Raw genomic sequence first — 57,671 nt, forward strand, 5'->3', positions numbered from 1 at the left:
GTTGGCGGCAAAAAGCGAATTGCCGTCTGCGCTTTCTTCCAGAACATGAATGTAAAACTGGCTCAGGTGGTGAGGACAATGATGATTACAGAGTGTAAAACTGGGAACGAGATACAAAAACCCCTTTTCCAGAATCAGGTCATTATCCTTGTCACCCAGTGAGCCCAAGCCATCGTCGATCAGGTAAATCCGATAAAATGGGCTGATTACATTGCGGTAATTCCACGTTTTGTTCAACCTTACGTAATCCGCGTTCAATAACGAAAAAGTAGATTTAAAGTCATTGTTATTCATAATTAACGAATTATACGAACAAATCTGAAACCCAAAAATATTCAAAATAGTCCGATTTGTTAAAATGAAGTATATTTTTGTACAATAGCTGTAATTTATTAAACTATACTTTTGTTGCGTATTCCTCCTGAGACTTTCGGAATAGCAGGAATGAGTAAAAATAGAACTGAACAAATTATGAAGAAATATTGCCTTGCGGTAGACCTCAAAGACGATCAGGAGTTGATTGCTGAATACGAAAAATGGCACAAACCAGAGAACGCCCGTCCGGAGATCATAAAAAGTATCAAAGATGCAGGAATCATCAGGATGGATATATTCCGTACCGGAAACCGGTTGTTCATGATTATGGAAACCGAGGATAATTTTGACTTTGCAACGAAGGCTGCAATGGATGCCGGAAACCAGGAAGTACAGGATTGGGAACAGTTTGTATGGAAGTTCCAGCAGCCACTTCCATGGGCCGCTCCTGGTGAAAAATGGGTGCTCATGGATCAGATTTTCGAGCTTTGATACCTTATCGTTTCGTTTTGATATCCTATCTTTTTAACTGACATTTTATAACCCAATTTAAATTTATGGCTGATCGTAAAACGAGGCTGGCTATTATCCTGATCACATCCCTGTTTTTCCTCTGGGGATTTGCATTGAATCTGAACCCAATATTAATTCCGCACCTCAAAAAAGCTTGTCAGCTAAGCGATTTTCAGTCTGCACTCATCGATTCTGCATCGTATTTTGCCTATTTTCTGATCGCACTGCCGGCGGGTTTTTTCATGAAAAGATTTGGCTATAAAGCTGGAATCACGCTGGGTTTGCTGCTTTTTGCCTTTGGTACATTCCTTTTTTATCCCGCAGCCGAAATGCGCCATTTTGGCTTTTTTCTGGTTGCACTTTTCATCATTGCCAGTGGGCTTACTTTGCTTGAAACCGCTGCCAATCCATACATTACGGTACTGGGAGATGCCGATTCTGCAACGCAGCGCCTCAACTTTGCACAATCATTCAACGGTTTGGCAGCATTCCTTGCGCCTTTAATGGGCGGCACTTTCATTTTATCAGGCAAGTCTTTTTCGGAAAAGGAATTACAGGCAATGCCAACAGCACAGCTGAACGATTACCTGGATATGGAAGCAGCATCCGTACAAATGCCGTTTATCATGATTGGTATCGTGGTATTACTCGTTGCCGCGCTGATCTGGCGCACACAACTGCCCGAAATTAAAGAAGAGGAAGAAGTTGCAGGTGCAAGTCAGGGTTCTATTTTTGGTGAAAAAAATCTTATTCTGGGTGTAGTCGCACAATTTTTCTACGTTGGTGCACAAGTCTGCATCAGCAGTTTTTTTATCAGGTTTGCCGATCATGTGGCAGGAATAGAAGAAAAAACAGCAGCCTATTTGCTTTCAGGAGCATTTTTAAGTTTTATGATCGGCCGCTTCATCGGAACCTATCTGATGAAATTTATTGCGCCTCCACGATTGCTGGCCATTTATAGTCTGATTAACATTCTGTTACTCGCAGCTGCCATTAGCACCACAGGTATGGTTTCGGTTTACGCATTGGTAGGTGTTCAGTTTTTTATGTCGATCATGTTTCCTACCATTTTTGCGCTTAGCATCCGTGGATTAGGTGCCAAAACGAAGATCGGGTCATCCCTGGTGATCATGTCCATCGTAGGAGGTGCCTTTTTCCCATTAATCATGGGGCAGGTATCTGATGTTTCGTCCATCCAGATCGCCTACATTGTGCCAGCGGTTTGCTTTATTGTGGTTCTTTATTTTGCCATTAAAAACAACTCAATTAAAAGCGTCAAACTAGGCGCTTCGCATTGATCAGGGCTGAGCTGTTATTAGTAAAATGGCTTGTTTAAATTTTCGTTTCGAGACTCAAACTTATAAAGCTAATGGCTAACAGCCAATAACCAATAAAATACAATACAAATGGATTTACAACTTAAAGATAAGGTCGTTATAGTAACTGGTGGCGCCAAGGGGATAGGTGAGGGGATTGTATACACGTTAGCAGCGGAAGGCGCGATTCCTGTAATTGTCGGTCGCAATGCAGCCGACAATCAAAAGGTGGTGGATGATCTCGCAGTAAAAGGGTTCAGGTCGTTTCAGGTAGCGGCGGAACTTACGCTGCCAGAAGCTTCAAAAAATGCTGTGGACGTGGTTTTAAAGGAATTTGGTCGCATCGACGGACTGGTCAACAACGCAGGTGTTAACGACGGTGTAGGATTGGAAAATGGTAATTATGAAGACTTTATTGCCTCATTACATAAAAATGTCGTGCATTACTACCTGATGGCGCAGCACGCTTTGCCGGCACTTAAAGAATCGAAAGGTGCCATTGTAAATATCAGTTCCAAAACGGCGGAAACCGGTCAGGGCGGAACATCGGCCTATGCAGCTGCCAACGGAGGGCGTAATGCCCTTACCCGTGAATGGGCGGTGGAATTATTGAAGTACGGAATCCGGGTGAATGCGGTCATTGTGGCCGAATGCTGGACACCGCTATATGAGCGCTGGATAGAAACTTTGCCCAATCCCAAAGAAAAGCTGGAATCAATTGTTGCCAATATTCCTCTGGAAAACCGGATGACAACTGCCGAAGAGATCGCAAACATGACCGTTTTCCTTTTGTCCAAACAGTCAAGCCATACCACTGGTCAGCTTATTTATGTGGATGGCGGTTACGTACATCTCGACAGAGCTCTGGCAAACGGATAGAGCGCAGTATGCTGTTTCATTCCAATAAATGTAGCTGTTAAAGTTTCTATCAAATTACAGTCGCTTAGTATGTTAGCTGATCGCTAACAGCTAAAAACCAATAGCTTTCCCATGAATACATTAGTTTGCATTACCCCAGGTGAATTTGCTTATCAGGATTCCGAAATTCCTGAACTGCAACCGGGGCATACCATTATTAAAATCAAGAGAATAGGTATCTGTGGAACCGATCTGCACGCTTTTGAAGGAACCCAGCCCTACTTTAATTATCCACGGATTTTGGGCCATGAGCTGGCGGGGGAGATTGTTGAAACCGATGGCGCGCCAGGTTTTGCGGTGGGTGAATCGGTTACTTTTATTCCCTATTTCAACTGCGGAGAATGTATTGCTTGCAGAAATGGGAAGCCAAATTGCTGTACCACAATTAAAGTTTTTGGAGTGCACATCGACGGTGGGATGTCCGAATATGTGTCTGTTCCTTCTTATTCGTTGATCCATGGAAACGGACTCAGCTTTGACGAACTTGCTTTGGTGGAGCCGCTGGCTATTGGTGCGCACGGCATCAGAAGGGCGGCAGTTACCAAAGAGGACACGGTGCTGGTTGTAGGAGCAGGGCCGATAGGACTTGGCACCATGGAGTTTGCTAGAATTGCAGGAGCAACAGTGATCGCTCTGGATATTAACGATAGCAGACTCCAATTTTGCCGTGAAAAAATCGGCGTTTCGCACACCATCAATGCTGTTACAGAAAACGTGCAGGAACGATTGGTGGAGCTCACAAACGGAGATATGCCAACGGTCATAGTGGATGCTACGGGAAATCTGCGGGCGATCAACACAGCGTTCCAATATCTTGCGCATGGTGGCCGATATGTATTGATAGGACTCCAAAAAGGGGAAATCACTTTCAGTCATCCTGAATTTCATAAAAGAGAAGCCACACTAATGAGCAGTCGGAACGCAACCCGCATTGATTTTGAGCACGTAACGGAAAGCATGAAAGCCGGGTTGATCGACCCAACTACATACATTACGCACCGTGTTGTTTTTGAGGACGTTAAAAATGAATTTCAGAGCTGGCTTGATCCCGCCAATGGGGTTATTAAGGCGATGGTAGCGTTGAGTTAATTTTATCTGAGTGAAATGTGAGATGTAGAAAGTCAAATGTCCACATCTCACATTTCAACTTGAAACAAAATTTCCTTTTATCTAGGCTTTTACCAGGTCAAAAAAGAATGTGCTGCCCATTCCGATTTCTGTTTCAACACCAATTGTGCCACCCTGCGCTTCAATAAATTCTTTACTGATAGCCAGCCCGAGCCCCGTACCCGTTTTCTGACTTCCGGGAACCTGGAAGTAACGTTCAAAAACTTTGGTGCGATATTTACTGTCAATGCCTTTTCCTTCGTCGGTTACCGAAAACTGGACCCTTTCATTGTGATCCCGTACGCTGACTTTAATCATGCCTTCCTGCTGTGTGTACCGGATGGCGTTGGTCAGGAAGTTGATCAGCACCCATGCAGTTTTTTCAGTATCCGCTTTTATAGCGGGCAGGTTTTCTTCCTTATCAACACAAAGTCGGATCTGTTTTTGTTCCGCTGAGATCTTCACAGCGTTCAGTGCATAATCGACAATATCTTTCACATTTGTCTGAGTAATATTCAGCTGAATGTTGCCTGTTTCTACCTGCGACAAATTCAGCAACTCTCCGGTAATTTTCAGAAGTCTGTCCCCATCTTCTTTAATACTCTCAACAAGCTGTTTCTGTTGCTCGTTGAGCGGTCCTGTTACAGCGTTTTCGAGTAATTGAAGGCTCATTTTTACGGAAGCAATTGGCGTTTTCAGTTCGTGAGAAACCGTGGCGATAAAATTGGTTTTGGCGGCATCCAGTTCTTTGAAAGGGGTAATGTTTTTAAGAATGATCACCTGGCCGATAAACAGCTTCTTTTTCTCTCCCGTTGGTGTAATGGTGATGTCGACAATCTCTTTTTCAAAAAAACTTTCCTTGTTGTCGGCACATATTTTCAAGGGAGATAATTCTGGTATACTTTCAGCACCATCAGTTCCCAAATTGCTGATCAGTGATCGCATCAGGTCGTTGTGTTTTGATAGGTCGATGGCAGACTTTCCTGTCATATCCTGCAAAGCGATCCCTATAATTTTTGCAGCTTCACCATTGGCAAACAGAATTGTTTTATTCTCATCCAGCCCGATTACGGGTTCGTGCATATTGCCGATCAATGCCTCAATACGTTTCTTTTCAATCAATATCCGGGATAAATTACTATTGTTATATTCTTCCAGTTTTTCAGCCATGGTATTGAAAGATCCTGCCAATTCGCCAAATTCATCCTGGCTGTTAAAATGAACTCTCTGCGAATAATTCTTTGCAGCAATTTCACGAATGCTCCTTGTTAACTCACCAATAGGATTTGCAATAGTGCCAGGCAAATTAATCAGTAATGTGAGTGCAAGCAAAACGCAGATGGTGCCCGTAATTGCGATCCAGGTATAAGCAACCTGCACCGTTTGCAGTGCCATGTTGCTTTTTTGCTGGATAGCTGCCATGTTGATGCGCATCAGCTCTGAAATTTCTTTTTTGATGACTTTATAACGGAATGCATTTCCTGGGTCAGTTTTCAAAGCTGCGTATTGGTCCGCCACTTTTTTGGTAGCAAAAGCTTCGCCCGGTTCAGTAATATTACCCGATTGCTGTTTCAGATATGCTTCAAAGTTTTTCCAGGCAGCTGGTTTCCCGGGCATTTCGTCCAATGCCAGAAGCATATTTCTGCCGTATTCCAGCGTTTTATAGTTATCTGCCAACACGTTTTTCGTATCGTTTTTCAGGAGGTTGACAAAAACCGCAGCCACCAGCGAAAGCAGGATGATCATGGCAAAAAGGAAACCGATGCCCAGCCTAAGTTTTGATTTTATTTTCATTTGTTGTATTCAGAAAATCTGTAAACAGTCGGGAAACCGCCGAAAAGTACTACGACAGTATCACCAGATCAATGTCTGACGACGATAGCTTTTTGAGCAGGTTGTTAAACACATTTGTGGCCAAAATTACCCTAAACAAATTGATATGTGGCTTTCCAAGGCAAATTGTAGTGATCTGTTTTTGCTCGGCAACCTCAATGATCGCTTCCGAAATTTTCGGATTATGGACTCTGATAATTTCTGCCCCCATTTCCGTGGCCAGTTTGAAGTTGTTGATCAAATGCCGCTGCTTGTCAAGTGCGATTTTATCCTGACTTTCCTTAGGCGTTTGCACGTATAGCACAAACCACTTACTATTGTAGTAACTGGCAAGGCGGGCAGTTTTCCGGATCACATGCCGGGCAGTCTGATCATTACTGCTGATACATGCCAAAAATTTCTCCCGTCGCGAAACCGGCACTCATACCGATGTAGACTTTGAATTTACCTTTCCTGGATTGCTACATCAGATCCAGAAAATGTTTGACGTGGCTTTCTTTTTCAGTCATTAAAAATCCGGGTGTCGTATTGTTGGCGGGCATGTTAAAATCCCTGGTATAAAATCCTTCCACATAGCCGCTTCTCGTCACCGGGCTGCTACTTTGTACAGGCTCCTGCGAAGAAAAGTTTTATCGCCGCCATAAACTTTTGCTATGTAACGGTTCAGTGGAATTGCAAGTGCAATCGCAAGGATAAACGGGAAGAGTATCCCAATATTTAGGTATTCATTTTGAGGTGTTTAAATGATTTCGTTTTTCATGAAAATCATACAGAGCAGCGACAACGTGAGAAGCCAGATGAGGCCGATGCCGATGACCTGCCTGCGGTCCGTTTTGATTGGGTTTTTCCGCATTAGCTTAAAATTTTTAAGGTTTGATCAGTACAAAACAGATGTATCCGAACACGGCCATTGATATGAGAAAGAGTGCTGTCATTATATTTTTTCGAAAAAGTGAATGACTTTGTAAAACAGGGCGAAGCAAAATATGCCTGCCGCAACTAATAGGATTGTGATCATGATTTGATGTTTTGATTGTTTTTCAGAACCGTTTCATGGTTGTTTTAAACCCATCATACCACAACCGTTCCTATTACTTGTTTTTGTTTATAATACTTTGATATACAGTATTTAAATTATTTACACGAAGTTTTTTATAAGAAAAAGCCTTGGCAAAATGATAGGGTTTATCAAAATGGAAGTGATGGAACAGGAAAATCGGACATAAAAAATGGATCCGATTGTGTCAGATCCATTTCTATTAAAGAGAGAAATTTATTGCATCAATCCTGCTGCTGGCTGATGCCGTATTCTTCCAGTTTTCGGTACAGCGTAGCGATGCCAATTTCAAGTAATCGGGCCGTTTCAGCTTTATTTCCTTTACAAAAATTCAGTACTTTCTGGATATGCAGTTTCTCCACGCTGTTGATCGAAAATGCTGATAATGAAGTGCTTTTGGTGGTGAACTGAGGTTGCTGAACTTCGAATGGCAGGGTGTCGGTGTGCAATTCTTCATCACTTAAAATCACCGCTCTTTCAATCACATTTTTCAGTTCACGTATATTTCCCGGCCAGCTGTAAAGCTGAATTTTGCTCATGAAGTCATCGGAAATGGTCAGGTTCTTTTTGTTGGTTTGGGCTGCAAAATACTCGGTAAAATAGCGGGTAAGCTGTTCTATATCCTTCACCCGCTCACGAAGCGGCGGAAGCTGTATCTGGAAAACGTTGAGCCGGTAGTACAGATCGGACCGGAAACGCTTCTGTTCGGATTCCTCCTGTAAGTTTCTGTTGGTGGCAGCAATGAGGCGAAAGTTGGCTTTTATCGGCTTGGTGTCCCCAAGCTTGATGAATTCGTGCGTTTCGAGTACTCGCAAAAGTTTCGCCTGAAGTTCAAGAGGGAGTTCGCCGATTTCGTCCAGAAACAAGGTGCCATTGTTGGCTTCTTCGATCAAACCTTTTTTGTCTTTATTAGCTCCGGTAAAGGCGCCTTGTTTGTATCCAAATAGTTCACTTTCAAGGTTTTCTTTACTGAAAGTGCTGCAATTAAGAGCCATAATGTTCTTGGCAGATCTCCCACTCGCGTGATGAATAGCCTGGGCAAAAACCTCTTTACCCGTTCCCGTCTCACCTGTCAACAATACGGCTGTTTCCAAAGGAGCCACTTTTTTGGCAAGGTCAATGGCTGTCTGTATCGCTTTTGAATTGCCGAGAATGGTGTCGAAAGAGTATTTGCGTCCGACAATATTTTCGAGCTGTTTTACTTTTTTTTGCAAGTGGCTTTTCTCTGTTGCTCGGGTAAGCAGCGGAATAATTTTATCATTGTCATCGCCTTTCACTATGTAGTCAAAAGCTCCGCTTTTCATGGCCTGCACGCCATCTGCAATGTTTCCGTAAGCTGTAAGTAGTATAATCTCTGCAAGCAGATTTTTTGCTTTGAGCATCGGAACAAGCGATACCCCGTTTCCGTCAGGCAGTTTTACATCGCAAAGTATCACGTCTATGTCCGGATGTTCGGCCAGTTTTAAACCTGTTTTGGCATCAGCTGCTTCCAAAACCTCAAATCCTTCTGCCGCGATGATCCTGCCAAGCAGCGACCGGAGTTTATTCTCGTCGTCAATGATTAATACTGTTTTCAAAGGTAATGCGGAATGAAGTTGATTTGTTAGTTGTAGTGCGGCACTTGGATTAGTTGTGATTTGACGACAGCTGCAATTTCATCATGATGTCAGTCTGCTCGTCAGTGCCCAGTTTGAAAATGTGCTTATCGAACTCAACAAAACCATTTTTCTTATAAAAACTGATTGCTCTTGGATTTTCCTCCCAAACACCCAGCCAGACGTAGTCCGCATTTTTTTGTGCTGCAATTTGTATCGCTTTTTCGTACAACAGCTGTCCGACTTTTTTGCCATGAAATTTCTTCAAAACATATATGCGCTCAATTTCAAGGGCTTTGTCATCTTTGAGTTCTGTTTGAGATTGCCCGAAGTTAAGTTTCAGATAACCAATGATCTTTTTGTCAAGTTTGGCAAAATAGAACACTACGTTTTCGTCGTTCAGTTCTGCTGTTAATTTTTCAGTAGAAAATCCTTCTTCCAGGTATTTGTTCATATTCTCCTCAGAGTTACTCGCCGAAAAGGTCTCCTGGAAGGTTTGTCTGCCTATTTTTTGAAGCTCATCCATGTCCTTCTGCTCCGCTCTTGTAATCTCGATATTATCCATCTGTTATTTTGTATATGATGCGGACGGTCTTGCTGCGGACAAATGTAAAAATGAAAAAGCTAATCGCTGTCTTTCTTTTACAGTAACCATATTTTTAAGCTAATTCTTTCCGATTATTTTTTTGCAAAAGAAAGCGTCACCTCAGGCAAACAAAAAAAGCTGAACACCGAAGCAGTTTCACCCTACTTCAATGTTCAGCTTTTCAAAGCATTTAAAAATTACTTATTCCACCAAAGCGACGTCGTGATGTCGTCGTTGCCCTGCGCTTTTACGGCGTTTTGGTAGTTGGCCAGGTTCACACTTTGTTCCTTCGGCGGGTAGTAAAGTCTGAGCGGCACACCTTCACCAAATAATGGTTCAAATTTGTATTCTGTCGACTGCCCGTTTACAACTCTTGTCCAAACCACGTCGCCCCGTTTTACAAGGAAGGATGGTCCGCCGGTTCTGCGTACTTCGCTCCATGCCTCGTCGCCCTGCGTATACAGCGCCAGATACTTTTGAGTAATCACCGCATCCTTAGATGCCTTGGGAAGGGCGACAAGGTAAGTTGTGATCTGAGCCGGAGTAACTCCCCACTTTTGCAACGATGCTGTAACACCGTCCACGTAACTCTGCTGTTCCCAGTTTTTGTACTCCGAGATCAGGAAAGCTACTTCCGCGTATTCCTGCAAAACCTCAGCATAATTGGCCGCATTTACGGCTGTTCCCGGTAAACTTACGTCCGTGGCAGTGAGCAAACCAGCTGCTGCTACGGGTAAGCCGTAAGGCTGACCAACATAGTTTCCTGCTACGTTTTTGGTTGCGTAAATCGCCAGCCGCGGATCTTCCACTTTTACGGGGCCGGTTTCACCTTTCAGCATGTTAATCAATACATGAGAAACTGCAAAGTCTTTACGGTTTGCTGTTACGGTTGCACGAAATAACGGCGCCTCATTAGGAGCCAGCAACTGGTATTTAAACACAGCATTATCTGCATTAGATGTAAATACGCCCTTTTGCAAAGCATCTTCAAAGTGTGAGTTTGAAACCTCCGGCAGTTGCTTGCGAACCCTGGTGGCAATCCGCAAACGAAGTGAATTGGCAAATTTTGCCCATTTTTCGTTACTGCCTTTGTATATCACATCATAGTTTCCAAAAGTGTTCAACGTCTTGTATTTCGCCAGGGTATCACCCGCGGCTTTCAGTTCGCTTAGGATATCGATATAGATCTTTTGCTGACTTGCATACGCCGGGCTCAGGTTTTCGGGTGTTTGCTGCAAAGCCTGAAACTCGGGATCGTTGTTTCCATAAGACTGGTATGGAATGTTACCGAATACATCTGTTAGTCCCTGAAAAGCATAGGCTTTCAGAATCCTCGCAATGGCAATCTGGTTTTGGTTTGAGCCGGCTACACCAGCCGCTGCAACGTCTTTTCTTGCCGGATCGGTATTCTGGATAATAATCTCGTTGAGATTATTCAGCGTTTTGTACGCGTTATTCCAATAGGTTTCAGAATAGGTGCGGGGGATGTCGTAGCGCGACTGGTCGCTATAAATATTCTGGCTGTAATATTGGGCAAAGAGCTGAGAGCCACGCAAGGAAATATTTTCGTTGCGGATGTTGTCCATCAGTTGTTTTTCGGCTGCGAGCAAAATTGTGGTTGTTGTTGCATTTGCCGGTCTGTTGGGATCTGTGTTAATATCCTCAAAATGCGTATCGCTGCAAGCAGAAAGCAATGCCAGGGCTCCAATAGCAAGCGATTGTACGGTATATTGTTTTATGAACTTCTTCATGATTTCTCAATTATTCTGTTTGAATACCTGTTATGATTACCTCGGAGTTGTTAAAATTTAACATTAACATTCAGCCCGTAGGTGGCCGGAACAGGAATGTTTCCGCCTTCAATTCCCTGAATGTTACCTCCGCTGCTGGTCATTTCAGGATCTATATATTTGCTGGCTGCATAAATATTTGCAAGATTCCGGCCATACAATCCAAAGTACACCGACTTCACAAGCTTGCCGGTAAGCGGCAGACTGTATCCCAGGGTAACTTCCCTCAGTTTCACAAAAGAAGCGTCGAAAATTGTTTGCGGAGTAGGTCCGCTGTATTCTCCGCGTGCCCAGGCTTGTGCTGTAATGCGCGTGTCGTTTGGCGTGGTGTTGGTTACCTCATAAGTTCCGTCGCTGTTATAGGTCACGGTTCCTTTCACGCCGTCGAGTATTACGCCTGTTTCACGAATTCCGTTGGCTGCTGTTTTATCAAGAATACCAGCGTACATCGCTACTTTATAGGTTTGCGAGAAGAACTTGCCGCCTACACGACCATCTATCAAAAAGCCAAGGTTGAAGTTTTTGTATGTGAAATTGTTCTGGAAACCGAAAAGATATTTTGGTAAAACACTTCCCAGCGGCGTTAGTTGCTGGCCTCTTTCATAGGTTCCGTCTGCTTTAATCACTTTTTGTCCATCGGCAGCATATACAAAGTCATATCCTAGCAACTGTCCGTACTGTTCGCCTTCGCGTGCTACAAGTGTTACCAGACTGTTGGTCAACTGAAATGTGTTCACACCCGGAGCGAGTGATATTACTTTGTTCTGGTTGCGAGACCAGTTCAGTGTACTATTCCATTCGAAACCATTTTGACGAATTGGCGTTCCGCTCAATGTAATTTCAATACCCTTGTTGTTTATTTTTCCCGCATTAATCACCTTTGAATCATACCCGAAAGCAGATGAAACCGGAATGTTGATGATCTGATTACGGCTTACATTGTCGTAATAAGTAACGTCAAGACCAATTCTGTTTTTCAGAGCCTGAAGACTCAGGCCTGTTTCCCAGGAGCTTGTGATCTCAGGCTTTAATAGTTGATTGTTAAGTCGTTCCGGAAGTTTATAACCTGCCAGTCCGTCAAATGCCTGTGTAGCTTCGTAAGCTCTTTGTAATTGATAAGGATCGGTGTCGTTACCAACCTGAGCCCATCCAAGACGAATCTTGGCAAAATCCAGCCAGGCAATTTCATTGATTCCTTTCAGTTCGCTCAATATCAAACTCGTAGTAACCGAAGGGTAAATGAACGAGTTTCTGTCCACCGGCAGGGTAGATGACCAGTCATTACGCACCGTACCATCCACAAAAAGCAAACTTTTATATCCCAAAGAGAAACTTCCGAATAAAGAATTGATCTGTTTGTGATAAGAGTTTGAATTGGTAAGTACCGAGCTAGCATTTTTAAGGTTGTAATATTCAGGAAGGATCAGCCCGCCTTGTGTCACCTGATCGGAGATACGGCGCTTCTGGTTCATGAGGTTACCACCAACATTCACATTGAGAGACAGATCATTCCAGCTTTTATTGGCAGAAGCAAGCAACTCGTAGTTGAACTCACTGAACGTGTTGTTGTATTCCTGATACTGCGATTGTGTACGTGAATACACGGCGATACGATCCTGATATTGATATTGGTAAAGATCGCCATTTACTTTTCCGCTGATTTTCAACCAGTCGTTTACGTCATATACAACACCTACGTTACCATAAAACCTGTCACGATTTTCTTCCAGATAACTTTCGTAAGCCGACCAGTACGGATTGTCGATAAACTTCGCAGCTTCTCCGGCAGGTGTATTCTGCCATCCGCTGCGGTTCCAAAGAATCTGCGTTCCATCAGCTCTTTTGTAATTTTTAAGCTTGTTATAGTCAACCTGCACAGCTCCCCACTGAAAAGCTTCCAGGATAATATTACGGTTGGTTGCACCTGTCCACGGACGACCCGTTGAGGTGTTTTTCATGTAGTTAAAGCTGTTGAAAATTTTCACTTTGCCCAACTGAGTAGACCCGGAAAAGTTAAGTGAATTTCTGTTCATAGAAGAATTCGGTACCGTACCATTCACATTTTTGTTGGTGTAGGAAAGCCGGTAGGTGGAGTTGCTCGTTCCGCCGCTCACAGAAAAACTATTAGTATTGGCTACGCCGGTTTCAAAGAAAGAATGCACATCGTTTTTAGGATAAACCCATGGCTGTGGCTGGAGATACTCAGCAGTGTTTTCCGGGTCCAGATTGTACCAATGCAGCACCGGTGTTCCATCCAGTTTCGGTCCCCAGCTTTCGTCCACGGCATATTCCGAAATGTTGTATTCTTCTCCACCAATATTCACTTTCTGAAAAGTGTTCGAAAACCCGCCGCCATAAAGCTTCTGGCGTTTGGGCAGGCGAACTATTTTTTCAAATTCGATACCCGTATTCAGAGTAAGGTTGACCTTGCTGTTTTCCTTCCCTTTTTTTGTCGTGATCAAAATGACACCGTTGGCAGCTCTGGTACCATAAAGTGCCGCTGCCGAAGGCCCTTTCAATACAGAGATGTTCTCAATATCATCCGGATTAATATCCTGGATCATATTTCCAACATCCTTACCGCCACTACCTGCACTGGTAGCTGCACTGTTCAGGTCCGCATTGTCGATTGGAGTACCATCAATCACATACAAGGGCTGATTGTTGCCCGAAATGGAGTTGATACCTCGAAGCAATACACGGGAAGATCCACCCATATTACCACCGGCGCTCACTACTTGCAAACCTGCAACTTTACCTGAAAGTGCACTCAGCGCATTTGTTGGCCTCGTTTGCAATGCTTCTGCTTTAATTTCCTGTACTGCATAACCCAGTGCGCGTTTTTCGCGGGAAATTCCCAGCGCAGTGACAACCACCTCGTTGAGCAATTTGGTGTCAGCTTTCAAAGCAACATTGATTTTGTCACGGTTATCAAGCACCACTTCTTCTGCTATGTAGCCAATAAATGATACTACCAATGTGGAAGCATTGGTCGATACGCCAAGTGTATAGGCACCATTTACATCAGAAAGCGTACCGCTCGACGTGCCCTTCACAGCCACGGATGCTCCCGGTAACGGACTGCCGTCTGTGGCGTCGGTAATGATCCCGGTTATTGTTCGCTCCTGAGCCTGGCTATATCCAACCCCTCCGAGAAGAAGCCAGAGCAATAATATAAATCTGTTTTTCATAAAATTGTATTTTGGTGAGATTCGTTTATTTTGAATTGTCTTTGTATTTGTATTAAATCAGTCAATTTTAGTTTTATCTTATTTTGATTTAAATTCATTAATTGAAATAATATTTTGCACATTCTAATATTTTTAGATCATTAAATACGAGATTTCTGAAAATCTTCTGCAAAAGTAATTAATATTTTTTAAATAATTAATCTCTATCGGTATTATATACTAATAATTATAATTGTCTTTTTTTAATATTATGGGAACTAAAATGTAACTGACTGTTGAATAATGCGAAAGCGGTTGGGTTTGTATTACGTACACTTACAAGTAAAGCAATGTCGAAAGCAGAACCAGGAGGTCAGAGTGTGACCAGGCGGACTTTAATTTACTGTCGATCAATAGGAAGTGACGAAAATTGTCATTGTCCGTAATCATTGCAATAATCCTTTTTCCTATGCGTAGAAAGAATGATATCCTGTTAAAAAGTGCGTTTGAGGAAGCTTTCCCCGATCTGCTGCGCTTCTACTTTAAGGATGCCGACATTATTTTCGATATACCTCGGGGTTTCGAATTTCTGGATAAAGAACTGAATGAACTCTTTCCCGATTTAGAAAAAAAGGGCGGGAGCCGTGTGGTGGATATGCTTGTGAAGGCATTTCTGATGAGTGGTAAAGAAGAATGGATTCTGATCCATCTGGAAATTCAGGGCGACAGAACCGATCAATTTGCTTTCCGCATGTTTCAGTATTGGTATCGCATCTACGACCGTTATGGTGTGGACATCGCTGCATTAGTAGTTTACACAGGCGGGAAGAACCAGAGTCAGCCGAACTATTTTCATAAGGATTTCCTTGGAACTGAAATTCTTTACAAATACAACACTTATCACATTCTGGATCACAGTGAAGCGCAGCTCTTAGCGATGAATAATCCGTTTGCCCTCATCGTGCTTACAGCTCAGAAGGCACTGCTTGTTGGTAAAATACCGGAGGAAGAACTAGGGGAGCATAGGCTGACCATTGCACGCGCACTCATTCACAGTAAGAATTACAATAGCCAGCAAATCAGGCGTTTTCTCTTCTTTCTGACAACGTTTATTCGGATTGAAAATCCTGAAATAAATATTAACTTTGAAAAGCACATTGAATTATTAACCGGAAAAACCACAGCTATGGGAATCATTGAAACCATAAAGATGCTTGCGAAGGAGGAGGGAATAGAGGAAGGCCTGGAAAAGGGTATTGAAAAAGGCGAGCTGAAAAAAAGCTATGAGGTTGTACTAAAATTATTACAAGCCGGGAAATTTACGGTATCAGAAATAGCCAATTTCGCGAGTGTGTCAGAGGCGTTTGTACAGGAGGTCGAAAAGGAAAACACTAAATAGTTTTTTGTCGGGTTCTGACCAGCCATGGATTAACCTTCCAAACCACTGATCAACCTTTCACAATTAATTGAGGTGTAGCCCTTGTGATAAACAGTTATTTTGGTAAACCTGTCGCACCTGACTGATTCCAAAATGTTTAAAAAAGCTACCTCCCAATATCACGATCCTTCACAGCTTAAAACCAAGCCGTTTAATTTCAGACATATAGAGCAATACTTTTTGCTTGCTGAAAGCAAAGGTGCACTTCAAAGCATTTCCGAAAGAGCCCATCAGGATCTGGATCTTGACGATGTTTTTAAATTCATCGACCGTACAACCAGCAGCATTGGGCAGCAATATCTTTATTACCTGCTCAGAACGATTCCTGCGGATCAAAAGCGAGCCGATCGTTTAGAAGGACTGATAGCGGTGTTTGAGAAAAATGATGAGCTCAAACAAACCGTTTTGGAAGGACTTTCCGGTCTAAATAACAATGATGCCTATTACGTCTGCTCTCTTTTTCTTCAAAAGTATATAGCAACTCCAAAATGGTTTTGGATTGTGCCGTTGCTATCTGTTGCAAGCGTGTGCTCGGTTGTTTTGTCCTTTATTTTTCCTTCTTTTTTGTTTGTAGTAATGCTGCTTCTGGCGGTCAATTTTGCTTTTCATTATTGGAACAAAAATAACCTTTACAAGTACGCCAGCTCAATTCCACAGCTATCGCGAATGAATACGCTCGCCAAAAAAATACTAACGTTTGACTCTTTCAGAAATGAAAAAGCAAGTTTGTCCGCATCGGTCGGTATGCTGGACCGCATGAGTATGTCTATGTCGGTGTTCAAGCTGGAAGCAAAACTGCAAAGTGAGATAGGTATGTTTGTCGAGTACCTTGTGGAGCTGATCAAGGCACTTTTTCTGATCGAACCGATTTTGTTGTTCAGTACCTTAAAAACACTGGATGCCAGGAGAGCGCAGGTGCGGGAAGTATTTGATTTTATTGGTGAAATTGATTCGGCGCTTTCCATTCAGGCATTGCGTGAATCATCGGTTTACAGTTGTATTCCTTCTTTTTCAATAAACGGCAAACAGCTCAATGTCGTGGGCGTATATCATCCTCTTGTGTTCGGAGCAGTAGCGAATGATATCAGATGCGATCACAAGTCGGTGTTGCTGACCGGCTCCAACATGTCGGGCAAATCGACTTTTATAAGAACAATCGGTATTAATGTGCTGCTCGCACAAACAATTAATACCTGTTTTGCTGAGAAATTTGAGACGTACAGAACGAAAATTCATTCAGCTATACGTGTTGCAGATGATCTGCTGGATGATAAAAGCTATTACTTCGAGGAGGTTTTAATTATCAAAAATCTGCTTGACGAAAGTGCCTCGGGCGCCGTTCATCTATTTCTTTTAGATGAGCTTTTTAAGGGAACCAATACCGTGGAGCGCATTGCTGCGGGGAAATCGGTACTCAGTTATCTGAACAGTGGTGCCAACCTGGTGTTTGTCTCCACGCACGATCTGGAGCTGGGAGATTTTCTGAATGAAACGTTCGACTTGTATCATTTTTCGGAGGTGGTCGAGGCGCGTGAAATTTTGTTCGACTACAAGCTAAAACAGGGTACGCTGATAACTACAAACGCCATCAGGATCCTGGAACTTAACAATTATCCTCCGGAAGTAGTCGCCGATGCACTGCTGGTTGCCCGGCAGTTGAGAAAAAAGAAATGACCGGAAAAGGGTACTTGATCCTTACAGTTTTAGCCGCAACACAGCTGGAATTGTAGTCGGTTCAAGTCAAGGATATTCTTTTTTGTCAGCTATTTAACTGTCCGGGATCATTTTTTTTGTTTAATTAAGATTGAAAATTGCACGCAGCATTGGTTAACACCTCATCGCTGATGCTTATCTCTCAAATAAATCCACTCGATATGAAAACGATTCTTGTTCCCATAGATTTTTCTGAAAATGCTGCACAAGCCATTGCGGCAGCAAAGGTAATTGCCTCCAAGACCGATGCGGAGCTTGTTTTTCTGCATGCGTATCAGCCCTATATCACAGATATTTCTTTACCTGTTACGGTGAACACGATGCCCGTTTACAAAGAGCTGGAAGAATCCTACAAGGCGCAGCTTGAAGAGCACGTTGTTCTTGCAAGGCAGGAAGGTTTCAAAACGGAGGGTATCTGGGAAACCGGCGGAATCCACGATGCAATCATTAAAAATGCCGAAGACCTGCTTGCCGATCTGATCGTGGTAGGCAGAACAGGCAAGGGTAGTTTTATGGATAAACTGATAGGCAGCGCTGCAACCAGTATCGCACTGGAAGCGCCATGTCCGGTGCTTGTAATTCCTCCACAGGTTATCAACATTGATTTCAGACGGATCGTATATGCCACCCAGTTGGAATATGAAGAAATGAACAATCTGCGGGAGGTGGCAACGCTGGCTCGTTTGCTTGGAGCAAGATTGACCTTTATCAAAATAAGCTCACTTGAACAGCCCAACATCCAGTCCGATCAACAATACATTGAGCAGATGACCAGCGGCCTGGGCATACCCGCCAGTGACATTGTGATCCACAAAGGGGGCGGGGTTGAGGAAGGTATCAAAAAACACTGCAAGGAAGTGAACGCAGATCTTTTAATCGTTTCAACCCGAGAGCGCGGATTTCTGGAACAACTGATCATTAACCCGAGTATTACCAAAAAGCTGGTCGTGGAAACAAACATACCACTTCTCGTTTACCATATTTAATAATTGGCTGTTGTATTTATGCCACAGATGCACGAATTTACACAAATGTGATTCGTATATCTGTGGCATCTATCATTGATGAATTTATAAGATACCATTCGTGACCATCTGTGTATCCGTGTCATTTTTGTGCATCCGTTTTACTTGCCAGATTTGATAACCTCAAATTCATGGCTGCCAGACTCCACACCAATAATCTTCCAAAAATTTCCTTCTGAAAAGCCTTAATAGATTTTCCCAAGTGACGCACCTGACTTTTAGCAAACGTTTTGGGTAGATAGACAATTCCGTCCGTATTCACAGGCAGTATAAGTTTTAGTATAGAATGATGAGAGGTATTTTCAAAGGATGTTTTTCATAAACGACATCTTGCATAAGTAAATAAGAAAGCGATAATAATCTGATTGTCTGAATTTGTCAAGACCAGGATGAGCAAAGTTCACATCATCAGGAAGATCCGTGGAAATTATTTCAAGATAAAGAAAGATTTGAATTCCTCCGTACATTTGAATTTTACAAACCCATGCATGTATGAAGGCAATATCGGTTGACGAGTTTTACAGAGAGGTTTCTCAGCTTATTCCCGAAGAGGTTAGCAAGGAGATCGGGCATTTTAATGTTTTCAGTATTGCCGATCTTGCCAAAACATCACAGGGGAAAATGCCTTACAACCGGAGAGCCTATTATAAAATCAGTTTGATCATCGGTAAAAACAGGGCTGAATATGCGGACAAGGTAATTGAAATTGAGAAAAGCGCATTGCTATTTGCAACCCCCAAAATTCCTTATCATTATCTTCCTTTGAATGAAGAGCAGTCGGGTCATTTCTGCATTTTTACACCTGAATTTTTAACGCAGAGTAAGAGCGGTGTAATTTTGGATGAGCTTCCCATTTTTAAAGCAAATGGTTATCCTATATTCCAACTCTCGGATGAAGAGACAGCAGAAATTGCTGCCATTATGGCTAAAATGAATAGAGAGCTCTCGTCGGACTATGCTTTTAAATACGATCTGCTCAGAAATTATGTAATGGAACTGATCCATTACGGTCAGAAACTACAACCAGCTACGGCGCTTTATCCCACCCACAACGCCTCCGCCCGGGTCTCGTCGCTGTTTTTGGAATTGCTCGAAAGACAGTTCCCCATTGAGTCCATGGACCAGCAGTTACGTTTGCGAACCGCCAAGGATTACGCAGACACACTTTCGGTTCACGTCAACCATCTCAACAAGGTTTTGAAAGAAAATACTGGCCACACCACCACGGATCTGATCAGCGAAAGGGTGGTACGGGAAGCCAAGATTATCTTAAAGCAAACCAATTGGAATATCTCTGAAATTGCAAACTGTCTGGGTTTTGAGCAGGTTGCCCACTTTTCCAATTTTTTCAAAAAACAAACCGAGATTTCACCCATGGCTTTCCGTGGCTAGTTGGTCAGATTTGAATTTTGTAAATAATGGATTGATGTTTGCAAACACACCTCCTTTCTTTTGCGCCAACTTTGTATCATCAAAACAGAACAAAAATTGTAACGACGATGAACAAAATAGCATTGGTAACTGGTGGCAGCAGAGGGCTTGGTAAAAACATGGCATTAGCGCTGGCTACAAAAGGAATAGACGTAATTCTTACATACAACAGCAAACAGGAGGAAGCACTTGCCGTAGTTGCGGAAATTGAAAAAGCCGGACAAAAAGCAGCTGCATTGCAACTCAATGCTGGTGAAGTAAAAGGATTTGACACGTTTTTTGAAAATCTGAAATCAGTATTGGGTACTCATTTCCAGGCTACGCATTTCGACTATTTGATCAATAACGCAGGAATCGGTCTGGGTGCTCCCTTTGCGGAAACTCCGGAAGAAAACTTTGATCTGCTGATGAACGTGCATTTCAAAGGTGTGTTTTTTCTGACCCAATCCGCCTTGCCTTTCATGAATGATGGCGGTGGTATTGTGAATTTATCAACCGGACTAACCCGTTTCACCATGCCGGGTTACAGCACTTATGCAAGTATGAAAGGGGCAATTGAAACGCTCACCCGTTATCAGGCAAAAGAATTGGGTGCACGCGGTATTCGTGTAAATGTGATAGCACCTGGTGCAATCGAAACCGATTTTGGTGGAGGTGCTGTGCGGGACAACGAACAGGTCAACCAGCACATTGCAGCTGCAACGGCTCTGGGCAGGGTAGGGTTGCCCGATGACATTGGCGGAGTCGTTGCCTTTTTATGTACCGATTATGCCAGGTGGGTCAACGCGCAGCGGATTGAAGTTTCCGGCGGAGTGAATCTTTAGTGGATCTAAACTTAGTAGCTCAATCAGGCTGCAACAAAAGTAGTTATGATGTCACATTGAGCGGGGTCGAAGGCCTTTTGATTACCCCAAAAGGCATTTCGACTCCGCTCAATGTGACAAATTCTACCTATTTTCCTATCCTGGTACAGCCTCATTGTCAGGAATATAGGTTTAAACAACTTGTTCTCTAAGAACTGTATACTGTTAACTAAAAGCTGTGAACTCAACAAAAATGAATCTCTAGAAGAAACATACTTCTAAGATAACCGTGCAATACACACCGCCAAGCTATCTCTCCAGTAAGGAATTTTAATACCGAAAGTAGTTTTAATCTTGGTTTTGTCCATCACCGAATACGCTGGACGAACAGCTTTGGTAACGTATTCTGAGGTTTTGACAGGATTTACAATTACCTCTGTGTTGCTGATGTCGAAGATCGTTTTGGCAAAATCGAACCAGGAAGTAACTCCTTCATTGCTGTAATGGTAAATTCCGTAAGCATCGCTGCCTGAGGCAATCACGTCCAGAACGGCTCCGGCAAGATCAATGGCGTATGTCGGCGAGCCGGTTTGGTCGGCGATCACGCCCAACTGGTCTCTTTCACTACCCAAACGAAGCATTGTTTTTACGAAGTTATTGCCAAATTCAGAGTACAACCAGCTGGTGCGGATTGTGAAATGTTCTTTCAGTATGCGGGTGATATCCTGTTCGCCCTCCAGTTTGGTAAGACCGTAAATATTTTCAGGTTCAGCAGGATCGGTTTCAGAAAGCAGCTGAGGCACGTTTCCTTTGAACACGAAGTCTGTTGAAATATGGATCAAAGTGGCATTGTGTTTCTGACAGGCAACGGCAATGTTCGCAGCACCTTCGCGGTTCACTTTCCGGCAGATATCCTGCTCATCTTCTGCTTTATCAACGGCGGTATAAGCAGCACAGTTGATCACAAATCCTGGTTTTTCAGCAGTGAAAAGTTTGTTGAGTAAGTCGCTGTCAAGAATATTGCCTTCCTGCTCAGATGGAAAAGAGATGTCAGTGATGTTTCTTTCGGCAGCAACTTTTTTAAGGCAGCTACCCAATTGTCCGGATGCTCCGAGGACGACGATGTTCATAGTTTGTGGTTTTTTCTGCAAATATAAAAGTAAACCGCGGAGTGACACGGCGTTTGGTGCAGAGTTGCATGGAGTTTTTTTAATTTCAAACGAGGAGTTTAGAATTGACAACTCTGCGAAACTCTTTGTGTAACTACTAAACTCTGCGTTGAACTCCAAGCCCCATGCCCTAAAGTTCCCGATGCTGCCGGTTCAGGTAATCCTGATGGAACTGCCGCAACTTCTGATCAAGCTGGTAGCCGAGCCGATAGCGCTCACCGATCCGATAGCCACGGCTGTAGGTGTATTCCCAGCGGAATTCATCCGTGGTTCGTAGCCTGGCATGTTTTCCCTGAACGATTTTCCCAGGTGGGATCGGAACGGCAAAATTGAAACCGAGTGTGGAACCGTTCTGTGTTTTCACTGCATACACTCCTAGTTCGACGTTGGTAAACTGGCGAACCATTTCGATTCTCGCACCTTTGTCACGCCACAAAAACTGACCACCGGATAATTTTAACGTAATATCAGGACCTTTAAAACGGTAGGAAGCATCTGCCAGCAACAGAAGCTGATCCGGACCTTCGTAATAAATACCACCCTTTGGATAGTAATAAAATCCGGTTAATCCTGCTTCCAGTCCAAATGACCATGGCTTGGAAAGGTCCGCCCTGCGGTACTGCACATTCACGCCATACTGGTCATTCTGAAAAAAACCAGCCGACGCACTGATGTAATTGCTGCCCTGGTTGTAAAATTGGTTCAGGAAGGTAGGGGCAAGGCGAATATTTTTCGGGCGACCATCCAGATCATTTACAATTGGAAAGAGCACTCCCGTTTGCAAAGTTAATCCCGGCAAAAGATACAGTTGTGTTTGAAGTGCCCCACTGGTATTGCTTTCTACCGGTTTTTCAAAGTTTCCGAAAATGGCAGCGAAATAGGGTTGTATCCAGAAATCCGCCTTGTATTTTTTATGCAGCAGGAATCGGTTCTTTTGTAGGTAAGCTTTCCTTTCTGCATCGGAGAGCGGGTCGTAGTTTACATTTTCATCAACAGCATACTTGCCAATGGGAAAGCCGTTAAAAAGCGGCACGTACTGTTTAATGGTTGTATCCGCGGTTACTTTTTGTATTTCGTAGAGACCAATAAATGGGTTGCGATAAAGGCGTTGCTCGTAAAATACCTTCCCGTCTATGGTCTGTATATTTTCAAAACTTTGTCTTAGTTTCTCAGGTGTGTATTTGTCGCCGGTATTTTGGGCGGAAGAATTAATCAGGCTTCCCAAAAAAAGCAGACAGAATAGTATACTATTTTTTCTCATCGGATTGCTTTTTAAGTCTGCGGGAAGGTTTTAATAAGTTGACGGCAACAGATGTACCTACGGTAATCTGGTCCGCGTTGAGCCAGCCGGCCTGAATGGTCCAGCATTTGAAAAGCCGGGCATAAGCACCCACATTAAGGTGTTGGGAATCCCATTCTGCCATCACGCCGCCCCAGTTTTTGTAATGTAAAACCGCACCACCAAAGGGTCCCTGCAGATAATGGTTTTTATAGCGGTCCTCACTTTTTTTCTGCCACTTGAAGTTAGACAGCATGTTGGAATTGGTCAGATTTCCTTCATCCCGATATAGATAATAAGGGCTACCGTATCCCGCACTCACTTCCAGTTTTAAATCCCGCTGAACCTGAAAGTTTTTTGTCGCCACCAGTGCATGTGTCAACATGGCCCCGTCAATGGTGAATGGTGTAGTGAGTACCAATGCAAGTGAGGGCTGTTTGGGTTTTTCTTTCAGGATCAGGTAGCGAATATCCAGTTGCCTGTCGCCAATAGCCTCTTTTACTTTGTTTTGATCTGTGCTGATCATTTGCAGCAGACTGGCATTAATTTCCAGTCTCTTTAGAATCGTCACGTTGGCATAGATAACACGCTCAGGATTTCTGCCCCGCCGTCTCAATGCATAATTAATCGGATTGTAGTTGTATCCGAACCGGAAAAGACCATCTTCCGTTTCCACCGCACTGGGTGTAAAAATAAGTCCGGGTTTGCCGGATAGGTTCACCTGCCCGTGAGAACCGAATCCCAAAAACAGCAAAAAGAAGGACAGCAAAATGCTGCCCTTCCAATATTTTATTAATTTCTTCAATTGCCAGTTTGTTAGGCGTTGAAAATGATTGTTATTTCTTAGTTACCACCACCCTGATTGTGGCAGCTTGCTATTAACTCAGCTTTCACAGCGGTAGCCGCAGCAAGTTTGGTAGAATATTCTGCCTGTACTTTTGCAAGGTCCGTATCTCTGGCCGCAGCTGCACTTGCAGTTTTAGCAGTACTCAAGGCAGTACATGCTGCTTTGTCTGCTGCTTCCAGGTTGTTGATACCAATGTAAGCACCGGCAGCCTGTACATTGATAAGGGATACAAATACATCATACAGACCGGCAGCAGTCAAAATTGCTCTGGCTGTTTCCAGATTAGCTAAAGCCTGTGCAACCTGAGTATCAATTGCCGTACGTTGTGCTGTGTAATTAACTGCCGCCTGGCAAGCCGTTACTTCTGCCGCATAAGGAGCAATGGTTGTGGAGTAAGTTGTCTGTACTTTCAGATTTTCCGCATCTCTTGCGGCATCCAGTTTCGTTTTTACAGTTTGGAAAGCATTCTCAGCAGAAGCTATACATGCATCGTCAACGAGCACTGCTTCAATAGCTTCGCCACTTTCTAATACATCAGTAGTTGCGGTAGTCGTTGTTCCGCCAACCGCAGCCACACGGCCGTTAACCACTTGTCCACCCACAGTTGGGTAAGTGAACTTAGGCAACAATGCCGCAATAGCAGGATTTGTCAAAGCCTTGTCTACCGCCGCCTGTGCAGCAGGAGATAATGCTCCACCCGCCTTTACAGATGCAAGCGTTTCAGGGGAAATCGCACTAAGTATAGCAAGGTCTGCCGCCGGAATAGCAGCTGATACTGCTGCACCTGTTGCTGTAATACTTGCTGGTATTACACCTGTTGTTGCCATGTCATTCAAAGCATTGCTAAGCGCCGCAGCTTCGGGAGATGCTGTCACACCTGCTGGTGTAGTGGCCACAGGGGCAGGTGGTGTAGCCGTGATTGGCGTAATCTCAATGTCGTTGATCTTGTCAACCAACTCCTTTGGTGGTTCCGTTGGGAAAGGCTCGTCTTTCTTCTTACAGTTGTACATCACCAGCATCAGCGCGAGTGCGCATAGCAACGTTGTGATCGATTTTGTTTTGGTAGTCTTCATTTTAAGCATGTTTAGTAAAAAATTGTGATTTATATATGGTAGGGTGTTTTTTTAGTAAGGAGTTAAGGAGGTATGGAGTTAAGAAGTTCAATGCAGCATAACCGTCTTACCGTCTGGTTTGTGTTTTACTGTTAACTTTTTACTTCTCACCCCGGCACTCCTCCTCACAGAATCATCTTCCTCTCCCAAGCACCATCACCTGTACGGTCTGGAAAATGAGGGCAACGTCGGTCAGGATGCTGTACTTTCTGAGGTATTGTAAGTCGTAGCGAAGTCTTTCCACGTTTTCTGCCAGTGTCGATGCGTAACCGACCTTGATCTGTCCGATTGACGTGATGCCAGGTTTTACGGTAAGTAGTTTTCTGAATTCGTGAGGTGCTTCGGCCATCAGCATATCCACGTCATATTTATAGAGTGGGCGAGGACCTACAATCGACATGTCGCCGATCAATACATTGTAAAACTGAGGCAATTCATCCAGTCGTGAACGGCGTAAGATCCGTCCTATTGGCGTGATGCGAGGATCGTGGTCACCCTGTGAATGCTGCATACCGAATTTTTCCGAGTCAGCGTACATTGTACGGAACTTGATCACCTTGAATATTTTTCCCCACCGCCCGGAGCGTTCCTGTAAAAAGAAGATCGGGCCTTTGGAAGACAACCTCACGACAAGCATTAAAAGCAGAAACAAAGGTGCTCCAAATAGCATTACCACTACGGAGAAGGTTAGATCAAACACACGTTTCACGGTCGCTTCCTCCACATTGGAAAAAGGTTTGGTATTTACCTGAATTACAGGATACATGTCGTGGTATTCAATGGAAGCCAGGTTAGTCATAAATCCGCGAAAATCCGGCACCAGCCGCACCTGTGTTTTCTGGCGTTGTGCCACGTGAATCACGCTCTTTACCAGGCTATCGTCCATGTCCGACAGGCAGCAATAAATGTAATCAGGCTGCGAATCTTCCAGGAAATGTTCCAGTCTGTCAAGCTCATTGGCATGTCCACGCACTTCAAATACACCGCATTTTTTGAAACCAAGTTCCTTGCGGTCATTGTAAAAGCCGTCGATCATGCCAGCCAATTCCCCCTTTCCTACAACCGCATACGTTTTTGAATTGTATCCGGCCTGGCGGTATATCTGTATGCTGTACAACATAAACACTCTTGCAACCACAGCAGTGATGGCAAAGAAAGTATACGAATAGGCAAACTGCTGACGTGAGTAGCTTTCGCCCTGTTGGGTGAAATACAAAAAGGCAAGCATCATTCCACCATGGATCACGGCAGTTTTCAGCACACTCAGGGTCTGTCGGTTAATACTGTAAGAGAAACGATCGAAACGGTAAGTTTTAAAGAGATTGGTGCAGAGTACCCAGAGAAGATTACTAACCAGAAGCAGGTTGACATACCGGTTATCCGGCATATCCGAAATTGCGTCAAAACGTACAAGGTACGCAATAAGGAAGGATGCATTCAGCAGGACTACGTCTGTCCATAGATGCACCTTCGGCAGGACTCCCGAAAGGCGGTTCTTCATAAAATTTTAAGATAACGTTGAGTAAATTAGTTCTTGAGCAGGTAGACGTTGAGTAAAGTTATTTCTTTATAGTACAGCTATTTAAGGTGAATAATATTACAGTCGCATTTACATCTCACGATTGAGATCATAATGTTTTTAGTTAATATGGTAGAATAATTTCTACAACAAGTTTACGAAAAATATTGTAATAAAACCATAGCGACAAAATGAATAAATTTTCAATTTGCTGAAAATCAATTATTTAAAATTATTAAAATTTGAAAATTTATGATAATTCATCAAAAAATTAAATAATAAATTTATTTGTAGAATATCTAATCACTGTTGAAGTTATAGTTTTTATAATTTTAGTGTAATTCGTTGATATGCAGCATGATCGGCTAAGATTGGTTTTGCCTCAGCAGTTTAATTTTAAAATACTCACCGGCGAACAAAAGAAGGAAAAGTGAATTCGTATAAAAGTATCTTTTCCACAACCTTCCTGGTTCTTGGTAGAGGCGGAAGAGCCATTCGAGGCTGTATTTTTGCATCCAAACCGGAGCCCGCTCCTGCAAGCCAATCATCACCGGTAATGCGCCTCCGATTCCGATCATGCAAGCGTTGATTCGGCCTTTCATGCTTGCCATCCACTTTTCTTGTTTGGGGCAGCCCAAAGCGACAAACACCAGGTTTGTTCCGGTTGCATTGATTCTTTCTATGATTTCGGATTCTTCTTCATTTGTCAGCGGACGAAAGGGTGGACTATGAAATCCCGTAGCTATTAAATTAGGAAACGCTGATTTGACATATTTTGCACTTGCTTCCTGCATGGCATTAGTTCCTCCATAAAAGTAAACCCTTAGTGCATCTTTTTCTGACACTTTCAATAGATCTGGAAGCAAATCCATGCCTGCAACACGATCTTGGTCATTTCCATACAGCAACTTTATAGCCTTAGCTAAGGGCATACCGTCAGGAGTGCAAATATCAGCGTCGTTAACTATTTTACTGAAATCCGCGTCTTTTTGCGCTTCCATTAGCATATGAACATTTGCAACGCAGACGTACGACGAAGTTCGCTTTTTTGCTAGGTCAATAATCCGTTTTACGAAAATTTCGTAGTCTCCAGAACTTATACCTATAGATATTAAAAACTGTTTCATAATTAACTGAACGTGACAACCTGAAAAGGCTATCTAATTGGTGAGCCAAGTTTTAACTTGAGCAGAGTATCGTTAAAAGAAGATTTTTCAAAATGATTTGGACCAAATTTTATTCGAGTTGTGTCTGTTTTATTAAATCTTATATCTTTATTTTGGATATTCAGAACAATATTGCTGTCTACTCGAAAATCAGAAGAACCTTCATCAAAGAAAAAACCATTGTTAGTTGATCCAACGGCATTTGGCGAGCGAAAAATATCCCTTATATGGTTTCCGCGAAAGACCGATCCAGTTTGCTTCCCCAGCGTGTAAATGCCCCCCCCGTCCGCCAGTATTTTCATGACAGAGTATATTGTATTATATTCAATTAAATTATTTATTGTGTATGTGTCTGCGAAGGAGTATGACCAACCAACACTTATTCCCGTGTACGGAAGATCGAAGACAGTATTGTGCTTAATTAAACTGTTGTTGGCTTGCATAATACCAATTCCGACGGATGCTGGAAAAATTTGTCCACATTTTGAAATTTGACAGCGCAAAATTTTATTGCCGGAAGGTGACATTTTATCTGGTATGCTCTTTCTCTTGCCACCTGAAACATTAAAACCGATTATTATACCTCCTCCGCCTATATTTGATATTTGAGAGTCAGAAATAATGTTATCGTTAGAGTATTTGCCAATACGTATGGCATAATTACCTAAATTGGAAAAATTGCAGTTTGTGAAAGTACAATTTTTTGCCCATTCAAAAAGTATTGCCTCACCACAGTCAAGTGCTGCCTGAGCAGAAGAAAATCCCTGGGAGAAATCCAAATATGGAAATTTGATAGAGTTGAAGGCTTTTACATCCTCTTTTAGATTACTTTTTCCCCATGCCGCCGAAGTATAACTAAAGTTTAGGTTTGAAAAACTGATATTTTGTACATGCCTTTTTTTTTGTTCATTGCCTTTCAGTAGGATAAGCGTGTCTAGATTAGGTATAGTAAATTCATAATCATTTGGGTTTTGCCCAGGATATGCGTGGTAATATATCTCACCAGATGCAGATGCGAGCACCCACTCGCCTGCGTGCTTTAAAAAATCGAGTGAATTCTCTACACGGAAGCGAAGTCTAGGGGCAAAAAATCCCACTGGATACGTTGCAGGATTATTGAAAGTGATAATACTATTTTTCTTGTCGATATCTCTTATGGTGTGCCAAGAAGCTTCCCAACTATTATAAACAATCACTTCAGCAGAAGAAATATCATATAAGCTATTTAGTGCTTTGCTTACATACTTGAAGCCACAAAATGCATCTAGTGAATCTTTGCGTAATTTTTCAATGGCTTTGAAGTCATATTTTTTAAAAGATTTAGCATACTGTGGCAAAGGTCCAGTAGAAAATAAGGTGTCGGATGATGCCCTAGTTAGTGGCTGATTATCTACATATAATGTGCGAAAATAGTCTTTTCCAGGATTGTAACCTTTAAGCTTTAATTTCCATATGTTAGATCGCTGCTTTATCCACTGTTCTTTGATTTTTCTTCCTCCACTTATTGTAACTTTTTCTCCCGGATATGAGGTTATTTCAACTTCGGTTGAAGGCAGAGAGGTATCTTCATCAGTAAATATCAGAGTTTCAGATAGCTCATATACGCCTCCTCGTAAGATAACAGTTATTTTGGAGCCTGCATTTACCCGGATTGCCTTCTGAACTTGTTTAAAGCTAGTAAAAGGAAATTTTTTTGAGCCGTCAGGCCGGCTAACCACCATTTTAGACATGTAGATTTGGAGACTATCCTTCGCAGCTAAAGTATTGCAAAACAGACTGATTGAAATAAGTATGCTGTAATTGAATATCATCTATTTGATTGAATATTTTTGTGCCCTAAGTTATTTTAACTACTACAATAACTATAGTATTATTAATCTAGAACTCGATTGTAAATCCTTTTTAAAATTTCATTATTTATTTTAGCCGTGTATTTTTCTTCAAATGTCTGTTTTGCATTTTCTCTAAATGTATATTTGACATCTTCACTTAAAGAAGACCAGTAATTTATACTTTTCTGTAAGTCACCTGAATCACCAGGTTTGAAAAGTAGGCCATTGTGATTATCTCTAATCATTGTCTGCATAGCTCCCAGGTTAGAAGCGATTACTGGAGTTCCTAGTGAAAAAGCTTCGAGGATGGTCATTGGCATACCTTCATACCAGGTAGACGGAAACACTAAGGCTGTGCATTTTTGCATAGCAGCCAAGACTTCTACTTTATCCAAATTACCAAGATATTCAAAGTTCTTATAATTGGCACAAGTTTCTTCTACCAAGTTCAAAAGGGGGCCGCTACCAGCTATTTTAAGACAGTTCCCTGAATCCTTAAATGCATTTATCAAACAGGCTATTCCCTTTTCTTCCATAAGTCTACCAACAAATAAAAATGTATTGTTTCTAGGGTGTGCCGAGTAAGAAGGTTTTTCAATAAAGTTAGGTTTGACGGATATGCTATCTACATTTATGTTTAAAACTGAATTTAAAAAAAGTTCTTTGGCAAAGTCAGTTAAGACTATATACTGATCAACCTTGATCCAAGTTCCGATCTGTCTATGAAACCAAACGATTAGTGATAACCAAAACGTTTGAAAATAGGAATTTCGATAAACACGATTTCGGACGGCTTTCCATGGAAAAGGTTCTGTGAGGCTGCTTAGGAATAAACTTCCTTTGTGTTGTAGGATTCCCGAGGGGCACAAGAGGCGAAAGTTGTGTAGTGTTAAAACAACAGGAATATCGAATTTCTTAGCTACTAATATTGCAATAGGACCTATAGCAAAATGTAAATTGTGAATGTGGATGATGTCCGGTTTAAACGCAACTATTTTTCGTCTAAGAATATTAGCATTAGAGATATTCCAAATCGATATAAGAAATTGGATAGCTCCACGCCATCCAGTTCTATTTTGAAAAGTAATACTTTGAACTTCATGTGATTTTGACAATAAGTCAATTTCTTGCCTGAAAACGCTATCTTCCCCTCCTTTTATTTGGTAAAATGTATGTACTAGAAGAATTCTCACGTGTATATGTTCTTTATGTTTCTCAGGTTGGTAATCAATCTTATCGTTTGTTTTTATGCGATCTATGTATGAGCCAGATATGACAATCTTTATACTAACTATTGCGATCAGTAATTAGAAGAACATTTATATATGGGGAATAGATAAATTTCTTTCGCTAGTGACATCCATCCGTTTATCGCTAATTATAGCGTAATTTTTTTTTGCAAAATAGGCACTATTGTACAGGACGCCACACCAAAAAAAGAAGAACCATGTTTGTTGCTGAAATATAATACTTACCGTTGATAAACTAGATATATAAAAAAGCAATAAAAATGATAAAAAAGTCATTAAAAATGTTTCTGCATGAGCACTGCTAGTTTTAGGACGAGTAAGCCTCACAAACCTCTTCATGAAAAGATAGCCTAATAACAAGAATAGAGTAAGGCCAGTATATCCTGTGGAAACAAGCAAGTATAAAAATCCGTTATGTGCATTATAAACTTCTTCAGACGAGCCATATAGAAGATTGATTTTTACATCGGCATTCAAACCTAGTCCAAATATCCTGTCGTATATGTCAGATCTGTAAAATTGATTTAGCAATATATCCCATATTTGGTTTCTTCCTTGCATGTTGCTATCACTGTAAAAGTTGTCAAAGTCAATCGTTAAAAATCCTTTCGGTACGAATAAAACTATAATTGTTAATATTGCCACGAAGGAGAATGAAAGAATAGGGGCTCCTATAAAAAAAGTTCTCAAAGGATTAGTTACAACCTGCCTACGAATAAGGTACAAAGCTACAATTAGAAACGAAGACAATAGGTGCATTCTCGCATTTGAAATAAATACCAAATAGATTGTGAGAGCTACTATAACTATCTTTATTATGTCACGCTTTGGTTTAAAGAAATACAATATATATATTAGGCAGATCACCATCGACAGAGCCAAATCGGTCTTAAAAAAATATAAACCCGAAAATGTATTAGTAGCTCCCCAGTGTTTATATCCTATACCAAGCAAAGCCATGATAAAGTGGAGGCTAACTATAATGATACTAAGTTTTGCAATATTTTTAGAGTCTTTGTAAAGAGAGTTATTGTGAACTCCAAGGAGGAAAAGTGTTAATGAGAAAAAAACTTTGCCCCAAATAACAATAGATGAACTAGAAAAGTCTTTTAACAGCGCAGTTGTTAGCAAGATTATAAATACAACTATAGTTGAATATATAGGTATTTCCTTTTTTTTAAACTTATACTTTAAAATTTTCTGTATTGCCAGAATAAAAGCAACAATACTTATTGTAATCGTAAATATTTTGTAACTCCATAGGAGATCCACAATAATCCTGAAGAAAAGTATCATATATGTTTAGAACAATCTGAATTGTGAATGGTTGTATCCAATTTGTCAATTAAACTTATACTTTTAGAACTACTCACTTTTCTTACAAATAGTTTTTCGGAAAGCAAAATCTTGTCAAAATCTTTTGTTGTGAACCATTTTAATAACGATGGATCTGTAAAATGCAAATTTGTTAAATAGTATTCATTTTCTCCACGATTCTCTTGTATAGCTATCTCGCCAGAACATTGAGATGCGAATGGAGAGTTTCCTATAATAGTGTGAAAAAAATGCTCATCTGGGGAAAAACTGTATTTGAATTTCTCATAATACATGGGATTACTAGCAAGATAGTCCAGAATATACCTGCAACATTCTGGAGTTAAAGCCCACCACTGAGAACCAAAATAAGGTACTAAATGAATATTCCATTTATTTTTTAATTGTAACATATTCATAAGCCTCCTCAATATTTTATCTAAATAAATTATAGGAAGTGAGCTACCTTTATAAAACGGCTCCTTGAACCATTTATTCTTAACAAATGAAATATATTTTTCGCAATTCCTCATGTCAACAAATTTCATAAACTGTTTGTCTTTTGAAGAATTTAGAAAACTGCTGATATCATTTGCAGTTTTAATTGGATAGCAGTAGCCTGATATCAAAGTTAGATGACAATATGAATTGTTACTTGCGAGAGCAATTTTAATCAATTCCAATGTCGCATCTATCATAGATCTATCAGCCCAATAAATACTTTTCCTCTCTAAACAGAAGGTTACATTGGAATATTGGGACAATTCGGAGAAGTATTCTAAACTACTTTTACCATCAATATGTATGTAAAAATCGCAATTATAGTTTAAAGAATTTATTAATCGATTCAAATGATCTGGATCGGTGTGCGCTAAAATCAAATATGCAATTTTGCTCATTGTTAAAAAAAATCTACTTGACAGGGACTAATTATTACCAACAAACAAGCGGTGATATTAATTGTCATTTATCGAAATACTTTTTTAGTTTGTAAATACTAGATAAGCATGCTTTGAAAGTACTAATTTTGTACAATTCTGATACAATTTTGAAGTAAGTTTTGCGGTAGGAATCTGAGTGTTCGACGAATGGCACCTCATTGAGATTATGGCCTTTAAGTATCATTGAATGAAAATGCTTAAAAATCGCTTTTTTTATTGCGGAGTCAATTTGGACAATTTTTGTCACCCCATTTCTTTTCACGTTTTCTTCAATTTTTAGTCTTTCTTCAGCTTTAAGGTCATTAAGGTCCTTTGCTAATTTTGCAAAAAATGCTTGTTGAACAAATCTTTCTGGTTTGACAGATGCACCATCCAAATATGCCATTCTTTGGTATAAAATTTTGGGGATCACACGTATGTTGCCCAGCTTGGATAATTTAAGCCATAAATCATAATCCTGTGAGTAAATAAAGGTTGAGGAATAACCCCCACATTTATGGTAATCTGATTTTCTAATCATAGTTCCACCGTGGGTCAGTATATTTTCCTTTATCAAGTCTTGGTGTGTTGTGATCTCTTTTCTCTTAGCAATAAACCACTTACCGGTGACTGGATCTATATCTTTCGTTTCACAACTTACTGCAACTAGCGATCTGTCGGAGTCGAGAATATCGACTTCTTCAGAGATTAAGGTAGGCATTGCGATGTCTCCTGATCCATGTACCAAGATATATTCAGCTTCCTTACAATAGTTATCTATAATATGAATCATGCCGTTGACAAATCCCATGTTAGATTCAAATCTAATAGCATGAAACTTGTTAGATGTGTATTTTTTTAATTGCTCATAAGTATTGTCTTTTGAACAATCATCGAAAGCGACTATCTTGTAATCGTCAAAAGTTTGGCTAAGAAGACTTTTCATTGAATCATCTACGCACCAATCTCTATTGTAATATCCTGTTATAACTATAACTTTGGCCATGTTACATGTATTTAATTAGTATTTAGTCATTTAGATAATGCGTTGTTCAATATCTAGTTCAACACCAAAAGAGGTTCTTATTCTCTCCTTAACATATACTATTATTGCGATTATATCATGACCACATGCATTATTGCAATTAACTATGAATCCACTGTGCTTCTCCGAAATCTTCGCCCCTCCAACCGTATATCCTTTCAGCCCAAGTTCGTCAATCATTGGCCCTACAAACCTTCCAGGAGGTCTCTTAAAGACACTTCCAGCGTTAGGGAATTCTCTCGGTTGTTTGGCCCATCTTGCAGCTTTGATTGTGTCCATTTTCTCTCGAATAACCGACGGATTGTTCTTTTTAAGACTAAGTAACGTACGGCAGACGATCATTTCAGGATTTTTTTGAAAAAAGCTGTTTCTATACTCAAATCCAATTTCTTCTTTTGTTATCTCTTCAATCCTTCCGGAACCTGGATTATAGTACCATACTTTATCAAGAACAGTCTGAATATCTTCACCGCCTGCGCCAGCGTTCATGACAACTGCTCCGCCCAACGAACTAGGAATATCAAAGAAAATTTCCAGACCGCTTAACTCACAGGAAAGAGCAAATTCGCTTAATTCTTTCATGTCGCAGCCTGCTTCACAAAGAATTGACTCTTCACCGACTAGTTCCATTTTGTTATAATTACCGGAAAAAATTACAAACTCGGTATCATAGTAGTCCTTTGAAAGCAGAACGTTGTAACCTCCGCCTAATAGGATTTTTTTTTGAGCTACGTTTGAGAATAACCTATGAATATCGTCATCTGTATCCGGAAAGTATGCCGTCTTACAAACCGCCTTTATTTTATATGAATTATAGTCGGTTAAATCGAAATTTTGAAATGTCTTCATTTTGGATGAATATAATTAGCGTCTCAATTTATTTATATACTTATCCAAAAAATTAAAATCGTTAAGTGAAATTTTCACGATGCTTTTTATGGGTATTTGAACATATCTTGAATACATGATTAGAAATATAATCGCGCTGACAGTATAACTGATGGTAGAGGCCATCGCTGCTCCCTTGGCGCCATATTGTTCGTCCCAAAGCCAGTTCAAAAACACGTTGAGTAACAAGGCTGGCAAGGCAGCAATTACAGCCATCCATGGTTTGCCCTTTCCGGCTAGATCCATGTTAAGAACCTTAAAAATTGTCATTAGCAGGATTCCAGGCAATAGTATTTTTTGAACTTCTGAACTTGCTTTGAATGGCGATCCATACATCGTGACCATCAAAAACTCGGAAATAAAGTAAAACACAACGGACATACAGAAAATTACCACAAAGCATATTCGTAATAACTGACATACTTTTTCGGAAAATAACTTTGGGTCAGTTGAAGTCACACTACGGGCAAAAATTATTGTGCTTAGCAGAGTAGGAACTTCCCATAGATATTCCACAATTGAGACTCCCTTCGAGTAAATACCAACTTCATACTCCGAAGATAACCTTTGAAGAAGCATTATGTTAGCCTTATAGTTTAAGCTGATAATTAATAAGGAAACTGCATAAATAATACCTAAGCTTAACATTTCCTTTAGAATCTGAAAATTCCAGCTCCATTGTATTTTAACTATGTTTTTTACTTTTCCCCAGACAAAATATGTCAGAAACATATAACCGGCTCCAATTCCAATAATAGCTCCCTTAACTCCCCAGGGTAGTAAGACTATGAGAATTAAAAAGGCAATCAACTTAACTACATTTGGAACCCAGTTTACCGTGTTGAAGTCCTTAATCATATTCTTACCCAAAAATACACCGGAGGAATATGTGTTAAATAGAGAAAAAGGTATCGGTAACAAAGCCAGAAAAATCAATGCGCTGTCATAGTTCCCCTTTACGGCATACTTGAGCAATAGAAAGCACGAGGCGATGCAGAAAAGACTTGTAAAGAGCCATACATTAAGCACAGACGAAAAGATAGCATCATCGGAATATTTTTTTTGTCCAATAAAGTAAGCCGCTGATTGGCGTATACCCAAAGATCCGATCACCATGAAAAGATCCGGGTATACAGTGAGAGTCGCAACTATTCCATTTCCCGAAGGACCTAGATATCTAGCTGTGATTACACTTGTTATCAAGCCGCAACCAATTACCGTTACCCTGCTCTTTAAAACAGCAATCAGGTCATTTGTAAATGAACTCAATGTGAGGTTCTTTTAATTTAAATCGATACGGCTTCAGTAATTTCGATATTTATACCTAAATTTTTCAATTTACCTTCGAGGTTATTGTATCCTCTGAGTGCCATCTCAACATTGTAAACTTCAGAATCACCTTCTGCAAGCAGACCAGCCATTACCAAAGCCATACTTCCTCTCAGATCAGTTGACTGAGCAGTTGCATTTTGTATTTTCTTTTTACCATAGGTAGTGATTGAGCCATATTCCCACTTCAAGCCACCCTCATAAAACTTGCTTAATTCTTCGCAATATTTCAAGCGCTCCGGATAACGATAATCGTAAATCTTACTTTTCCCATCCGCATGAAGTCCTAACAGCACGTAAAAGGGTTGCATATCAGAAATGATTCCTGGGTGTGTCCCACACGCAAGTTCGAAAGGTTGAATGCTGCCATTGGTGAGACATTCCTGAGACACAATGACGTTACTTTGGTTACGATAAATATCAATTCCTGCTTCTGCCAGATGTATGAGGGGTATCTCCATGGTAGAGAATGGTACATCTTCAATAGTGATTCTGCCTTTGGATAAAATGCCGTAGACAATCCATGTCAATGCTTCTATACGATCCGGCATTACCCGGAATATAGAACCCCGGAGGTATCTGCTTCCGACAACACGAACGAAACTATTTCCGACTACATCAATTTTGGCACCGAGAGTTCTTAAAAAGGCAATTTGATTTTCTATTTCCGGGGAGATGTATGCATTACGAATAATGGTTTCACCATCAATCGTGGATGCACATATCAATGCATTTTCAGTTCCCCCAATTGTGGAGATAGGAAAATTAATTTCGCCAGAGCTGAATCCATGGGGAGCTGATATCTCAATGTAGTCAGGCTTCTCTGTTACCTTGGCACCTAATTTTTCCCAAACCATGATATGAAGATCGTAGCCACGACTTCCAATTTTACAACCTCCTGGGTATGGAATGCGTGCTATTCCAGATCGTTTGATTAGCCCGGCTACGAGAAGATAAGTGGTTCTTATAGGATAATCGTAGCTATCCAATAGAATATCTGAGTAGTTTGTGGGGTCAATTTCAAGGTATTGTTCTTTCTCGTTGATTGTGACTTTTCCGCCACTCTTATTGATGAAATCAATTTTATACCTGGCATCAACCAGTTCCGTAGGAAAATTTTCCAGCTTTACTTTTTCATCCGCAATTAAGGATGCTGCCAACAAACGGGTAGCTGCATTCTTTGCGCCACTCACGCGAACATGGCCCTGAGGTATTTGTCCGCCCTGTATTAGAGCAATTAGGTCTTTTTTCATAAGTCGTTGAGTTAAATGTTAATTATTGACTATAATGCTAGACATCATTCAAAATAATTCAAAACCCCAAAGCCTTCTTTCAACAACAATTGGTCCTTCTGGAACAACCGAAGATCGGAGGTTGCCATATCTTCAATCAAAGTATCCAAGGTGTGTTTTGGTTTCCAGCCCAGTTTTTCGTTGGACTTGGTTGGGTCGCCAATCAATAATTCCACTTCTGTGGGGCGGTAGTATCTTGGGTCAATTTTAAGAACTGTTGTACCTGGTTTCAGATGTTCTCCTCCTTGTATACCCAGTTCAGCAAGGCGTGCTACATCTACATAAGCAATTGTTCCCACTTCGTTTTCTTCTGTTCCGTCAAAGGTTACTTCCACACCGAGGAATGCAAACGTTTTGCGAATAAACTCTCGAACGCGTGTAGTTACGCCGGTTGCAATTACAAAGTCCTCAGAAGTTTCCTGCTGTAAAATGAGGTACATAGCTTCTACGTAATCTTTGGCATGACCCCAGTCACGTTGTGCATCTATGTTACCCATATATAGGCAATCCTGTAATCCCAAGACGATTTTGGCTGCTGCGCGGGTGATCTTTCTGGTTACAAAAGTTTCGCCGCGCAGGGGAGACTCGTGATTGAAAAGGATACCGTTGGACGCAAACATGCCATAGGCTTCACGGTAGTTCACAGTGATCCAGTAAGCATACATTTTAGCTACTGCATAAGGGGAACGGGGGTAAAAGGGAGTCGATTCGGATTGTGGAACGGCCTGTACCAATCCGTAAAGCTCGGAGGTGGATGCCTGGTATATTTTGGTTTTTTTAGTCAAACCCAACAAACGAACTGCCTCAAGGATGCGGAGTGTACCGATACCATCTGCATTGGCTGTGTACTCCGGCATTTCAAAACTTACCTGTACATGGCTCATAGCAGCCAGGTTGTAAATTTCGTCAGGTTGTACTTCCTGAATGATCCTGGTCAGGTTCATCGAGTCAGTCAGGTCGCCATAATGCAGGACCAGTTTGGCGTTGTCTACGTGTGGATCCTGATACAGGTGATCAATGCGATCCGTGTTAAACAGGGAACTACGACGTTTGATACCATGTACCGTATATCCTTTTTCAAGTAATAGTTCGGTGAGGTAGGCACCATCCTGGCCGGTAACACCGGTAATTAGAGCGACTTTGTTTGACATTTTTCTGATTGTTTATATATTTTACCACAGAGTTCACAGCGTTTAAGGCGCTGAGTTCCGCGGGGTTTGTTTCTTTTATTTTTTTTCTCTGTGCAACTCTGTATTAAACTCCTTTAACTCTGTGTTTAATACACCTGCATCAGGTGTTGCTTGTAATGCTACTTGTAAACTGTCTTCGACCGCAGTGGCGGACCACCGCAGCGGCGGACCGCAAGCTCAGACTGACATTGTTCTTTTTCATGTCGTTGTCACATTGAGCTCCGTCGAAATGTCGTTTGCAGTATTGCTTGTAAACTGTCTTCGACGGCAGTGGCGGACCATCGCAGTGGCGGTCCCGTCCGCTCAGGGTGACATTGTCCTTGTACCTTTGCGAGCTTTGTTAATCTTACATTGCTTTGCGTGAACCTTTCTTTGTAGTATGCTTGTAAACTGTCTTCGACGGCAGTGGCGGACCATCGCAGCGGCGGACCGTTCCGCTCAGACTGACACTCGTTTTTTTAATTTTTTCTCTGTGCAACTCTGCGTTAAACTCCTCTAACTCCGTGGTTAACTCCCTCGGCACTCAATTCACCAATTCCGGCTTTTCTTTTTCCAGTCTTTCGTATATTTTCTTCACATCCTGGCTGTTGTTTTTGGACAGAACAAGGATGGCGTCTTCGGTTTCTACGAGTACAAGGTTGTCTACACCCAGAAACTCCACATGTTTTTTGGAACCTACCACGCAGTTGTTGTTCTGAAAATGGTGGTCTTCACCTTGTCCTTCCCAATGCTCCCAAATGGATTCAAAAGACCCCAGATCCGACCAGCCGAAACGTGTCTGCACGACTTTGATCTTTTCGGAACGTTCCATCACGGCGTAATCAATGCTTTTAGATGGAATTTGGGCGGTTTCTGTTTCCGGTAAAAAGCTGTCAGTTCTACATTCGTAGCAGGTTTGAGATTTTGCGAGGATCTCCGGCTCAAATGCACGAAGCTCTTCGAGAAAAGTACCCGCCTGAAAGCAGAACATACCGCTGTTCCAAAGGAAGTTTCCCGAATGCAGGAAACTTTCAGCTGTTACAGCATCCGGCTTCTCCCGAAAGGAGATCACTTCATTTCCGTTGTATTCGATGTAGCCATAACCGGTTTCTGGTTTTGTAGGCGTAATACCAAAAGTGACCAGGTAGCCTTCCTTGGCCAGATCGATGGCTTCCTGCAAAGCTTCCGCGTAGGCAACTTCGTCCGTAATGATGTGGTCGGACGGGGTCACAAGTAACACATCGTCCGGCTGAGCTGCCAACGCTGCAAAGGCAATGGCGGCTGCCGTGTTGCGAGGAGCTGCTTCGATGATCTCGGTGAATGTTCTCACACCTGCACGGTGCATATCTGCCTGGGAAAGCAGGTAATTGTCTTTGTTGCCTACAACTAGTGTGCTGTCTACCAAACTTTTGCTGCGTTCCGCGGTGAGCTGAAAAAGCGATTTATCCCCAAACATCGGAATGTACTGCTTCGGCATCGATTTCCTGGAAACAGGCCACAAACGGCTGCCAACTCCCCCGGATAGTATGACGTGAATGATCTTCATAAGCTGTCAGCAATTGGCTTTTGGCCGTTGGCTTTTTATATATAACGTTGAGTAAAATTTCAGTATTAAGGTTAATGTTTCACGCAAAGGGCGCAAAGGTTAAGCGCAATGGCGCAAAGTTTTTTTGTTGACGCTGTACTTGGAAACTGTCTTCGACTCCGCTCAGACTGACATTGTTCTTCTGCGAGCTTTGCTAATCTTACATTGCTTTGCGTGAAACTTTTTATTTCTCTTCGTCGCATCGAAACTCGGACAGACATTGTTCTTCTGCGAGCTTTGCTATCTTACATTGCTTTGCGTGAAACTTTTTATTTCTCTTCGTCGCATCGAAACTCAGACTGACATTGTTCTTGTAGCTTTGCTAACCTTACATTGCTTTGTCTGAACCTTTTCTAAGCCAATTGACTCACTCCATTAACCACTTCTCTTCCAATACTGTAATACGTAAACCCATGTTCGCGCATGGTGTCTAGTTCGTATAGGTTTCTGCCGTCGAAGATTACTTTTTCTTTCAGCAGTTTGCTCATTTTTTCAAAGTCGGGCGTGCGGAACTGTGGCCATTCTGTAAAGATCATGAGTGCATCTGCATCGTCCAGAGCGGCATAGGCTGTGTGACAATAGGTGATGCCCGGAATGAGTTTCTTTACATTGTCCATCGCTTCCGGATCATAAACGGTCACATTGGCACCTGCGTCCAGCAACGCCTTGATATTTTCCAGGGCCGGGGCTTCGCGGATGTCATCAGTATATGGTTTGAAAGCCAGTCCCCATACGGCGATGGTTTTGCCTTTCAGATCTCCTTCAAAATAGTCGCTTACTACGGGCAAAAGTTTTTTCTTCTGATCGTCGTTCACTGCCATCACGGAGCGAAGTGTACGGAAATCATATCCGTAGTCTGCAGAGGTTTTGGCTAGCGCCTGCACATCTTTTGGAAAACAACTTCCGCCATATCCGATCCCTGCAAAAAGGAAACGTTTGCCAATGCGGCTGTCGGTTCCGATGCCACGGCGAATGTCGTCCACATTGGCACCAACCTTTTCGCAAAGATTGGCGATCTCATTCATAAATGTGATTTTGAGTGCAAGGAATGAGTTGGCGGCATATTTGGTCATTTCAGCAGAACGTTCATCCATGAAAATAACCGGATTACCCTGGCGTACCAGTGGCGCGTAGAGCTTTTCCATTACCTTTTTAGCTCGGTCGGAGGTGGTTCCAACAACTACGCGATCAGGTTTCATAAAGTCTTCCACAGCAACTCCTTCGCGAAGGAATTCAGGATTGGAAACGACGTCAAAATCAACCGTTGCATTGGCTGCAATGGCAGCATGTACTTTTTCGGCAGTACCTACCGGTACCGTACTCTTGTCGATGATCACCGCATAATTTTGCAGAATCGGTCCCAGGTCGTTGGCAACACCCAGTATATATTTTAAGTCAGCAGATCCGTCTTCACCAGGAGGGGTAGGGAGAGCCAGGAAAATAACCTCGGCATCCTGAATACCTTCTACCAGATTGGTGGTAAACTTGAGGCGGTCTTCGGCGATGTTTCGGTCGAACAGTACATCCAGTCCAGGTTCGTAAATGGGTATTTCACCTTTTTGCAGGCGGGCTACCTTATTGGCGTCGATATCGACACAGGTTACCTGGTTGCCGGTTTCTGCAAAACAGGTGCCCGTAACAAGACCAACATAGCCGGTTCCAATAACAGCAATTTTCATAGGTTAATTATTTGTGGTGTTTGTTTGCTTAGGTTACACAGAGAACCACCGAGTCATAAGGGAGTTTTACAGAGAAATCAAACTCTGTGAAACTCTTTATTGCTCTGTGAATCTCCGTGTAATTAAACTGGACGCACCGTAGTTTAGGGTGCGTTTAGAGAAAGGCTGGTTGAATTTCATAGTCATAACGTTGAGTAAAGGGTAAATCGGGATGTTAAATAAGAATAAACAAAGATGGTTATTAGCTAGTCGATTGATTATCTGTATAAAACACTTTCGAAAATAATATTATTTTTAGTTTATTCCAAAAATTATTCTACAAAATTTGAAATGTCCTATTAAAGCCTTTTTAAGTATATCAATGAAATATTTCTACATATCAGAACTCATAACCTTGCACTAACCCCTTCTTCTCAGCCTTTGCTAACGAGCTTTTTTAACTTATGTCCAAACTCCATTCCTTTTGGTTTTTTGTCGTCCGTGTAATATCCATAACCGTAGCCGCCATATCCATATCCATATCCATACCCTGCGCCATAGTTTACACCATTGAAAATAACGGTGAGATTGGCAAAACGTTTGGTGCGGCGCAACTCACCAATGCGGTTGAGGTGATCCAAAATGGTGTAGTTGTATCTTACGACATAAAGTGTGGCGTCCACGTGTTCGGCGATCAGGGCCGCATCGGTCACCAGACCATAAGGAGGAGAGTCGATCAGAATGTAATCGTATCTTTCTTTAAGTTCAGCAAGCAGCTGCGTCAGCCGGCCATTGCCCAACAATTCCGAAGGATTAGGAGGCAGCGGACCGCTTACCATCACATCAAATTTTGGATGCACACCCGTACTATGAATCAGATCATCCAGGTTGGTTTGCCCCACCATGTAATTGGAGACACCTTTTTTATTTGATAGTTCCAGACGTTCATGCAGGGAAGGTTTGCGTAAATCCATACCCAGCAAAATTACTCTCTTGTCAGAAAAGGCCAGACTCGCTGCCAGGTTGATACTGATAAAACTTTTACCTTCTCCACCGATGCTTGACGTAAACATGATGGTGCGGCAGGTACCATCGCCCAGGTATTGCAAGTTGGTTCGTAGAGCCCGGAATTGCTCCGCAACGGCACTACGGCTGGTCATTTTAATAATGGATTCAGAAGCAGGTTCACCTTTGACGGTTTTCATCAGTCCGATTTCGCCCAATACTGACGAACTGGTTCGTTTCTCAATTTCTTCCCGCGACTGAACTGTATTGTTCAGCATAAAGATCAGGTTGATCAGTAAAATCGGAATGATGATACCAGCAGCTCCTGATCCCAACCAGATCAGGGATTTTTTTGGTTTGATTGGATTAAAAGTCGTGATCGGAGCATCAATTAACCGGCTGTCCGTCACGGTTGATGCATAAGCAAGTGCAGTTTCCTCTCTTTTTTGCAAAAGATAGAGGTACAATTCTTCCTTGATGGACTGTTGACGTTTGATGCCTACATACTCACGTTCTTTTTTTGGAATGCTGCGCAAACCGGTGGAGAAGCGGGTATTGATGCTTTCCAGGTTCTTTTTGGTGACAGCCATCCCACGTTTGAGGTTCTGAACGTTTTCCTTAATCGCTTGACGGGTACCATTCAGTTGGGTGTTGATGGTTTCCAGTAAAGGGTTTTTATCCGTAGTGGTGCGGGCATAACGTTCCCGCTGCAATTCAAGCTCATTGAATTTCGTGAGTAATGATACCAATACGGGATCGTCGATCATGTAAGTCGCCGGAGCCACGGCCCCAGCGTCGGCGTTCTGTACGAAATTATCAACGCTTTCGAGAATGCTTATTTTGGTATTTACCTCGTTCAGCTTGCTGTCATTTTCTTTGATGTTTTCAAGAAACAGCTGTGATTCAGCACTGATATCTGTGATTCCCTGATTGGTTTTGTAGGATTCCACATCCTTTTCAACATCTCCTAATTCGCCTGTTATTAGCCCCAGACGGTTCTCAATAAATTTGAGTGTGTTGCTTGCTTCACCGTTTTTATCATCAAGAGATGATTGTACATATACATCAAGCAGTTTGTTCAATACATCCTTGGACCGCTGCACGTTCTCATCTTCATAGGTGAGCTCGAGTACGGTACTTTTAACGTTAGGTTGCTGAACGGTGAGTTTCTCTAACATGGATTCCGCAAGGCTTTTGGGGTCAGCGAAGTCTATTTCGATATCCTCAAATTCCGATTTCGCTCCTTTCTCCACGACGAAAGCACCCCACTGATTGTTGAACCGCTGTCCAAAAGTGAACAATTGATCTTCTTTGCCAAAGCGAAAATGAGCACTGTCGACGATGTGAATGAGCATAGGCTCCTTAAGGCCATATTCTGTAATTACCTCAGGCTTCACAGTTAGCGGGGACACGCTGTAAAGATTGATAGTCCTGAGTCCCTCTTTGGAGGAATAGGATACATCCAGGCTCAGGTCCTTAATTATCTGTTCCATCAGCGTTTGAGATTTGATGATTTCAAGCTCATTTTCTACCAATTTATTGCCTCCGAACTGGGTGCTGAGCTCTGATAAAATATCTCCCTGCGCTCCTCCAAGTCCCTTTTTCTCATCCTTAATGAGGATGGTTGTTCTTGTGCTATATATGGGTTGTGTGATCTTTAAATAAAAGAACGCAGCCGTGATGGTTATTGCAAGGAAAATGGGGAACAAGTACCAATATCGGAAATAGCGGCGTATGTAGGAATTGAGGTCAAATTCCTGTTCGTCTTCCTCGAAGAACTCCTGATTCATATCGGTGTTTCTGTTATGGGCCATAGTCAAGATTTTTTGGAGTACCGGTTTTATCGGGTAAGGTTCAGGATAAGAATCCCAAGCGTACTGATCCCGCCCACAATAGTTACAATCAGCGGTACAGTGCGTACACGACTGTCAGTATCGAGCATTTTCGATTTAACTGGCTCTATGTAAATGACATCGTTTTTATGCAGGTAATAATAAGGAGAATCAAATATTTCGCGGGATGTAAGATCCAGGCGCGCATATTCACGTTTACCGTTCTCCTCACGGATAATCATGACGTTACTACGATTTCCATAGATGGTCAAATCCCCTGCGAGACTTAATACCTGAGGCAAAGTGATTTTTTCATCGGGAATTACGTACACTGCAGGCATTTTTACTTCACCTAAAACAGATACCTTAAAGTTGAGGTTACGAACTATCACACTGGGTTCTTTCAGATAGCTCATCAAACGAATACGTATCGTGTCCGCTGCGTCTGTGGTACGGAGTCCTCCTATTTTTATTTTTCCAACAAGCGGAACCTCAATGGTCCCGTCCATATCTACCAAATATCCGAGAGGCTGAACTCTGGCGCCGCCACCACTAGCTGAATAGTTAGTACTGGCAGTGGTAAACAAGTTTGGTGTGTTAAAAACTTCATTAGCTTCGGCATTCAAACTTCCTACTACAATAGAAAGGATGTCATTGGGCTGGATGAGCGGAACATATTTCTGAGTAATTTCCTGAGAACTATAACGTGCAGAATCTCCTTGGAAATATACAATTGTTTTTGGGGATACACAGGATGTGGTGAGTCCCAGGGCGAAGAGCCCGATGAGGCAGGCGAATGAAGTGAATTTTAGCACAGAACGGAATAAATGTTTCATAAAATAACGTTGGTTGAGGGGCAATGCCTTATTTTTTTCGTATTGTGTACTTCATAACTACTTGAATATTAGCGCTTGTTTCTTCTTTTTTAAGCACTTTGTCGTAGGGCAGTTGATGTGTTAGTCATTTTCCTTCAACTCCTCGCGTAGACATATTTATTTAAATGCAATTACAAATGTAGAATATATTCTAAATACATATACTATTCTGACAAAAGTTTTTCATTTTGGAAAGGGTACTTATCCAGCCATCCGCTTTTGTCGCATTTATCAATTAAATCCAAATGCTGTTTTCTGTGTGCGTCGGTGCCCAGGAAAGTTATCAGTCCTTGTTTGAGCAGGGTGATCGCCATTTTGTGAACGTTTTCTCCGTAGTAGTTCCCAAGGGAGAGAATATTAACCTGTAGTTCGCATCCCTGGTCGCACAGTTTCTTATAGATTGACGGATCAGAATAAAAGTAGGTGTAGCGCTCCGGGTGGGCGAGCACGGGCCGGTAACCTTTTTCGATGATGTAAAAAAGGGTTTCGGAAGTATTCATGAGCGGCGTGGAATAGGGGAGCTCAACAAGCACCCTGTTACCGGGTAGCGTCAGTATTTGCCCACCATTCGAAAGCATCTCTACAAAATGTTCATCGATGAAATATTCCGCTGCCGCATCAACTTCGATATGAAGTCCTGCATTTTTTGCGGCCAGGCGTACATCAGCCAGCCCATGTAAAATCGTATCAGGTGTATTTTTGTAACAATCCCACATGACATGGGGAGTAGTGACGGCTTTTTGGAAACCGAGATTTTGCATTTTAGCAAGCATTTCCACAGACTGCTCTATGGTTTCAACGCCGTCGTCAATGCCGGGTATAATATGGGAGTGTAGATCTATTCCGATGTGGGAAAGATTTACTTCTTTATTCTTCTTCTTATCGAACAGCCAGTTGAGCATAAGTATTCGGTTAACATTGGATCGTGGCGAGGGTAAAACCAGCGAAGTCGGAACCGGAATTTTGAGTTGAGTAATGTTGAGCAAATTTAAGGTAAAAAAAATGACACTTAACAGAATTATCTGTGGAATTTATTCGATATATAGATAAAGTGTAAAATAGGATTATTCTTTTGGATGATTCAAATACATTTTAATGGTGTGTAGAATTTGTTATTGCATCCTTAGACTATTTCAGGTGTGAAGCGGAACGATTTTTTATAGTACATTAATACAGATGTGGTTACAAATTTCACGCGTATTTTATTATTTCAACAAAAAATAATTGATTCTGACTATGGAAAATCTGAAAGACCCGGAACCGGACAGGTTTGTAATATTCACAGATAAACATGGGGTGACTCGGAAAGGAATGTACAAAATGGATGTGCTGGCTTTTGTGGAAATAGCAGAGGAAGAGACGCCTGTGGAAACTAAATTGATATATGAAAAAAGTGATGTGGCACACTGGAACTATGTGGAAGACAGCGATCCGGATCTGACGCGGTTTGTGCCCTGATGGCATGATAATTTAGTGCCGAGGCGTAAAACAAACTAAAAATAAATATGAAAATTCAATTTTTAATCGCGACGCTCGGGGTTATGACGCTGTCCCAGGAGCTTTCGGCACAGGCCGTGACAAAGGATTCTATACAAGCGCTTCATCAGCAAAAAGAGACCATTGAACTTAGCAAATCACTGAACGACAGGAAACTGGAATTGGCTAAGCTCGAAAACGAATACCAGGAAAAAGACAAACAGACGAAGGAAGCAGGGGAGAAGGCCAGAATATCTGCTCTTGAAAATCAGCAGGCAGCTGCGAGACTGAGCAACAACGCGCAGGATAAAAAACTGGCTAACCAGGCTAAATCCGCCGCCAGAAAAGCGGAGCGTGATGCCAAAGCCGCCCGGAAGACGGCTGAATCACAGGAAAAGTTACGCGCAGATATTTCATCCCTTCAAAAGCAGATCAGCGAGGAAGAAACCAAGTTGAGCGGTGTGGCATCGGTGACCTCACAGGCAGCTGTGCAGCCTGCATCTGTAACCTCGTCAGGCACAATGGCGGACCCTAATGCTGCTGTAACTCCGGTACCTGTTCCGGTGGAAAATCCCGGGCAGCCGGTAGCTGCGGGAAGTCAGCCCGTGCAAATTGACAACCCGGTAAGGTTAGGAAATGCTGATCCGAATGGTAACATCAGAACAATTACGGAAAGAGTGGTGGAATCTACCTACAAGAACTATCCACAGCAGGCGGGACAGCCGTCGATCATCATCAACAACATCATTATACCATCGGATTACGACAGACCTGCGCAGCCGGCTCCGAAAAATAATGCAGGCGTAGCGCAGCCAACCACAGATAACCGGGACTATGAGGAATATCTTGCCTGGAAAAAGCAAAGAAATACCCGGAGAGAATACTCCTATGAACCCCGGGAAGAGGACATTGCCCGGAGAGAGGAAGATTTACAACACCGTGAAAACCGCATGACTTTTAAAGAACGCTTTGGAGAAAAGCCTGCGCGTAAGTCCGGACTGTGGGTGATACCGCTGGTGGGTGTGCATGCATCTGATTTCAACGCTGACTTCTCAGCCGGAGAAGCAGAAGGCAGAACGGGTTGGAACGCGGGTCTGGATTTCAGAATGCATACAAGAAGGTTTTTTGTTCAGCCGGGTGTTCATTATTTCAATTCATCATTGAGATTCACCAGTGAAGACAGCCTTTCGTCTGCTCCTCTGTTAGACGGCCCGAGAATACACTCTTTGAAAGTACCGGTGATGCTGGGACTTTATCTTACCAAAGCGAATAGCGGATTTTTCAAATTCAATATCAAAGGCGGAGCTACCGGTAACTATGTGATTGCGGTGGACAACGACAACTCAGCACGGTTTGATAAAGACAACATCGAGGAATTCTCTTACGGACTGGCAGCAGGCGTTGGTCTTGAGTTCGGACTGATTACCCTGGATCTTTCTCACGAGTGGGGAATGAGTTCTTATCTCAAAAACAACGACATGAAAAACAACGTGTTGCGTGCGACGATCGGACTGAAATTGTGAGTTAGCACTTTCGGTTAGATAATACTAAACGGTCGGTGAAGGAGGTGAAAAAAGCTTCTTCATCGGCCGCTTTTTTGTGGGTAGCCTCATATCAAATCGGTGCTGGTATTTTCAAAATTAGCTGACAACATACTATATGTGCTGATTCTCCACAACAGCCGTAGCTGGCTTGGCACTTTCTGTGGGAGCGGTAATGTGTATCTCATTGTTGGCATCAGCTGGTGCAATTTCAGCGGGTTGTTCACAGCTGAAAAATGCGGAAACGAAAACTGCGATAGCGAAGAACTTGATGATCGTTTTCATAATATTGGGAAGTGAAAAGTTGGATGTGATGTGAATGACTGGTATGAATGATTATTGAATCTGAGGCTGGTTTGTTTTGATTTCCTGATTAGCAACCTCTGGTACACGTGGGTCTGTTGTGTGCGTATTGGTGTTGACAATCTGTACATCCACTGGCGCAATTTCTGCGGGTTGTTCACAGCTAAAAAATGCGGAAACGAAGACTGCGATGGCGAATAATTTGATGGTCGTTTTCATATATTGTTTGATTATAAATTTTGTGATTGATACCGTGTCTCAGAGGACATGACAAAGGTGCAGGATGAAAACGGACCTGGAAATTTGTTATGATCAATCGCTGCGAACAGGTGATCAAGACGTCTTGTAAAAGGATTAAGGCGGTTTCTGAGCTTTTTAAAGGCAATTGAGCCATTCATCCCTCGGAGAAAGGTATTGGTCAGCGATTGTACGGTGTTGGAGCCGTTCGTCGGGGTGTTGAGGTAACACAGAGGGCCACGGAGTTACACAGAGATGTAGTTCGCGAGACAGAAATTGCCGCCAATTCACAAAAAAACTGGATAATATTCTCAATGCCATCCGTGCAAAATCTGTGCATCCGTGGCGCTCTTATCACATTCTGGACAACTCCGTAATAAGAAAGCTGAATACAAAAGATGCCACGAAGTCACGAACTTGCTTAGATTGATAGGTAAACTAAATCCGTGCAAAATCTGTGTATCCGTGGCAATATGATCTCCGTGGCTCTCTTATTACACTCTTTGTAACCTGTAAGTCCCTTACAAAAAATGTCTTCCCCGATTCTGAAAACCGTGAATCCCGCAGCTGATTAACAAAATTGCAGCGGAGGCAAGGGCTGTATAGTAGATCATTTCATTTTCCTGGTGGTTTGCGACAGCTACCGCCGCCAATGCCCATGCACCCACAACAGCGGATTCGCGCAGATTACGTATCCAGGTCAGCAGCAGGTTAACAACCACCGCAGCAAGTACCATGATGATTGTCCAGGTAACGTCCGACAGTCCGAATCCGCTCCATTGTATCTTGGTAAGGTAGGCGGCTGCGTTGGCAATGAGCGCGACGCATATCCAGCCCAGGTACATGGCAAAAGGCCACCATTCAAAAACAATTTGTTTCAACGGAATCAGGTCCAGTTCCATGCGGGTGCGCAACATGATGGCACATAAAGACGAAAGAAGGAGTATCATGACAATAACCGACAGACCGGTATAATCATAAAGCCATGCTAAGATCCATAGACAGTTTGCGATACAGGACTGCACAAACATCCAGCCGATTCTGCCTACGATGGGACGCACCTCCGAGGGCTTCGACAAACCTTTGCTCTGGTAAATTATAAAGCTCGTGAGACCGATGTAAATAAGTCCCCAAATAGAAAAAGCATAACCGGCAGGCGTAAATAGGTTTTGGTACTGTGCCGAAACCGTCGCCATGGTGCTATTGTTGAATATGCCTGTATTCGACAGGTAATTCAAAATAATGGTTACAATGAGTGCAACAATGTTTGAGATTTGCAGTGTTCTGTTCATGTCAGGGCATTATAGCTTGTGGTTGAAATTACTATTCTGCAATATTAAAATCATACCGACAACCTATTGTGATCGGCACTGGCATTTGAGGTAGGGTCGCAGCGTGTAAAATCAGGTAATGTAGCTGAAAATTGACGTAAGGGAACAACTTGTTTTGAAGTTTGACAGATTATGATCATTTTAGTCGGTTATACGATCCATTTTTCCCAAAACAAACAACAGGTTGTCACAAAAAACGCTGCTTTTCTGGTTTTTTATTATCCTCAAATTCGGTCTTCATTGTATAATCATTTCTCCGGAATACGATTTACAGCGGGACGAATATCTGCATCTTGATCAGGCCAAACATCTTGCCTGGGGCTATTTGTCTGTGCCACCTTTTACTTCCTGGACATCTTATATCATTCTTCTACTGGGTAATTCGGAGTTCTGGGTTAAGTTTTTCCCCGCGCTGTACGGCGTGCTAACAATGGCTGTAATCTGGAAAACCATTGAAGCGCTTGGTGGTGGTTTGTTTTCACTTGTTTTAGGAGCGACTGCTATTACCTTTTCAGTTCTGCTACGGATCAACATGCTATACCAGCCCAACTCGGCTGACATTCTTGCCTGGACGCTGATTTACTATGGCGTATTTCAATATCTAAGAACGGAGCAAAACAAATGGTTGTACATCGCCGCAGTAGCACTTGGTTTTGGCTTTTTAAATAAATACAATGTTGTTTTCCTTTTGGCGGGCCTTGCTCCCGCGCTTCTGCTGGCAGGAAAAGGAAAGATATTCCTAAACAAACACCTCTATTTCGCTGCCCTGCTTACCTTGCTGATCATTCTTCCCAACCTGATATGGCAATATCAGAATGGCTTTCCTGTTTTATTCCACATGAAACTGCTATCGAAAACGCAGCTCGTGCATGTAAACCGCGCTGACTTCCTGAAAGAGCAGATTTTATTTTTTTTCAGTTCGCTTTTTGTTATGCTCACTGCATTTACAGCTTTTTTTACATATGAGCCTTTTAAAAAGTATCGTATGTTTTTTTTGTCGTTCCTCATCACGCTGGCGCTTTTCACTTTTATGCGTGCAAAGGGATACTACGCGATAGGGCTTTACCCGATTTTTATGGCATTTGGTGCAGTGTACCTCGAATCACTTTTTGTCAGGAAACTGATGTGGCTCAGGATTGCGTCTGTTTTGGTTGTCCTGATTTTGTTTGTTCCGATATTCAATGTGGCATTTCCTGTAAAAAGTCCCGATGAGATCGCCCGTAACCCGGAGGCGTATATGAAACTGGGTTTGCTGCGTTGGGAAGATGGTAAAAACCATACGCTGCCGCAGGATTTTGCGGATATGCTTGGTTGGAAAGAGCTGGCAAAAAAGGTCGATGAAGAGTATTCGAAAATCGGGGACAAAAAACATACGCTTGTACTTTGCGATAATTACGGGCAGGCTGGCGCAATTAATTACTATTCAAAATTTAAGAATATCGGGGCTGTGACAGTCAATGCCGATTATATCAATTGGTTTCCGTTAGATGAGGAGATTGTAAATGTGATCCTGATACAAAATGCGGACGACGACGATCCTGACAGAAATAAAGAAAAGCCGCTTTTTCAGCAGGTAAGGCGGATTGGCAAAATTGAAGCGCCGTATGCCCGCGAATTTGGTACCAGCATCTATTCGCTGACAGGAGCAAAGGTTTCTATCAATGAAATTCTGAAGGGAGATATTGAGGAGGCTAGGTGGAAGTGAGAGGGAGGCAATTCCAGGCTCGTTACTTGCTTTTAGTACGGCATTGCAATCAGTGGTGTTTATTGGAGCCATGATTCAGGATGCGATTAACGATAGACAATTATATACCTACAACACCTGAATGAGAGCTAACTTTCCAACAATAAAAACAGACCGATTATTGCTGAGACAATTCGTTGATGGTGATCTTGAAAATGTTTACACAGGACTATCTAATCCGGATGTGATTAAATATTATGGCGTCAGCTTTGATAGCCTGGAAGCAACCAGAGAACAGATGGTTTGGTTTGCTGATTTGGAAAAGAAAGAAACGGGTATTTGGTGGGCGGTTTGTTCTTCAGATAAAAACACATTTTACGGAGGAATCGGGTTTAATAACTTATGTAAAGAACATAGGAAGGCAGAAATTGGATTCTGGTTACTTCCCGAATTTTGGGGTAAAGGAATTCTTAAAGAGGCAATGCCGTTGGTTCTCAACCACGCATTCACATTTCATGGACTTCATCGAATTGAAGCGTTTGTAGAATCGGAAAATCAAAACTGTAAAATTTACCTCAACAAAATGAGCTTTCGACACGAAGGTACCATGATAAATTGCGAAATTAAGAACAACGAGTTTATCAGTGTGGACATTTACGCAAGGCTAAAAACCGGGGAGTGACCACCATTGGGCATACAAGAACAAAAGCCAATTTGCAGACTGGTGCATCCTTTGCGATTAAAAAAAACACGTTTCAAAAAATGACCTTGATCCGACCTTACCGTGCCAGCTGGGCTACCGATTTCCTGAGTATCCGGGAGAAACTTACAAGTGTTCTGGGGGATATTTGTCTTAATATTGAGCACATTGGCAGTACTTCCGTGCCCGGTTTGGCAGCCAAACCCATTATTGACATAGACATTGTTTATAATGAGTCATCCGATTTTGAGCTTATTAAATTGGCTCTTGAAACCTGTGGTTATTATCATAATGGTAATCAGGAAGTGGAGGGGAGGGAGGTGTTTAAAAGGCATGGCTCACAAGATCCCGTCCTTGATTTTATCAGTCATCATTTGTATGTGTGCCGTTACGATTCCGCCGAGTTACAGAGGCATATTTTATTCAGAGACTATCTCAGGACGAATCCTGCTGCCCGGGATTATTATCAGCATCTGAAATATGAAATTGCGCGCGAAGCGGGTGAGGATCGCAAAAGATATGCAGCCATCAAAACAGTGAAGGCAGAATCATTTTTTATATATATTATACACTTGTCTGTGGCTGAGCACGACGGTTTTAGTAAAGTATTGTGCTGATTATGATTCGGTTTACTTCTTTCTGACATAGATCTCAATAATTTCCTGATCAATTCCCAGGCTGTCAATCTTCTCAATACCGGTTTGTATCAGAGAATCGTTTTTCAGTTTGAGGTTGAAATGAAAATCGTGATTTTCCCATTCCCGGTAATTGCAATATGCCAGGTGTTCCGAATATTTCTTACCTTCCAACGTGTAAGTCCCGCTCCCGGCGCTAAAAACGGCAGAATCCTTTACGGCTTTATTGATGTCATGTTTAAAGAATGCAAAATCCTTGTCTGTGAACATCTTAATCATTTCCTGATTGGGAACAGGGTAGGTTTCCACCGTATCTCCTTTGGTAATAATTTTGCTGGCAACCAGCGTCCAGGAGCCAACAATTGATGGCGTTTCCGATGTGTTGCCGGAAGATTTTTTATCGCCGCAAGCACTCAATGTGACCAGCGAAAAAAGCAGAAGAGGTATTTTCATGTGTTAAATTTTAAATTGTTCTATTCAAACTCTGCACTGGAATGTTGCTTACATTTTAACGTCCTTCGGTTCGTTCTTCCACATTTCACTTTCCCCAAATTTCTTTTTCACGAAGACTCAATCCCATAAAGTTGGCGTTCTTCCTGAATTTTCTAATCTTAACAAAAAGGCTTTGTTTGGTAACCCGCCTGCAAAACCCGTGAGCTTGCCGGATACACCAATAACCCTATGACAGAGCGCAATGATCGAAATCGGGTTTTTACCGTTTGCGGCACCCACCGCCCGCACCGCTTTTATATCTCCCAGGTGCCTGGCTATATCGCCGTAAGTACGGGTTTCACCAAAAGGTATTGTCAGCAAAGTTTCCCATACTTTTTTCTGAAATTCGGTTCCGATAAAGTCCAGCGGCAGATCGAATTTCGTTCGCTTTTTCTCGAAATATTCGCCAAGTTGTTTTTCTGTTTCGAGCAGAACGGGATTGGAAATATCTTCCATTCCGGGGTCAATTTTCACGCGACCAGACTTCTCATTTTCCCAAAGCACAGCGGAGAGGCCATCTTCCGAGGCGATCAGTTTGAGCAGACCAACAGGCGAGTTTATTTGTTTATAATGGTTCATAGAGGCTTTGCCATCGTGCTCAATGCTTTAAGATTGTAAACTTGCAGATTTAAACGTCAATTTGAAAAGTTTTCAAGAAAAGATCTTCCACAATCAGGTAATGTCTGTTCATGATATACTTTAAGAATAATCAAGACATCGTAATATTCCGGACCTGTCAATTCACTTTTATGAAAAAACTCCTGCTACTATCTATTTGTATCCTTATTTATTCTGCCTTCGCTCCCCGAAAAATCACCTGGGTTGCGATCGGTGATTCTATTACTTATCTCAACGATCACCAGAATGAAACAGGTAACAGGGTCACAAAAGGATATATGACGCTGATCACAGAGAAATTTCCGCATGTGACATACATAAATAAGGGGTACAATGGTTGGACCTCAGTGAACATTGCTGACAAAATTGAAACGCTGGGACTCGAAAAAGCGGATGTTTATACAGTATTTCTGGGAACCAATGACTGGTGGCAGGGTAAGACGCTGGGTACATACTCAGACTATGAAAACAATACCGGTTCCGGAACGGTTTACGGAGCATTTAGGATCATCACCGGCAAGCTGAAAACGCTTAACAAAAAGGCGAAGATAATTCTTATCACGCCTATGCAGCGCGGAGATTTTGTGTACATCAATAATGCCAAAAACAATGCTTTCGGCTCTTACAAACCCAAAAAAGATCAGGGGCTGGAACAATTTGCAGACGCGATTGTCGAGATTGGTCGGAGGGATAAGTTCCCTGTGGTGGATCTGTACCACGACAGTGGAATGAATCTTGAAAATATGGTCAATTTTAAAAGATTGAAAGATGCCGCTACCGGCGAGTACAAAAATTATACATATCCGGAATATACTTCAATACCTTTCGATGCTGAAAAGGACGCATATCCATATCCGGTGGAGTCGATAAATATGACATACGATGGTCTGCATCCATCCGACAAAGGGTATCAGGTGATCGCCCGCATGATTGAGAAGAAGTGGAAAAAACTGAAATAATGATCGATTTCGATATATTTACACATACTCATATCTCACGTTTATGACATTCACCCGACTTCTCCTCCTGGTCACGACCACCCTTTTTCCCGTTATCACAAACGCGCAGGCTCTTAAACCGGGATTCGATAAGGCGGAATACATCGAACTTCTCAAAGTGAATCACCGCGTGCACATTGATGTTGCAAAATGGAGTGATACGCTGGGAACACCAGATCCTGAACAGTGCAAATTGGTTTATCGCTCTCCGGTTGTTGGTTTTGATAATTTGTGGGATCTCTGGAAAAAAAATAAGTCGGTCGGCGTAATAGCTGTGCGGGGCAGTGTGCAGACCGGACCAAGTTTTCTGGCCAATTTGTACGCCGCCATGGTGCCTGCGAAGGGGAGTTTGCAGTTAACAAAGGATGTCAGTTTCGATTATAATTTGTCTAATAATCCTAACGCCGCCGTGCATGTCGGCTGGTTGGTATCTATGGCGAATTTATCGGGAGACATTGTCGCCAAAATCGATTCCTGTTATAAGACAGGTATGAAAGAATTTATCCTGACGGGTCACAGCCAGGGTGGGGGGATTGTTTTTTTATTAAACAGTTATCTTGAAAATCTGAAAGTACAGGGAAAATTACCCGCAGATATTCGCTTCAAAACCTATTGCAGTGCCGGACCAAAACCAGGTAATCTCTTTTATGCTTACGATTATGAGAATATGACCAGAGGAGGTTGGGCGTATAACGTTGTAAATACTGCGGACTGGGTACCCGATGTTCCTTTCACGGTGCAGACGGTGGATGATTTCACGGCAGTGAATCCGTTTCATGGAGCAAAGGCTCAGATCAAAAAACTTAAATTTCCCAAAAACATTGCGTTGCGCCACGTTTACGATCAGATGAGTAAGCCGAGCTACAAAGCCAGGAAGAACTATCAGAAATATCTGGGAAAAATGGTTTCGCAAACCGTCAAAAAGCAATTTCCGGATTTTGTAACGCCTCAATATTACAACAGCAACTACTACGTAAGAACGGGGAATACCATCCCGCTTAATGCTGATGAGGAGTATTACAAACTATTCAGCAATGACCCTGCAAATCCCAACATCTGGCAGCACCATTTACCGAGGCCTTATTTGTATCTGGCAGAGAAACTGAAGTAAAACCCGGGTGAGAAGTGAAAAGTACCGTGCCTTCATTTCACTTCTCACAAAATGCTAGTTCTCCGACTGAACCATATATTCTTTCAGACTTGCCAGGAGTTTGTACATCGCATTGTTAATGTTTTGGTTGTCCGCTTTGGCGCGTTCAAGTGCAAGCTCCGCTTCCGCGCGTTTTTTTCGGTTGCTTTCCGTTTTAACAGCCATTTCTTTTTCCGCCACCAGATCGTTTTCTGTGGAGCCAAGTCGCGCCGGGGTACGATGCTGTGCGGTGCCGTCGAGCTTATTGATGCGCGCTTCATACTGATTATCATTACAGATGATCGTCATATCGAAACGGATGTAATCATACAACGATGTTGACACCGGCGTGTAGGTATTGATCACCAGTGTGCCAGCTTGCGGATCCTGGCTGGTGACGGCATTCTCAAAATTTCCAAAAGTTCTTGTAACCCAGGTCTGAGCAGATTTATAAAGCGCTGCCCGGGATTTCTGTGGAGCCGATTTATCCGTGTAAGTTGCCTGTTTGAGCTCGTCAAGTGGAAGCGTGCTTTGTTGGCAGTAGGCGAGGTGTGAAAACGAGAGCAACAGTATAAGGCTGAGATATTTCAAAATATTTAAGGATTGATGATTTACCGTAAAATAAGTATAACGCTGGTTAAAGCCAATAGCGTACTGGTTGAATTTTATGTAATTATCTGTATATTAAATATTTAAAATTAATATGTACCTTTAAAGAAATCATCATTAATACATTTCTCACTTAAAAAAACCAATTTATGAACACTTTTATGAAACGCATTGCACCATTTTTAATGGTATTGGTTGTCTTGGGTTGCAGCAAAGACCACA

General features: G+C 42.2%; 50 protein-coding genes (2 of these 50 only partly in view). 17 read left to right on the forward strand and 33 right to left on the reverse strand.

The genetic code is table 11. The features are described 5' to 3' along the window. A protein-coding gene (locus LZG71_RS08825) for an AraC family transcriptional regulator (RefSeq protein ID WP_233819140.1) crosses the window boundary here: on the reverse strand, window positions 1-294 show its start. It extends 582 nt beyond the left edge of the window; the window shows 294 of its 876 coding nt (coding positions 1-294); the start codon lies at window positions 292-294; its stop codon lies beyond the left edge, outside the window. A 177-nt stretch (window positions 295-471) separates the two neighbouring features. Here LZG71_RS08825 and LZG71_RS08830 point away from each other — a divergent pair, with 177 nt between their 5' ends. From LZG71_RS08830 to LZG71_RS08845, 4 genes are all read left to right on the forward strand, one after another. Further along, complete coding sequence (locus LZG71_RS08830) at window positions 472-807, forward strand: L-rhamnose mutarotase (RefSeq protein WP_233819142.1); 336 nt, start codon at window positions 472-474, stop codon at window positions 805-807. 65 nt (window positions 808-872) lie between these two features. Continuing rightward, window positions 873-2,126: an L-fucose:H+ symporter permease gene (fucP, locus tag LZG71_RS08835; RefSeq protein WP_233819144.1), complete on the forward strand. Its 1,254-nt coding sequence runs from the start codon at window positions 873-875 to the stop codon at window positions 2,124-2,126. Window positions 2,127-2,234: 108 nt separating this feature from the next. Beyond that, a complete protein-coding gene (locus LZG71_RS08840) occupies window positions 2,235-3,023 on the forward strand; it encodes an SDR family oxidoreductase (protein ID WP_233819146.1) in 789 nt (262 codons plus the stop codon). Between the two features lie 111 nt (window positions 3,024-3,134). Then, on the forward strand, window positions 3,135-4,151 hold the full coding sequence (locus LZG71_RS08845) for a zinc-binding alcohol dehydrogenase family protein (RefSeq protein WP_233819148.1): 1,017 nt from the start codon (window positions 3,135-3,137) through the stop codon (window positions 4,149-4,151). Window positions 4,152-4,232: 81 nt separating this feature from the next. Here LZG71_RS08845 and LZG71_RS08850 read toward each other — a convergent pair whose 3' ends face one another. The 6 genes from LZG71_RS08850 to LZG71_RS08875 form a co-directional block, all read right to left on the reverse strand. Beyond that, window positions 4,233-5,963, reverse strand: a complete 1,731-nt coding sequence (locus LZG71_RS08850; RefSeq protein ID WP_233819150.1) for an ATP-binding protein — start codon at window positions 5,961-5,963, stop codon at window positions 4,233-4,235. A gap of 49 nt (window positions 5,964-6,012) precedes the next feature. Then, window positions 6,013-6,423: a universal stress protein gene (locus tag LZG71_RS08855; RefSeq protein ID WP_310587749.1), complete on the reverse strand. Its 411-nt coding sequence runs from the start codon at window positions 6,421-6,423 to the stop codon at window positions 6,013-6,015. An 860-nt stretch (window positions 6,424-7,283) separates the two neighbouring features. After that, window positions 7,284-8,636, reverse strand: coding sequence for a sigma-54 dependent transcriptional regulator (locus LZG71_RS08860; RefSeq protein WP_233819153.1), 1,353 nt, complete (start codon window positions 8,634-8,636; stop codon window positions 7,284-7,286). Window positions 8,637-8,685: 49 nt separating this feature from the next. Further along, complete coding sequence (locus LZG71_RS08865; protein ID WP_233819155.1) at window positions 8,686-9,219, reverse strand: GNAT family N-acetyltransferase; 534 nt, start codon at window positions 9,217-9,219, stop codon at window positions 8,686-8,688. Window positions 9,220-9,437: 218 nt separating this feature from the next. Next, window positions 9,438-10,991 (reverse strand): SusD/RagB family nutrient-binding outer membrane lipoprotein, encoded by a 1,554-nt coding sequence (locus tag LZG71_RS08870; protein WP_233819157.1) that lies wholly within the window; start codon window positions 10,989-10,991, stop codon window positions 9,438-9,440. A gap of 50 nt (window positions 10,992-11,041) precedes the next feature. Continuing rightward, window positions 11,042-14,221, reverse strand: a complete 3,180-nt coding sequence (locus LZG71_RS08875) for a SusC/RagA family TonB-linked outer membrane protein (protein WP_233819159.1) — start codon at window positions 14,219-14,221, stop codon at window positions 11,042-11,044. A gap of 448 nt (window positions 14,222-14,669) precedes the next feature. Between LZG71_RS08875 and LZG71_RS08880 the strand changes: the two genes are divergently transcribed. The 5 genes from LZG71_RS08880 (at window position 14,670) to LZG71_RS08900 (ending at window position 20,631) form a co-directional block, all read left to right on the forward strand. Then, window positions 14,670-15,599: a hypothetical protein gene (locus LZG71_RS08880; protein WP_233819161.1), complete on the forward strand. Its 930-nt coding sequence runs from the start codon at window positions 14,670-14,672 to the stop codon at window positions 15,597-15,599. A gap of 132 nt (window positions 15,600-15,731) precedes the next feature. Continuing rightward, window positions 15,732-17,312, forward strand: coding sequence for a MutS-related protein (locus tag LZG71_RS08885; RefSeq protein ID WP_233819163.1), 1,581 nt, complete (start codon window positions 15,732-15,734; stop codon window positions 17,310-17,312). 200 nt (window positions 17,313-17,512) lie between these two features. Further along, entirely contained in the window at window positions 17,513-18,337 is an 825-nt protein-coding gene (locus LZG71_RS08890) for a universal stress protein (protein WP_233819165.1), read from the forward strand. A gap of 531 nt (window positions 18,338-18,868) precedes the next feature. Further along, entirely contained in the window at window positions 18,869-19,768 is a 900-nt protein-coding gene (locus LZG71_RS08895; protein ID WP_233819168.1) for an AraC family transcriptional regulator, read from the forward strand. A gap of 107 nt (window positions 19,769-19,875) precedes the next feature. Further along, window positions 19,876-20,631, forward strand: coding sequence for an SDR family oxidoreductase (locus tag LZG71_RS08900; protein WP_233819170.1), 756 nt, complete (start codon window positions 19,876-19,878; stop codon window positions 20,629-20,631). A gap of 257 nt (window positions 20,632-20,888) precedes the next feature. Here LZG71_RS08900 and rfbD read toward each other — a convergent pair whose 3' ends face one another. From rfbD to LZG71_RS09000, 20 genes are all read right to left on the reverse strand, one after another. Next, complete coding sequence (rfbD, locus tag LZG71_RS08905) at window positions 20,889-21,740, reverse strand: dTDP-4-dehydrorhamnose reductase (RefSeq protein ID WP_233819172.1); 852 nt, start codon at window positions 21,738-21,740, stop codon at window positions 20,889-20,891. A gap of 169 nt (window positions 21,741-21,909) precedes the next feature. Further along, window positions 21,910-23,040, reverse strand: a complete 1,131-nt coding sequence (locus LZG71_RS08910) for a YjbH domain-containing protein (protein ID WP_233819174.1) — start codon at window positions 23,038-23,040, stop codon at window positions 21,910-21,912. Then, on the reverse strand, window positions 23,027-23,863 hold the full coding sequence (locus LZG71_RS08915) for a YjbH domain-containing protein (protein WP_233819176.1): 837 nt from the start codon (window positions 23,861-23,863) through the stop codon (window positions 23,027-23,029). Before LZG71_RS08915 ends, LZG71_RS08910 begins: the two co-directional genes overlap by 14 nt. Before the next feature lie 38 nt (window positions 23,864-23,901). Next, window positions 23,902-24,978: a hypothetical protein gene (locus tag LZG71_RS08920; RefSeq protein ID WP_233819178.1), complete on the reverse strand. Its 1,077-nt coding sequence runs from the start codon at window positions 24,976-24,978 to the stop codon at window positions 23,902-23,904. Window positions 24,979-25,150: 172 nt separating this feature from the next. Further along, window positions 25,151-26,518 carry a sugar transferase gene (locus LZG71_RS08925; protein ID WP_233819180.1) on the reverse strand — a complete coding sequence of 456 codons (1,368 nt, stop codon included), beginning with the start codon at window positions 26,516-26,518 and terminating at the stop codon, window positions 25,151-25,153. A 383-nt stretch (window positions 26,519-26,901) separates the two neighbouring features. Continuing rightward, on the reverse strand, window positions 26,902-27,663 hold the full coding sequence (locus LZG71_RS08930; protein WP_233819182.1) for a WecB/TagA/CpsF family glycosyltransferase: 762 nt from the start codon (window positions 27,661-27,663) through the stop codon (window positions 26,902-26,904). Between the two features lie 29 nt (window positions 27,664-27,692). Beyond that, the gene (locus tag LZG71_RS08935) at window positions 27,693-29,432 is read right to left on the reverse strand and encodes a right-handed parallel beta-helix repeat-containing protein (protein WP_233819184.1); all 1,740 of its coding nucleotides are present in this window, start codon (window positions 29,430-29,432) and stop codon (window positions 27,693-27,695) included. Between the two features lie 143 nt (window positions 29,433-29,575). Beyond that, complete coding sequence (locus tag LZG71_RS08940; RefSeq protein WP_233819187.1) at window positions 29,576-30,727, reverse strand: glycosyltransferase; 1,152 nt, start codon at window positions 30,725-30,727, stop codon at window positions 29,576-29,578. A 126-nt stretch (window positions 30,728-30,853) separates the two neighbouring features. Further along, window positions 30,854-32,080 (reverse strand): O-antigen ligase, encoded by a 1,227-nt coding sequence (locus LZG71_RS08945; RefSeq protein WP_233819189.1) that lies wholly within the window; start codon window positions 32,078-32,080, stop codon window positions 30,854-30,856. Continuing rightward, a complete protein-coding gene (locus LZG71_RS08950; protein ID WP_233819191.1) occupies window positions 32,077-32,997 on the reverse strand; it encodes a beta-1,6-N-acetylglucosaminyltransferase in 921 nt (306 codons plus the stop codon). The genes LZG71_RS08945 and LZG71_RS08950 overlap by 4 nt, the downstream gene beginning before the upstream one ends. Before the next feature lie 64 nt (window positions 32,998-33,061). Then, window positions 33,062-34,024, reverse strand: a complete 963-nt coding sequence (locus LZG71_RS08955) for a glycosyltransferase family 2 protein (protein ID WP_233819193.1) — start codon at window positions 34,022-34,024, stop codon at window positions 33,062-33,064. Window positions 34,025-34,054: 30 nt separating this feature from the next. Further along, complete coding sequence (gene murB, locus LZG71_RS08960; protein WP_233819195.1) at window positions 34,055-34,912, reverse strand: UDP-N-acetylmuramate dehydrogenase; 858 nt, start codon at window positions 34,910-34,912, stop codon at window positions 34,055-34,057. 15 nt (window positions 34,913-34,927) lie between these two features. Beyond that, entirely contained in the window at window positions 34,928-36,220 is a 1,293-nt protein-coding gene (locus tag LZG71_RS08965; RefSeq protein ID WP_233819197.1) for a polysaccharide biosynthesis C-terminal domain-containing protein, read from the reverse strand. A gap of 17 nt (window positions 36,221-36,237) precedes the next feature. Beyond that, on the reverse strand, window positions 36,238-37,533 hold the full coding sequence (locus LZG71_RS08970) for a UDP-N-acetylglucosamine 1-carboxyvinyltransferase (protein ID WP_233819199.1): 1,296 nt from the start codon (window positions 37,531-37,533) through the stop codon (window positions 36,238-36,240). 44 nt (window positions 37,534-37,577) lie between these two features. Further along, window positions 37,578-38,723 (reverse strand): GDP-mannose 4,6-dehydratase, encoded by a 1,146-nt coding sequence (gene gmd / locus LZG71_RS08975; protein WP_233819201.1) that lies wholly within the window; start codon window positions 38,721-38,723, stop codon window positions 37,578-37,580. A gap of 562 nt (window positions 38,724-39,285) precedes the next feature. Beyond that, complete coding sequence (locus LZG71_RS08980) at window positions 39,286-40,287, reverse strand: mannose-1-phosphate guanylyltransferase (RefSeq protein WP_233819203.1); 1,002 nt, start codon at window positions 40,285-40,287, stop codon at window positions 39,286-39,288. 392 nt (window positions 40,288-40,679) lie between these two features. Next, window positions 40,680-42,005: a UDP-glucose/GDP-mannose dehydrogenase family protein gene (locus LZG71_RS08985; RefSeq protein WP_233819205.1), complete on the reverse strand. Its 1,326-nt coding sequence runs from the start codon at window positions 42,003-42,005 to the stop codon at window positions 40,680-40,682. Between the two features lie 413 nt (window positions 42,006-42,418). Next, window positions 42,419-44,803, reverse strand: coding sequence for a polysaccharide biosynthesis tyrosine autokinase (locus LZG71_RS08990; protein ID WP_233819207.1), 2,385 nt, complete (start codon window positions 44,801-44,803; stop codon window positions 42,419-42,421). A 26-nt stretch (window positions 44,804-44,829) separates the two neighbouring features. Further along, a complete protein-coding gene (locus LZG71_RS08995; protein WP_233819209.1) occupies window positions 44,830-45,657 on the reverse strand; it encodes a polysaccharide biosynthesis/export family protein in 828 nt (275 codons plus the stop codon). A 203-nt stretch (window positions 45,658-45,860) separates the two neighbouring features. Further along, window positions 45,861-46,598, reverse strand: a complete 738-nt coding sequence (locus tag LZG71_RS09000; protein WP_233819211.1) for a tyrosine-protein phosphatase — start codon at window positions 46,596-46,598, stop codon at window positions 45,861-45,863. A gap of 334 nt (window positions 46,599-46,932) precedes the next feature. Between LZG71_RS09000 and LZG71_RS09005 the strand changes: the two genes are divergently transcribed. Both LZG71_RS09005 and LZG71_RS09010 read left to right on the forward strand, forming a co-directional pair. Continuing rightward, window positions 46,933-47,154: a hypothetical protein gene (locus LZG71_RS09005; protein WP_233819213.1), complete on the forward strand. Its 222-nt coding sequence runs from the start codon at window positions 46,933-46,935 to the stop codon at window positions 47,152-47,154. 47 nt (window positions 47,155-47,201) lie between these two features. Next, the gene (locus tag LZG71_RS09010) at window positions 47,202-48,695 is read left to right on the forward strand and encodes a porin family protein (protein ID WP_233819215.1); all 1,494 of its coding nucleotides are present in this window, start codon (window positions 47,202-47,204) and stop codon (window positions 48,693-48,695) included. Between the two features lie 132 nt (window positions 48,696-48,827). Here the strand turns inward: LZG71_RS09010 and LZG71_RS09015 are convergent, their stop codons facing one another. The 3 genes from LZG71_RS09015 to LZG71_RS09025 form a co-directional block, all read right to left on the reverse strand. Next, window positions 48,828-48,998, reverse strand: coding sequence for a hypothetical protein (locus tag LZG71_RS09015; protein WP_233819217.1), 171 nt, complete (start codon window positions 48,996-48,998; stop codon window positions 48,828-48,830). Between the two features lie 51 nt (window positions 48,999-49,049). Beyond that, window positions 49,050-49,235: a hypothetical protein gene (locus tag LZG71_RS09020; RefSeq protein ID WP_233819219.1), complete on the reverse strand. Its 186-nt coding sequence runs from the start codon at window positions 49,233-49,235 to the stop codon at window positions 49,050-49,052. Between the two features lie 539 nt (window positions 49,236-49,774). Further along, on the reverse strand, window positions 49,775-50,545 hold the full coding sequence (locus LZG71_RS09025) for a tryptophan-rich sensory protein (RefSeq protein WP_233819221.1): 771 nt from the start codon (window positions 50,543-50,545) through the stop codon (window positions 49,775-49,777). 223 nt (window positions 50,546-50,768) lie between these two features. Here LZG71_RS09025 and LZG71_RS09030 point away from each other — a divergent pair, with 223 nt between their 5' ends. The 3 genes from LZG71_RS09030 (at window position 50,769) to LZG71_RS09040 (ending at window position 53,585) form a co-directional block, all read left to right on the forward strand. Further along, window positions 50,769-52,289 carry a glycosyltransferase family 39 protein gene (locus tag LZG71_RS09030; protein WP_233819223.1) on the forward strand — a complete coding sequence of 507 codons (1,521 nt, stop codon included), beginning with the start codon at window positions 50,769-50,771 and terminating at the stop codon, window positions 52,287-52,289. Window positions 52,290-52,410: 121 nt separating this feature from the next. Continuing rightward, a complete protein-coding gene (locus LZG71_RS09035) occupies window positions 52,411-52,950 on the forward strand; it encodes a GNAT family N-acetyltransferase (RefSeq protein WP_233819225.1) in 540 nt (179 codons plus the stop codon). 80 nt (window positions 52,951-53,030) lie between these two features. Beyond that, a complete protein-coding gene (locus LZG71_RS09040; protein ID WP_233819227.1) occupies window positions 53,031-53,585 on the forward strand; it encodes a GrpB family protein in 555 nt (184 codons plus the stop codon). Between the two features lie 12 nt (window positions 53,586-53,597). Here LZG71_RS09040 and LZG71_RS09045 read toward each other — a convergent pair whose 3' ends face one another. Then, complete coding sequence (locus LZG71_RS09045; RefSeq protein ID WP_233819229.1) at window positions 53,598-54,056, reverse strand: hypothetical protein; 459 nt, start codon at window positions 54,054-54,056, stop codon at window positions 53,598-53,600. Between the two features lie 117 nt (window positions 54,057-54,173). Further along, window positions 54,174-54,674 (reverse strand): methylated-DNA--[protein]-cysteine S-methyltransferase, encoded by a 501-nt coding sequence (locus LZG71_RS09050; protein ID WP_233819231.1) that lies wholly within the window; start codon window positions 54,672-54,674, stop codon window positions 54,174-54,176. 170 nt (window positions 54,675-54,844) lie between these two features. Between LZG71_RS09050 and LZG71_RS09055 the strand changes: the two genes are divergently transcribed. Then, a complete protein-coding gene (locus tag LZG71_RS09055; protein WP_233819233.1) occupies window positions 54,845-55,672 on the forward strand; it encodes an SGNH/GDSL hydrolase family protein in 828 nt (275 codons plus the stop codon). 43 nt (window positions 55,673-55,715) lie between these two features. After that, window positions 55,716-56,822: a lipase family protein gene (locus LZG71_RS09060; RefSeq protein ID WP_233819235.1), complete on the forward strand. Its 1,107-nt coding sequence runs from the start codon at window positions 55,716-55,718 to the stop codon at window positions 56,820-56,822. Between the two features lie 54 nt (window positions 56,823-56,876). On the opposite strand, the gene LZG71_RS09065 is transcribed toward LZG71_RS09060, so the two are convergent. Then, window positions 56,877-57,431 carry a DUF4468 domain-containing protein gene (locus LZG71_RS09065; RefSeq protein WP_233819237.1) on the reverse strand — a complete coding sequence of 185 codons (555 nt, stop codon included), beginning with the start codon at window positions 57,429-57,431 and terminating at the stop codon, window positions 56,877-56,879. 167 nt (window positions 57,432-57,598) lie between these two features. Here LZG71_RS09065 and LZG71_RS09070 point away from each other — a divergent pair, with 167 nt between their 5' ends. Beyond that, window positions 57,599-57,671, forward strand: the 5' end (the start) of a protein-coding gene (locus LZG71_RS09070; RefSeq protein ID WP_233819239.1) for a CHRD domain-containing protein. Its footprint extends 386 nt past the window's final position; the window shows 73 of its 459 coding nt (coding positions 1-73); it begins with the start codon at window positions 57,599-57,601; the stop codon falls past the right edge of the window.

The sequence above is a fragment of the Dyadobacter sp. CY312 genome, assembly GCF_021390535.1.
Taxonomy (GTDB): Bacteria; Bacteroidota; Bacteroidia; order Cytophagales; family Spirosomataceae; genus Dyadobacter.

Coding starts and splice junctions, on each gene's coding strand:
- LZG71_RS08830 (WP_233819142.1), top strand. CDS start 472: ATGAAGAAATATTGCCTTGCGGTAGACCTCAAAGACGATCAGGAGTTG.
- fucP (WP_233819144.1), top strand. CDS start 873: ATGGCTGATCGTAAAACGAGGCTGGCTATTATCCTGATCACATCCCTG.
- LZG71_RS08840 (WP_233819146.1), top strand. CDS start 2,235: ATGGATTTACAACTTAAAGATAAGGTCGTTATAGTAACTGGTGGCGCC.
- LZG71_RS08845 (WP_233819148.1), top strand. CDS start 3,135: ATGAATACATTAGTTTGCATTACCCCAGGTGAATTTGCTTATCAGGAT.
- LZG71_RS08850 (WP_233819150.1), bottom strand. CDS start 5,963: ATGAAAATAAAATCAAAACTTAGGCTGGGCATCGGTTTCCTTTTTGCC.
- LZG71_RS08865 (WP_233819155.1), bottom strand. CDS start 9,219: ATGGATAATATCGAGATTACAAGAGCGGAGCAGAAGGACATGGATGAG.
- LZG71_RS08870 (WP_233819157.1), bottom strand. CDS start 10,991: ATGAAGAAGTTCATAAAACAATATACCGTACAATCGCTTGCTATTGGA.
- LZG71_RS08875 (WP_233819159.1), bottom strand. CDS start 14,221: ATGAAAAACAGATTTATATTATTGCTCTGGCTTCTTCTCGGAGGGGTT.
- LZG71_RS08880 (WP_233819161.1), top strand. CDS start 14,670: ATGCGTAGAAAGAATGATATCCTGTTAAAAAGTGCGTTTGAGGAAGCT.
- LZG71_RS08885 (WP_233819163.1), top strand. CDS start 15,732: ATGTTTAAAAAAGCTACCTCCCAATATCACGATCCTTCACAGCTTAAA.
- LZG71_RS08890 (WP_233819165.1), top strand. CDS start 17,513: ATGAAAACGATTCTTGTTCCCATAGATTTTTCTGAAAATGCTGCACAA.
- LZG71_RS08895 (WP_233819168.1), top strand. CDS start 18,869: ATGAAGGCAATATCGGTTGACGAGTTTTACAGAGAGGTTTCTCAGCTT.
- LZG71_RS08900 (WP_233819170.1), top strand. CDS start 19,876: ATGAACAAAATAGCATTGGTAACTGGTGGCAGCAGAGGGCTTGGTAAA.
- rfbD (WP_233819172.1), bottom strand. CDS start 21,740: ATGAACATCGTCGTCCTCGGAGCATCCGGACAATTGGGTAGCTGCCTT.
- LZG71_RS08910 (WP_233819174.1), bottom strand. CDS start 23,040: ATGAGAAAAAATAGTATACTATTCTGTCTGCTTTTTTTGGGAAGCCTG.
- LZG71_RS08920 (WP_233819178.1), bottom strand. CDS start 24,978: ATGAAGACTACCAAAACAAAATCGATCACAACGTTGCTATGCGCACTC.
- LZG71_RS08925 (WP_233819180.1), bottom strand. CDS start 26,518: ATGAAGAACCGCCTTTCGGGAGTCCTGCCGAAGGTGCATCTATGGACA.
- LZG71_RS08930 (WP_233819182.1), bottom strand. CDS start 27,663: ATGAAACAGTTTTTAATATCTATAGGTATAAGTTCTGGAGACTACGAA.
- LZG71_RS08935 (WP_233819184.1), bottom strand. CDS start 29,432: ATGTCTAAAATGGTGGTTAGCCGGCCTGACGGCTCAAAAAAATTTCCT.
- LZG71_RS08945 (WP_233819189.1), bottom strand. CDS start 32,080: ATGATACTTTTCTTCAGGATTATTGTGGATCTCCTATGGAGTTACAAA.
- LZG71_RS08950 (WP_233819191.1), bottom strand. CDS start 32,997: ATGAGCAAAATTGCATATTTGATTTTAGCGCACACCGATCCAGATCAT.
- LZG71_RS08955 (WP_233819193.1), bottom strand. CDS start 34,024: ATGGCCAAAGTTATAGTTATAACAGGATATTACAATAGAGATTGGTGC.
- murB (WP_233819195.1), bottom strand. CDS start 34,912: ATGAAGACATTTCAAAATTTCGATTTAACCGACTATAATTCATATAAA.
- LZG71_RS08970 (WP_233819199.1), bottom strand. CDS start 37,533: ATGAAAAAAGACCTAATTGCTCTAATACAGGGCGGACAAATACCTCAG.
- gmd (WP_233819201.1), bottom strand. CDS start 38,723: ATGTCAAACAAAGTCGCTCTAATTACCGGTGTTACCGGCCAGGATGGT.
- LZG71_RS08980 (WP_233819203.1), bottom strand. CDS start 40,287: ATGAAGATCATTCACGTCATACTATCCGGGGGAGTTGGCAGCCGTTTG.
- LZG71_RS08985 (WP_233819205.1), bottom strand. CDS start 42,005: ATGAAAATTGCTGTTATTGGAACCGGCTATGTTGGTCTTGTTACGGGC.
- LZG71_RS08990 (WP_233819207.1), bottom strand. CDS start 44,803: ATGGCCCATAACAGAAACACCGATATGAATCAGGAGTTCTTCGAGGAA.
- LZG71_RS08995 (WP_233819209.1), bottom strand. CDS start 45,657: ATGAAACATTTATTCCGTTCTGTGCTAAAATTCACTTCATTCGCCTGC.
- LZG71_RS09000 (WP_233819211.1), bottom strand. CDS start 46,598: ATGCTCAACTGGCTGTTCGATAAGAAGAAGAATAAAGAAGTAAATCTT.
- LZG71_RS09005 (WP_233819213.1), top strand. CDS start 46,933: ATGGAAAATCTGAAAGACCCGGAACCGGACAGGTTTGTAATATTCACA.
- LZG71_RS09010 (WP_233819215.1), top strand. CDS start 47,202: ATGAAAATTCAATTTTTAATCGCGACGCTCGGGGTTATGACGCTGTCC.
- LZG71_RS09015 (WP_233819217.1), bottom strand. CDS start 48,998: ATGAAAACGATCATCAAGTTCTTCGCTATCGCAGTTTTCGTTTCCGCA.
- LZG71_RS09020 (WP_233819219.1), bottom strand. CDS start 49,235: ATGAAAACGACCATCAAATTATTCGCCATCGCAGTCTTCGTTTCCGCA.
- LZG71_RS09025 (WP_233819221.1), bottom strand. CDS start 50,545: ATGAACAGAACACTGCAAATCTCAAACATTGTTGCACTCATTGTAACC.
- LZG71_RS09035 (WP_233819225.1), top strand. CDS start 52,411: ATGAGAGCTAACTTTCCAACAATAAAAACAGACCGATTATTGCTGAGA.
- LZG71_RS09040 (WP_233819227.1), top strand. CDS start 53,031: ATGACCTTGATCCGACCTTACCGTGCCAGCTGGGCTACCGATTTCCTG.
- LZG71_RS09045 (WP_233819229.1), bottom strand. CDS start 54,056: ATGAAAATACCTCTTCTGCTTTTTTCGCTGGTCACATTGAGTGCTTGC.
- LZG71_RS09050 (WP_233819231.1), bottom strand. CDS start 54,674: ATGAACCATTATAAACAAATAAACTCGCCTGTTGGTCTGCTCAAACTG.
- LZG71_RS09055 (WP_233819233.1), top strand. CDS start 54,845: ATGAAAAAACTCCTGCTACTATCTATTTGTATCCTTATTTATTCTGCC.
- LZG71_RS09060 (WP_233819235.1), top strand. CDS start 55,716: ATGACATTCACCCGACTTCTCCTCCTGGTCACGACCACCCTTTTTCCC.